Below are 50,186 nucleotides of genomic sequence, written 5' to 3' on the forward strand. Positions count from 1 at the left end.
CCGTGCCTGCTGTTCGAAGGGCACGTCGGACGTCACCGCTACTGACCAAGGGCCCGGTCTCGGTTGTGCCGGTGACCACCGAATTCGTGGGCGAACGCCCCGCCACCGGACTGACCCATCACTGAGGCAGCGTCATCCTCGGCCCTTCCAAGGCCGACCACCTCTGCAAAGCCATTGCCGTCCTTAAGAACCACCGCGTCGCACAGGCCGCCTGAGAATGGAACGGCTCACTGGTGCTCTCCCCCAGCGTGCGGGCGACCGCCTCCATCTTCCCTGACGAGTGGATGAACCGCAGGTCTCAGCCCAGGTCAGCGCGCTCGATCAGGTCCCCGTCGTACTGCCTGGGCATGGGCCTTGTCGTGTCCACCGGATCGTCCGGGCGGTGAATCGCTCGATGCGCCGGTCCTCGCGCCGCGGCAGCCTCGACAACGCGCCGCCCTCGGCCAGAGATGTGCCCAGGCGAGATTCTGGGCCAGCAGGTTGCTCGTGCCGACAGAGAGTATCGCCACTGGCACCCCACTGCCGACCAGCCCGTGAATGACCGCTCGTACGGTGCCGTCGCCTCCGCCGGCGAAGACCAGGTCGACCTGTTCGTGCACAGCCTGCCGGGCCGGGCCGTGCCCGCTGCCCTCGATCGTGGTCGCGAACCACAGCGGATCGGCCCAGTCGTGCTTGGCCAGCTCAGCGGTCATCTCAGCCCGGCGCAGGTCCAGATCGGGCACCTTGGTGGGATTCACGATCACAGGTGGCGATGATCCGGTCGAGCAGCAGAGCCGATCGCGAAGAGGATGGCCGCGACGGGGACCTCACCGCGTCGCATGGTCGTCGGCGAGCGGCATCAGCTTGTGCAAGACGTTACGGTAGGCGCGCAGGGCCATCCTCAGCCGCTCGGTCTCCGTGTCGTCCCGGTCGGTGTTCTTCCAGGGCTCCCGGAGCTCACCCAGGCGACGTTCCAGCGTCTCGCGGATGGCGGTCATCACTTCCTCGATGAGCAAATCGGCTCGCTGGACGGCTTCGCGCGGGTCGTCCACGAAAAGCGCTTGAAGAACGTGCCAGCGCTCCAGGACACCGCTCGGGTCGCTGCCGAGCAACGAGCCGTGTTGCGGTGGCGCGGGTTCGGCCGCCGGGTCGAAGACGAGCTTGTCAGAGGTGAGGGCCGGCAGCGTGTCAGGATCTCCAGCCGGCGCGGGCTGAGGTGGCGGTACGTCGGTGGCGTGGTCGAGACGCTTTTCGTTGTCGCGGCTGTTCATGCGCTCAGCTCTCTTGAGGTCGCCGTGCAGGGTCGGGTGGATGATCCAGGTGAAGATGCCCATGACCGAGCTCCTAGTGCGGCGAATCGATGGCTGCGCGGGATCGGTCTTCCGGACCGGTCGAAGCAGCGGACCGGCCGCCCGCGGACTCGCCGGGCCGGCTGTCGAACTCGTTCTCCTCGAGCCAACATCCCCGCGTGCGGTACGGACACAGCCAACTGCGGAAGAGTTCATCACCACAGCCGATCTCCGGGGCGCAGCACGGGCGTCGAGGCCCGTCTGGCGGTGCTGCGGCAGGCGGCCCGGATCGGTTGGCTCCGTCCGGCGTCGTCCGGGGTCGGCCTGCCGGAGGGATCTGAGCGGTGATCAGCTACGGTGATGAGCTTTGCTCGGAACGCCGGTGGCCGTCTGCCCATCAGCGGTATTGGCTGGGGCTGTCTGGCTACCCGTCTCAGGGCGGCGTGCGTCAGCATCGACGCCCGAGCGCCGGCCAGCGGACAGGAAGGTAGCCATGGCGAGGACTGGCCAGGCGCCAGAGACCAGGCCGCTACCGACCGGCAATCACGATCGGACGGCGCTTATGGCGAGTGTCGGCGCCCTCTGCCACCATCAGGGGCCTGCCCTCGACCTCGCGCCCAAGCATGGCGTCGATGCGGCAGGTGACTATCGCAGACTCGATGCACCGTTGGACACCTCGCTTCTCGCCGACCGCTACCGCCTGCTCCAACCTCTCGGGCGGGGCGGCATGGGAACGGTCTGGCACGGTCATGATGAGCTCCTGACCCGCGAGGTCGCGATCAAGGAAGTGGCGCTGCCTGCCGGGCCCGAACGGACGATCGTGGCCGAGCGCACACGTCAGGAGGCACGCGTCACGGCCCGCATCAGCCATCCCCATGTCGCGGGCGTGTACGACGTCGTCGAGGTGTCCGGTCAGCCCTGGATCGTGCTGGAATTGGTGCGCTCTCGAACGCTCGGTCAAAGGGTGGCCCAGGACGGGCCGCTGTCTCCGCGCACGCTGGCGAAGATCGGGCTGGAGCTGCTGCGGGGGTTGTGCGCCGCTCACGCGGCTGGGATCGTGCACCTGGACGTCAAGCCGGACAACGTGCTGCTGGCTCATGACGGTCGCGTAGTCCTGACGGACTTCGGTATCGCCGTGATGGACGGCGATGCCTCCCTCACCCAGACCGGAACGCTGACCGGCACCATGGCCTTCCTGGCTCCCGAGCGGGTCACCGGCGATACCTGCCGGCAGTCGGACCTGTGGTCGCTGGGCGCCACCCTTTTCATGGCCGTCGAAGGGCAGCCCCCCTTCTGCCGTGACACGGCGATTCATACGCTCGTCGCCATGCTGGCCGACCCACCCGACCCCTCCCAACGGGCTGGACCGCTGGCGTCCGTGCTTGCCGGCCTGCTCGACAAGAACCCTGCCACTCGGCTGGACGCAGTCGGCGCGAGCGAGCAACTCCGGCACGTGGCAGATCTATGGCCGCTGAAGGACGAGTCGGCAGCGGCCGCCGTCCTGCACATCCCCGTGGCTGGCGACCTCGTCGGCCGAAGCGGCGAGCGAACCAGTCGGTGTGGTGGTGCCGCGCACCTGTCGTACCACCGCACCGAGCGCGACCAGTTGAACGAGTCCGACGACTGCCACACCGATGTCGTTCAGCAACAGCGCCAAGGGCGGGAAATGCGCCGCCACGACGATCGCGCCCCACCACGCCAACCACCGGGACGCACCACGCCTGGCCAGCAGGAGGCACCCGGCTCCACCGGCGACGACCCCTGCCACGACCAGGACGCCGAACCAGGCGTACTTCCCCTCCAGGGCGCTCGGCTGTTCCCAGTTCGCAGCGGTCAACACCCCGAAAGCCACAGCGAACGCGACCTCCAGGACCGACCCGGCACCCAGCCAGATCCGCCGGCGCCGGGCGGATTCTCTTCAGCCCAGCCGAACCACGCCGTCGTGAAGCACTGGTCGCGTAAGAACCCTGTCAGCATCAGCACTGATTTTCGTGGACGAGCAGGACGGTCTGTACGACGAACGGTGGGAACTCATCCGGCCGGTCGTGATTCTCTGCCGTCCTTTCTGGCCTGTCTCGTGATGTGCCGCTGCGCCCAGTAGACGACGTGGTCGGCGGCTCTCTCCCATTGGGGGGCGCCGAGGGAGAAGTGCGGCATGCGGCCGAACTCCTGGAAGTCGGTGACCGCACGGGACTTACGGTAGCGCTGGTAGATCGCCCGTACCAGCGTGACAGGGACGATGTGGTCGGCGCCACCGGCGATCAGGAGTAGCGGGGCACGGGTGTCGTTGTGCACGTTGACTTGGGTGGCGGCGTGCCGTCGCAGGTTGGCGGTGGCGGCCTGGAACAGCGGCCGGCCCGGAGCGGGCACGTGGTAGCGCTGGTAGATCAACTCCGACTCCTGCGCGGTCAGGGTATTGGTGAACGCGTAATGAAACTGCTTGGCGCTCAGCGCCACGGTCCTGGAACGGTTGCGGGGGTTGGACAGGACCGGCAAGGCCGAACGCAGACTGCTGAGCGGCAACCGCAGCACGCCCTTGATCGGGGCAGGGTGGATCGCGACGCCGGCGACGCCGAGACCGCGATCCAGCAGGATCTGCGTGATCAGGCCGCCGAAGGAATGGCCGACGATGATGGGCGGCCGCGCCTGCTCGCGAACGACCTTCTCGTAAAAATCAGCCACTTCGGTGACGCCCAGGCCGTTCATGACGTCCGGATGCTTGCGCAGGGCTTCGACCTCGATCTCCATGCCCGGCCAGGCCGGAGCGGACACCTGGTGGCCGAACCCGGTGTAGCGCTCTATCCAGTGTTCCCAGGCACGCGGGGTCAGCCACAGCCCATGAATGAGGACGATGGGACACTTGGTATCTGTGCTTTCGTTCATGGGTTCTCCTGCCAGGTCACCGATCAGGCAGCCGGTAGAGGTTGAGATCCGCGCTGTCCCCTTCAGCGCACAGGAGTAGGCAGCCGGAGGAAACGGGCAATTCATGCACAGCTCATCTCCTGAGCTGATAACCGGAGCCTCGGGTAACGAGACCGGCATAGCATCGTGTCCCCAAGGCTGCGAGCCACACCGGTCGTGGGCACATCTGGCCGATGGGTGACGACGGTTTGACGCCGCTGAAGCCAGGATGAACACCAGCCCCGCAGGACAGAGACCAGCCGATCGAGCAGCCGGCCCGACGGGGTCGGGCATGCTCAGAGCTCAAGGACGGCAAGGTGAATGGTGTCGAACGCTCGACCTCCGCAGTGGGCGGATCCCGACAATGGTGTGGACCAGGCCCTGACCAGCGTCTTGGAGGCGATCGGCGTAGCCTCGCGATCTCTCGCCCTTCAGGACGCGATGAGCATGGCCCGCGACGCTGACCGGCAGCGGCTCGCCGTTTGCTGGAGGCGATGACGCCTGACCAGCTCGTTGAAATGGCCGACGCCACACAGCTGCTCAGCGTCGAGGCCGGCCGTAAGCACCGGCGTGACCCAGGTCCCGCTTGCCGGCCGGGCCAGAATGCGTGCCTCGCCGCTGTGCTCGTCGTGGGCTCCGAGTGCCGCCACCGATCACCGTGCTACGTGACGCAGGCAGCATGAGACGGCATCAGACAGGACCATCTGTGGGGCTGCTGGCGGCGCTCGGAGCGCCTTCGACGGGTGCGGGCCCGGTAGAGGGGCTGATGGGTTCGAGCCAGCCGAGCCGCCCGGCCAGGTGCCGGGCGCTGTCGATGACGGCGGCGATGTGCGGAGAGGGGTTGTCCTGGTGCCACAGCAGTGACCAGGGGTAGTGCGTGGCGGGCTCGATCAGGCACCGCCAGGTGGTGCCCGGCCGGTTGGAGGTGCGGAAGGAGGAGGGGACGCAGTGCACGCAGCGGTGCTGGAGGACGAGGTCGGCGGCGGCGCGGCTGCTCTGCACGGTGCCCTCATAGAGGGTGGGGGCGAACCCGGCCGAGCGGCACAGCGTGATGACCAACTGATTGAGCTCAGGGGTTTGTGACTCCTCGCCGAGGAGCAGGAGTTCGTCGGCCAGAGCGGCCACGGGTACGCCGTCGGACTCGGCGAAGCGGTGCCCGTCGGGCACCAGCACGCCGAGCGGATCGAGCCTGATCAGCTTGGAGGTCACCTCGGCCGGAGCCTGCGAGGCATGTCCGATGGCGATGTCCAGGCGGCCGTCGGCCAGTTGCCGATACTGCTCGGGAGTACCCGCCTCGACCTGATGGATCGCGATGTCGGGATGGGTCCGCTGCAGTTCGCGCAGGATCTGCGGCATGGTGTCGTAGCCGGCGTCGATGATGCCGGCGCGCAGCGTGGGCGCGGACGCGGCGGCGTTGCGGGCGGCCTGCCCCGCCCGGCCCACGTGGTCGAGGATCTGACGCGCCTCGATCAGGAAGGCGGCGCCCGCCGGAGTCAGATCGACGTGGTGGGTGCTGCGGTCCAGCAGCCGCACGCCTAACTCGCGTTCCAGCCGTTGGATCTGCTGGCTCAGCGCGGACTGCACGATGTGTTCGCGGACAGCGGCCCGGCCGAAGTGCAACTCCTCGGCCAGCGTCACGAAATAGCGCAGCTGACGCAACTCCATGTCACCACCCCTTCCCGGCCGGGCGGCACCTATCCGGGCCCATCTCTCCCCCACTCTAAGTGCCACGTGGCGGTGTGGGCTCGTGGAGAAAGGCCGGCACGCTCGCTGAGTCGGAGTTGCCCGGAAAGCGAACTCCTAGTGCCTGTCCAGATGGCGCAGGGGCCGCCGGACTCGCTACCGAGGTGGCTGGGGGCGTCCTTGACTCTCGTATCGTCGGTGACGACCATCGCGGCACCGGTGAGCGGCCCTGCCGGTAGCGAGGCCGAAAGGGGCGTCGGTCAGTCTCCGGCCGGGGCGCAGGCCTGTTTCCGCGGGCCAGCGCGGCGGCGTTCGATGCGCTCCTGGTCGGGCCAGTGCACGCTGCTCGCCCAGCCGAGCCGTTCGAACAGGCCGATCAAGGCGGCGGACGGGTCGAGCTGGCCGCGGTCCAGACCGTGACGGGCGCAGGACGGCTCGCTGTGGTGGCCGTTGTGCCAACTTTCGCCGAAGGACAGCAGGGCCAGCGGCCACACGTTGCTCGAGCGGTCGTGGCGCCGGGTCTTGAAGGGCCTGTCGCCGATGACGTGGCAGAGCGAGTTGACGCTCCAGGTGACGTGCTGGAGGAGCGCGACGCGGATCAGCCCGGCCCACAGGCAGGCGGTCAAGCCGCCGTACAGGGTGCCGGTGATCGCCCATCCGGCCAGGAACGGCAGCGCCAGCGACAGCGCGCACAGCGCGGGGAAGGCCCGCGCCACCTTGACCATGGCCGGGTCGGCCAGCAGATCCGGGGCGTAGCGCTCGGCCGGGGTCTGGTCGCCGGCGAACAGCCAGCCCAGATGGGCGTGGGCAAGCCCCCGAAGCTGCCCACGCAGGCCCGCGCCGTACCGGTAGGGAGAGTGCGGATCGCCCGGCCGGTCGGTGAAGGCGTGATGACGGCGATGCACCGCCACCCAGTCGATCACGTTCCCCTGAAAGCCCATCGACCCGGCGACCGCCAGCGCCACGCGCAACCATGGCCGGGCCGTGAAGGAAGCATGGGTGAGCAGCCGATGGAAACCGACCGTCACCCCCAGGCCGGTCACCCCATAGAGCACCACGGCGAGAAGAAGATCGGTGAGCGTGACTCCCTGCCCCCACGCCAGGAAGATCGCGACGCCGAGCGCGACGAACGGCAGCACCACGATCGCCGCTGTCAGTCCTGCCTGGAGCCTTCCTGCCGGAACGTGCTCTTCTGCCCCGGGGAAGGGCGATGCGCCGTCGTAGTCCTGACGGCGTTCCACCGCCTGTTCGGAAATAGTCATGGGTCTCTTTCGTCTCGTCTACACGGTGCGGCGGTGCACGTAGCACCAGCGCCAGGTCGATTTCGATGCCAGGGTGGCGACGACCGGATGGTCGGTCTCCTCGTAGTGGGCGCGGGAGTGACCGCCGCGTGAATCGTCGGAACAGGCCACCCACCCGCAGGTCAGGCACACCAGCAACTGCGCCCAGGTCCGGCCCAGGCCCAGACATTCCTTGCATTCGGGTAGCCCGGGCTCCACCGTCGGGAGCTGGTCAATGTGATCGCAGCGCGCGGCCTGACCGTTCAGGCCCGCGCGGTCAGTCACGTTCGTTCCTTGTGCGTCCAGGGCCATGACGACCCCCTCACGATGACAGCGACGCAAGCTGCGCCGTCTGTTCATCCACCAGTCAAGGCGATCAGCGAATAGGCGGAAACGCGCAATCCCAGCTAGCTTCATCATCTGCGGCGATAAAGAGCCTGCCGGCACGTGGCCCCCCGAGCCGTATGCGGATTGCCCTCACGGCAGGCGTCGTGCCGTGCTCGGCGACGCACCGATGTCAACAGTTTCGCCGGCGCGCTCGTCACGACAGTCGCGCGCAGCCGGTGTTCCGCATCCGAGCGATCGCTCCAACCCGTGCATGGCCAAATTGCGCATGACCAAGTTGCGCGAAAGCCCGATCGCGTTCTCGAACTACGATGTGATTCGCGACAGGAGCTGGCCATCCCCTGAACGTCGCGAAAGCTCGACCTGCGCAGTGGCGTGCGCGGAGATTCGCGTCATGGTGCGGGATTTTTGGTTATCCAGCACGCAAGCCGTATCTCACTGAGCATCCGGGCTCGTGCGGCTCCTGGACTCCGTTGCCGGCAGGACGGGGTCGCCGTGCGAATGTGATGGGCGACAGCCCGTCACTGGCACTGTGTCTTCGGGTGGTGTTGTAGAAGTCGGCGAGTTCCGCTTGGATCTGGTTGCCGTAAAAGCGCAGCAGCAGGATGTGCTTCTCTCACGTCGACAGGGCTTCGATGAGGGGCTTGACGGACTGCCTGTCGAGGACGACATTCAGTGATGGGTCGTTTTCGCGGGGGAGGTCGGCTAGGCTGGCGCCCGGCCTCGCGCCTCCCTCGCCAACGGAGCCACAGACGCCGCCCGAAGTAGCAAGGGCGCCTGGCGGGCGGCTGATCGACGGGGCGCCTGCCCACCCAAGTGCTACGACCACCGCCACCAGCAGAGGCGAGAACAGGGCAGCGCCGAGCCACCGCTCGACTGCCCGACGATGCCCACGCTCATCACGCAATCCGCCGGAAGATGACGGTAGCGTGGTAGCGGTTGTGGTGTTCCCCGTCCGACTGGGCTTCAGCACTAATGACGTCGAGTTCCGCGGTAGTACCGAAGAAGTTGAGGGCCTGGGCCCTGGCGTTCTCTCTGATTTCGTCCGGATTCGCTCCGCTCACGGTGACGCGCAGGGTAAGCGGAAACTGTGTCTCGCTCATTGGTGACCTCCCTTCACAGGTAGTGTGCCCTTCTCACGCTACCCAGCGATCGACGCCAGAGAGATCGGGCGGCAAGCGTGTGGCGTCATGGCTCCGGCCACCGCGGAACCGCATGACCTCGCGCATGCCGCTCTCCCCCGCGATGTCGACCGGCGTCGCAGTGGTGCCAGGTCACCAGCGCGAGAGGTCGATCACCACGTCGTAGCGTTCGGCCGGGGCCGGCGCAGAGAGGTCATCAACGTGCAAGTGATCCCGGCTCGCGGATGAGGAGGTGAGGTGATCGTTCTCCCCGAGCCTCCCTTCGAGTCCGATTCGCTTGATCCAGCGGCCCCATCGAGCGCTTCGCGCGAACTGCTCCGCGATGACCCTGCCCGGTGGGAGTGTCCCGTCAGGAAGGCGATGCGCCAGGGCCCACCGCCAGGCGGTTCGACGGAGTCACCCTTCTCGCTGTCGTCAGAACTTGTCTCCTCTGAGGACTCGTGGGCGTCATCTCCGGGTAGTTCCTGAACCCCTGTCGCCTCGCTCTGCGCGACGGCGGCTCCTTCGTTAGGGACGTGGCGCATTCGGATTTGCGACATCAGGAGCTCGTAGCTGCCGATCAAGGCAGCGCTCGGCCAGGCCGCGATGATGCGTCCGATCAGGCTCGGCTCGGCGACGGCGATGTTGGCCCCCAGGCTGGCGAGGCTGCCGACCGACAACATGGTCCACGCCAGGAACCCGCCGCGTGAGCCGTACCGGTTGGTTAGAAGGATGGACATCGAGGCGACAAGGATCGTGCCGTCGACCGCGAGCGGGATGAGCACCGCCGCCAGGTGATCTTTACCATGCCGCAGACACACCTGGTGCATGTGACGGAACGACACGACCGCCGCGATGGCCGCGAGAAGGAGAACCCCGATGATCGTCGTACGCCGGCTGCGGCACACGGCCCGCGTGCTGAACTCCATGGCTGCTCACCTCTCCCGACCTGGGAGAACGAGCGTGATGGAGGCGCTGAAGGGTATGTACGTATCGGCTGTGTCCCCCCTCGGACACGCACTCTGGTACATGCTGGGCCTCGCCTCGACTGCGACCACCTCCCCGAGGGGTCATAGACGAGGTGGAGGCCCATCTGTTTGTAGAGGTCGTTCCTGTCTGCAGGATCGGCCTTCATCAGGATCTTGGGGAACTCCGCCATCGCCGGAATCTCCTTGATCTCCTTCTCGGTGATCTCACGCTTCCTGTTGATCGTCCGCAGGCGCCCTTCGGCCTGCATGCGCTCGGCCCGGGTTTTCTCATCCACGCGCGATCTGCTACCGGGCCTCCTGGCAGCTACTCGGACCGGACTCCCACCGGCAAGCGACGACGAGCTTACAAAAAGACGATCAGCCGCTACGTCACGACCCCCCTCCGTCCTGCTGGGCGCACGAAAGATCGAGGCTAGAACTTGAACGTGAAGTCTTGGTTGTGACGCCACCAGACGCTCTCCCGGTCGGGGAAGCAGTGCCAGATCTGTATGGAAGCGTTGTCGGGCGGTGGGAAGAAGATGCCTCCGGAAGGGTTTCGGACGTCGAGGCACTTGTCGCTACCGACACCTACGAGACGCCTGATACCTTCGTTGGGGCCCTTATAGTACTCCTCTATCCGCCATTGCTGGTTGGTGCCCGTGTGACACTCCCACAGGATCACGGGGGCGCCAGCGTCCGTACGGAATCCCGCGACATCCAGGCAAAATTGTTTCGGCGAGTCTGGCAAAATAAGTCTGATCTGGATCGCATTGGGCGCGGGCGCGTCCACCACTTGAAAGACTTCGGCTGACGGGCGGGCGGCGAAGCTGCTGAGCAGGATACCTCTGCCCTTGAGACAGTCAGGGTATGTGGGGGTGCAAAAGCCGCTTCGCTCAACGACAACCGGTCGGCCCGTAGATTTGTGCTGGATCCAGGTTATGGGGCCTGAGAGATGATTGTGCTCTGCGAACGTCGCAGGTAGTGGGGCGAAGAACACGAGTGATGCGCTGATCGCGTTGAGGCACGTCTTGGGCTTCGACATTGCGATTCCCCCCTTGCTACTCTTATCGCGGGGCGGGCCGCATAAGGCGCGGGAAATCAATATAGGCAGTTTATCAGGAATTGCTTCAGATCAAGGTAAAACGCACTTGATGTCTCGCCAATGCATCTATGGTGGACATCCGACTGTCCGTCGAGTTCAATGCTCAAATCAGTGCTTACCGTATCCATCGCGCTTACTTTTAGCCTCGATGATTCACGGGTTTGGGTGGCTTCGCCCAGCGTGACGGCTGCATGATTCGTGGATCTTCGATCGGATGTCTGAGCAGGGTGCTGGGCCGGCGGTCACGCCGGTGGTGCCGGGTCCACGGGCCGGTGGGGTCTTGCGATCGGGCTGTCAGGGACGGGTCTGGTGCTCAGGTGGGAGCGGGCAGTCGTGACGTAGCGGATCGTCGAGCGCTGGCGGTTGAGTCGCGCGATCTCGGCGTTGAGTCGCTGACGGTTGGCACGCACGCGCGCGTTGTGCGCGCGCCTCGCGGTTGTAGCCGTCGATGGCGCGCTTCACCTCGCGGTTGTGCTTGTTGACGGCCTGCTTCAGCTTACGGTTGTGGGCGTCGACCATGCGGTTGTACTGGGCCGGGGTGACCTTTCGTGGCATTTCATCCTCCGCGCGCAACGGTAACGCCAGACGTACGACAGAAACCGCGGGCAGCGCCCAGGGCCCTTCCTCTTCACGGTGTCGCTCAGGGTAACGCTCCGGCCCGACAGCCCGCCTCTGACTATCAAGCATGTGAGCGAACAGCTGAGGGCGCGCAGGAAGCCCGAGGCGTTGCCTTCCGGAACTCTCGTATACGTGTCTGACTTGGGCCTTAAACCGTTGATCGGGTGACGTCAGGGGAAGCGGTAGGCGCCTACTTCGTGCAGCACGGTGACGGCAGGGGGCTCGTCGCACCGCTCGTCCAGGGTGGCCCGGTAGTGCTGGAAGGCCTCCACCTGCTGCAACACCCCGGGACCGTCGGCCATCTCGGCCACGTCCACGAAGGTCGCCCCGTCGTCGAGCTGGAAGGTGGCGTAGCGCAGGCCTTCTGGCCGAACCGCGTGCATGTCCTCGTAGACCGCACGCAGCAACTCCAGTTCACGCTCCACCTGATCGGGCTTGATCTTCCAGCGGATCAACACGTGCACAACAGGCTCCTCGCATTGGCCGTCGGGATCGACTGTCACCGTCCTGCGGCGACCGTCGCCTCGATTTCGATCGACATCATGTATTCCAAAATACATACTGTCAACTCAATGCTAGGATGAGACCCATGGCCACCCGGAAGTACGAACAGCGCCTCCGCGCAGAGGCGGCACAGGAGACCCGGCGCCGCATCCTCGACGCGGTCTACCAACGGCTGCGCGAAGCGCCATCGGAACCGGTCAGCATCGATCGCATCGCCCGCATGGCACGCGTCGCGCGCCCTACCGTCTATCTCGTCTTCGGCTCACGCGCCGGGCTCTTCGACGCGGTCGGCGCGGACCTGCTGCAGCGCGGCGGCTTCGACCGCATGCTCCAAGCGTCGGCCCATCCCGACGCCCGCGAGGCGCTGCGCGGCGCGATCCACGCGATCGTCGAGATGTACGCGGCCCACCGGGACGTGTTGCGCGTGCTTGCGTCGATGGCGCTGCTGGACACCGCCGCGGTGGGCGGCGCGGTGCAGCGGATGGAGCAAGGCCGCGCCACCGGGATGGCCGAGCTGGCTCAACACCTGGACAAGCAGGGGTCGCTGCGCCCTGATGTCACCCTCGACCAGGCCACCGACCTGCTCTGGCTGCTGACCAGCTTCGACAGCTTCGACCTGCTGCACTCCGGCCGCAACCTGCCCCTCGACCAGACCACGGCGACACTTACCACCACCGCCGAACGAAGTTTGTGCCGATGACGACTCTGCCCCGCCCCCTTTCCCAGCTTGGCCACACCTCTTTCGTGCAGCTCCTTCGTGACGGGGACGTCGGCCTGGCACCACCCGGGCCTCCCCAGACACCCGCTCCGCGGCTCCCCAACCAGGACGAACCCGATTCGGAAGCCCTGAAACGACAAGATCCCGCCCGATCTTGATGATCGGACGGGATCCCGTCAACCAACTACCAGCCGTTTCACGAACGGCCCACAGGGCGTCTTGGGGGGTTCAGGGCGCGGAGGGCGGCGGGGATGGCGCCGGCGATCTACTTCGATTGTTACCACTCGTCGTCGGGCGTGGCGTCGTCGGACTCCTGTCCCACCGAGTCGCCGATGGCGAAGCCCTCCAGCGTGCTCCCGCGGCGTCGGCATCCGCCTTATCGCGGACGATCCGGACCGTCCCATGCCGGTCGACCTGGTGGCCGGCCTGCTGGACGAATGAGAAGGCTCCATCCTGTTTTCGCCGGTAAAGCGGGTTGGTATGGTGGCGGCCAGGTGCGAACGTCGTGGTAGCAGGGCGAGATCGTGGAGGTAGATCGTCTGTCAGCGAGTGACTTCGAGGCGGGTGAGCACAGCAGGGCGCGTAGTGATGGCGCTTCCAAGATCTGGCTCTGGCGATCGTTGTGTGATGTCGTCACAGACAGTGGTCGAGACTCTCGCCCGTGACTGATCGCCATCGGATAACTGGCCGCGCATCGGTGCGGCCGCCCCGTGAGGATCTTGTCCGACCAAGAACGTCATCATCATTTGAGCGGCCGCGAGGTTCATTGTGCCCTGTGCGCAGCATGCGGTGGCGGGCGATGCCTGCTGCCTGATGGCCACTACCGCCGACTGCTGGAGTTGATGGCGCTGGCACTGGCCGGCGCGCCGCCTCCCGGCTGCTGGCCTTACCCGGCGTACGCGTCGGCCGGGACACGCTGATCCGTCTGGTCCGCGCCCTGCCCGACCTCGAAATCGGCCAGGTCACCGTGCTCGGGATCGACGATTTCACCAAGAGGCGCGGGCACTCCTACGCCACCGTGCTGATCGACATGGACAGCCACCAGCCCATCGACGTGCTGGACGACCGGACCGCCGAGGCCCTCGAACGATGGCTACGCGACCATCCCGGCGTCCACGTGATCTGCAGAGACCGGGCCGGCGCCTATGCAGCAGGCGCCACAGCCGGGGCCCCCGAGGCGATTCACATCGCTGATCGCCGAACCCGTATGGCTACCAGCCGGATCAACGGGCCCCCGCCGCCCCCTGATCGCCCTACGGGACGCGTGGGGCACCATCACCCCCCACAGCGAGCCCGTTTGATGGCGGTCATCGCCACGACAGTGACCGGCGTGTTCGTCCTGGTCGCCATCATCATCGTCGGCGTCGTCGCGACCGTGCTGCCGCACAACAGCGTGCCGACTTCCGACGCCCTGTGCGCAACCGTGCCTCTTCGTACTGCCAAACCCGATGCCATCGCGCTCACACGGCCCGCATGCGCGCCACCACGGATCACCGGGACAGGGCACGGCGCAACAGCCCTTGCAGCCGCTGCCCGCTGGCTCGGCACCCCTTACTCATGGGGAGGCGGCGGACTCGACGGCCCCAGCCGAGGCATCGACCAAGGAGCGAACACGGTCGGCTTCGACTGCTCCGCCCTCACCCGCTACGCCTGGCACCAAGCCGGAGTCGCCTTCCGCGCACCGCCGCTGAACAATGGCACGCCCTTCACCACATCGGACCCGGCTACCAAGCTCCAGGAGACCTCGTGTCCTTCCAAGGCTCCGGCGGAAGCCCCAACCACCCCGGACACGTCGACCTGGTCCTCGACACAAACCGCATGATCGAAACCCTCCGCACCGGCCTACGCGTCCGCATAAGCCGGTACACCACCCGCCAGGACATCACCGGCTACGCCCGCCCAAGGAGCTAGATCACGGGTTCGGATGAAGCTGATCATGCCTGAGGGGACGGTGTTCGGAGCCCGAACGGCGCTGGTCGATCACGCCGTCCCACTCCCTCGTACGTTCGGCTGGGCGATCCGATGACGGATTCAACCGGCACCGTCAACGGCGAAGCGGCAGGCGTAGGAGGCGCCAGGCACGAGAGGGTCGTGCTTGGTGAGTTAGCCCGTGCCCCTCGGGGCGGCGGACGGGCTGCCGGACGCGTACTCGGAGAAGATCTCACCGAGTACGCGTCGCGCGCCCGCGGCCTCCTCCTCGTCGTCGCCCAACGTGTAGGAAAAGGTGGCGAGCGTCTTCCACAGGGCCCAGCCACGCCCGCGCGCCCATGCCGCCTCACCGACCGACAGCCGCTCCCGGAACGCCTGCCGGCCCTCGGCGGTCAGCAATGTCCATGCGATTGCCAGGTCACAGGCCGGATCGCCGACGCCGCAGGTGCCGAAGTCGATGACCGCCGCCAACTTCCCGTCCTTGAGCAGGAGATTTCCCTCGGCGACGTCACCGTGGAACCAGCTCTCCACATCGTCCCAGCGTGCCTCGAGGGCGCTTTCCCAGATCTCGCGCGCCAGGCCGACATCGACGTGGCCGTCCAGATCCGCGAGCGCGTTCTGGGCCACCCCGTCGTACGTCCGCAGCGTGCCGCCGCGAAACCAGTTGTGCTTTCCCGGGCGGGGACCGTCAGCGGGGTCGATGCTCCGCAAGGCCGCCAGGAACCCGGCCAGGTCAACCGCGAATCGCACGGGATCGGCGATCCGCTCCGCGCTGGCCGGCTCGCCGCCAAGCCATCGGTAGATCGACCACGGGTACGGGTAGCCCGCGCCGGGCTCGCCCTTCGCCAGTGGCACGGGAATCGGCAGCGGGAGCCGGGAAGCGAACGCCGGGAGCCACCGGTGTTCCTTGTCGACTGCCAATGCGTACTCGGACGCGCTGGGCAGGCGCACCAACATTCCGGCGCCGAGGTGGAACGTTCGGTCTCCTTCCTCGGTTCTGTCCGAGGTCGATGTCGTGGTGTTCGCCAGGAGCTGGAGGCGTTCGCGTGGCGCACGTTGCCGGGGCCTCCACGCTCTGAGGGGCGAGCACGTCTTTTCCGGGACAAGACAGCCGGGTCGTTATGTGACATCGAGTGACAGCCGGGGCTGTCGTGTCACAGAACGGGCGGACTGTCTCGTCCCGGTAGCGGAGACAGACGCTCCTCGTAGCGGCCGGTTTTCGCCCCGCGCCCCATCGACAGCCGCGGTCAGGATTCCTCGTCATGGGCTCGAACAGCCCACGCGGCCTGAAGAAGAGAAATGGAGATTTTCGTGATGTTGGTAACCGGTGGCACCGGAAACGTCGACGCCAAGGTACGTGGCATGACCCCGGACCTTCGTGCGTCCCGGAGCGTTCATGACCAACGACCTCGTGTGGGCGGCGCAGATCATCAACGACAGGATCGTCCGTGGAGTGACGGCGACGCTGAAGTGGCCCCGGTCGACTCTCGCGACATCGCCGCGGGCGGGCGGCCATTGCGGTTCGAGGTCGCGTGAGCAATTCCAGGAGAAGATGCTCCGCCACGGACTGCCGGCGCCCGTGATAGCCGAGCTCATGGACGGGCTCGCGGCGAGGGTCGGCAAGATGGACCCCGTGCTGCCGACGGTGGAGCGGGTAACCGGGCGAGCAGCCTTCACATACGCGGAATGGGTTGCTCACCGCGCGGCGGACTTCGGCTCGACGCCGGCCTGACAGGTCAGAAATCCGGGCGTCAGTCTTTGAGCCGGCGGACCCGATTGGTCTCGCGGACGACCGCCCAGGCGTCCGCCACCGGGCCCAGATGCCGCAGCTTGTCGGGGTTGATCACGGCGCGAATGGTCTGGATCTGCCCGTCCAGGATGTCGAGCGTCAGGGTGTTGACGATCTTGCCGTCCCGGTCGCGGAAGATCGCGCCTGGCTGGCCGTTCATCTCATGTGGTTCCACGACGCCGCCGATCTGGATGAACGGCGCGACGAACGCGGCCAGCATCCGGGCCACGTTCTCGGCGCCGAAAACTCCGTCGCCCCACAGCGGGGCCTTGCCGCCGCTGTCGCCGGCCATCTGCACGTCGGCGGCCAGCAGCTCGCGCAGCCCGTCGACGTCACCTTCGCGGAAGGCGTCGAAGAAGCGACCGGCGAGTTCCTCCCGCTCCCGGCGATCGGCCTCGAACCGGGCACGTCCGGCGTCCATGTGGCGGCGCGCTCGTACGGCAAGCTGGCGGCAGGCCGGCTCCGAGCGCCCTATCGCCGCGGCGACCTCACCGAAGCGGAACCCGAACACCTCCCGCAGCACGAAGACCGCGCGTTCGAGCGGGCTGAGCCGCTCCAGCAGCAGCAGGGCCGCCATCGAGACCGTGTCGGCGAGCTCCGCCGACCGCTCCGGGTCCTCGTAGGGGTCGGCCAGCAGCGGCTCGGGGAACCACTGCCCGGCATATTCCTCCCGCCGCATGCGTGCCGAGCGCAGCACGTCGATCGCGATGCGAGACACCATGGCCGAGAGGAACGACTTGGCCGACGCGGGCCGGGTCGGGCAGGCCTCGTAGCGTAGCCAGGTCTCCTGGACTGCGTCCTCGGCCTCGCTCACGCTGCCCAGGATCCGGTAGGCGATGGAGAACAGCAGCGGCCGCAGCTGTTCGAACTCCTCGGTCCGGGTCATGCCAGCTCCTCCTTGAAGCCCTGCCGCCAGGAGGGATAGCGCAATCGCCAACCGAGTTCGCGTTTGGCTTTGGCGTTGGAGAAGCCGCGTCCCTGAGTCATCATCGTCACCGCCGTCTTCCCGGCCAGCGGCCGGGCCAGCCACACGGGGATCCGCATCGGAGGCTTGGCACCGGCGCACGCGGCCAGGTGGGCCAGCCACTCACGAGCCGGGGCTGGTTCGTCGTCGACGATGTTGAACACGCCCTTCACCCGCTGCTCCACGGCCAGGACGGTGGCGGCGGCCGCGTCGTCGAGATGCACCCACGAGCTGTGGCCCGCACCGTCGCCGACGACCGGGTACTGCCGCTTGCGCACCAGCTCGACCTGATCATCGGTGGCTCCCGGCCCGTAGAACGCGCCGTACCGCAACACCGCGCCACCGGCCTTGATCACCACCTCTTCCAGATGACGGATCGCCTGCGCACCCTTACCGGTACTGGTCGGATCAAGTGGGTCCTCTTCGGTCTTGACCCACCCGCCCTGACGGATGCCGTTCCAGGCGGCGTAGCTCTGCGCGACCACGTGACACCCACCGCTCGCCTCAGCGGCGGCCAGCAGATGATCGGTCCCTTCGGTACGAAGCCGGTTGGTCGTGGCGAACCAGCGGTCGAAATGCTTGATATCCGGCTTTCCGGAGATCGCGGTCATCTGGTGCACGACGACCTCTGGCCGCGCCAGGGCCACCACCTGGCCGATCGAGGCCGCATCCAGCCCGTCCATCACGACCGCCTCGGCACCCAGCCGCTCCAGCAGGCCCAGCCTGGCCATCCTCGTCGTCGCCGTCACCTCATGCCCCCTGGCCACCAGCTGCGGCACCAGCCGCCGCCCCAACACCCCGGCCCCACCGGCCACGAGCACCCGCACGCCAACCCCTCACCTTCCCAGCCCCGACACCTGTCTTCCGACAGGAGACGAAACAGCTCGCCCGTTCTGTGACATCACCCCGTCCCGCGACACCACAGCCCGTCCTGTCACATCACCGCCGAAGCCCAAGGAGCCCACTCCTACCCGACAGCCACCGGCCGCCCCCAACCCGCCGCCCTCAGCCGGCTGGTCCGGTCCGGCCGCGTCTTTGCGATGTCACAGAACGGCCCGGCTGTCTCGTCCCGGGAAAGACGCGCCGGCTTTCGGAGCGCGCAGGACCTGACAACGTACGCACGCGGCCGTGTGGTGCACGTCACTGTCACGGCCAGCACAAACACAACCCAAGGAAACGCGTCATGGAACCCCGCTTGGACCTTGCCGCCAGCCCGCTAGCGGCCAGGTCCATGAAGTACTTCTTCTCGGCCAGCAACGTCATCTTCAAGGATTCGACGCTGCCGAAGGCGCTTCAGGACCTGGTGATGCTCCGCGCCAGTCAGATCAACGGCTGCGGCTTCTGCGTCGACATGCACTCCAAAGACCTCGCGCGGGCCGGGGAGAGCCCAGTGCGCGTCAACATGGTCGCGGCCTGGCGGGAGTCCACCATGTTCACCGAGGCCGAGCGCGCCGCTCTGGAGTTGGCCGAGCAGGGCACCCGCATCGCCGACGCGGCCGCTGGTGTCACGGACGAGGCCTGGGCGAAGGCCGCCGAGCAGTTCGACGACGAGCAGCTCACCGCCCTGGTGCTGCTCATCTCCCTCATCAACACCGCCAACCGCCTGAACGTCATCGTCCGGCAGCCCGGCGGCGGCCACCAGCCCGGCCAGCTGGCATAACGAAGGAACATCATGAGCACCGCCTTGGAAATCCTTCGCCGTGACTTCGGCGGCGACATCATCACATCCGGCGCACCCGATTACGCCTTGGCCGCCGGCACGGTGCTGACGTCGGGCTGCCCGGCCTTCGTGCTGCGCCCCAGTGGAGGCCACGCCTTCACCGGGTTCGGCACCAACGAGGACGGCGTCGTGATCGGCCTTGGCCGGCTGGCGAGCGTGGAGGTCATCGACAAGGACCGCTACCTCGTACGCATCGGCGGCGGCACCTGGGGCCAGGTCGCGACGGCCCCGGCCCCGCACGGCCTGGCCATCTCCTCGGGCGACACCAAGAGCGTCGGGGTCGGGCGGGCTGACGCTGACCGGCGGCATCGGCTGGAAGGTCAGGAAACACGGTTTGGCCCTGGACTTCGGCATCGTCACCGCGAGCGCACACCCGACCACCGACGTCTTCCACGGCAAGACCGCCTTCCCCGCCGCCGAACCGCCCGGCGTGCTGCGGGGCTGGGCGGACCACCCGCGTGCCGCGCCCGAGGAGCTGACCTCCGTCGTGAGCTTCGCCAATCCCTTGGCCGGCGGCCCCGAGGCGCCGGGTCGAGACCCAGCTCGCCTTAGACGGCGACAACGTACGGCTCGCGGCCCGGGCCATCGACCCGATCCGCTCCCTCGGTACGGTGATCGCCGACGATGTCGCGCTGCGACCGTATGCGGACACGCTCGTGGACGGCGCGACCCCGCCGCCCCGCATCCACTGGTGACCCGCAGCGCGTTCGTCGGCAAGGAGTCGGTGCCGCAAGCTCTGCGGATCTTGGCCGCGACCGGGGCGGCAAAGGCGTCGCCGCTCATCGCCGTGCGCAGCGTCGGCGGCGCGGTGTCACGGCTCCCCGAGCAGGCCACCGCCTACGCCCACCGCCAGGCCGAGCTGATGGTCGTGACCACCGCAGCCGGCCCGCCGCCGGTCATCGAGGCCGCCCGCCCCGGGCTCGATGCGCTGTGGGCCAGACTCCCCCGCGCAGACCCCTCCGGTGCCTCGCCGCGATCAAGCGCCAGCACGACCCCGGCAACCTGTTCGCCCGCAACCGCAATGTCCGGCCTCAGTAGGCCGCCTACGCCGGTTCGCATCCCATGGCAGAAAGAAGGAGATCATGAGCAAGGTTTGGTTCGTCACCGGATCGTCGCGCGGTCTTGGCCGCAGCTTCGCCGAGGCCGCCCTGTCCCGCGGCGACCGGGTGGCGGCCACCGCCCGCAACCCTCGAAGCCTCGATGACCTGGTCACCGCCTACGGCGACCTGGTGCTTGCGCTGGAGCTGGACGTGACCGACAAGGCCGCCGTCTTCGAGAGCGTGACGCGGGCCAAGGAGCATTTCGGCCGCCTGGATGTGATCGTCAACAACGCCGGCTACGGCCTGTTCGGCGCGGTCGAGGAGCTGACCGAGCAGCACCTGCGCGACCTGCTGGAGACCAACCTGCTCGGCCCGCTGCGGGTCATCCAGGCCGCGCTGCCCCACCTGCGCGAGCAGGGTTCCGGGCACATCATTCAGATCTCCTCCACCGCCGGCGTCGCCGCCTTCCCCCTCGGCGGCGGATACTGCGCGTCCAAGTGGGCCCTGGAGGGCCTGAGTGAGAGCCTCGCCCAGGAGGTCGCCGGCTTCGACATCAAGGTAACCGTCGTGGAGCCCGGCAGTTACGCCACCGGCGCGAGCGCCGGCGCGGTCAAGGCCTCGCCCAACCCGCTCTATGACGCCGCCCGAAGGGCCCACGCCGCGCACGCCCAATCGCTCGATGCCGGCGACCCGACCGCCGCGGGCCAGGCCATGCTCAAGCTCGCCGACATCCCCAACCCGCCCCTGCGGGTGTTCTTCGGCACCCAGAGCTACCCGATGCTCCAGCAGGTCTACGCCGACCGGCTCAAGACCTGGGCCGACTGGCACGACCTCTCGGTGCAGGCCCACGCGACCCCGGCCGCCTGATCTGTCGGCCCATCACCCCATCCCGGGCGGGTCGGGTGATGGGCGCCCACGCCCTGATGAACGCCGAGCGGTCTGCGGCTGCGCGCCGGGACCGACCTGAAAAAGCAGTTTTGTGGAAGGGAGTCGTCATGCAAGATGGTGGCCGCCGTGCCCTGGTGGTCGGGCTCGGGATCGCGGGAATCGCGACCGCGCTCCGGCTACGGCAGGTCGGCTGGGAGCCGATGCTGATCGAGCGGGCGCCTGTGCGCCGCTCGGGAGGGTACTTCATTATGCTGTTCGGCACCGGCATGGCCTCCGCTCGCCGTTTGGGTGTGCTGGAGGCCATCGGGGACCGCGGCAGCCCTTTGCTTACCGCGTACGAGGTGAATCGGGCGGGACGCCGAACCCCGGGCATGAACCCGTCAACCCTGCCGGGCAAACCCCTGCAACTGCTGCGCGGCGACATCGAGCAGGGGCTGTTCTCCGCGTTGCCGGACGACATGGAGATCCGTTACTCCACCGTGCCCACCCGCATCACCCAGGACGACACGGCGGCCGAGGTCACGTTGCACGACACCGCCTCAGGCGCCGTCGTCACCGAGCGCTTCGACCTGGTGGTGGGCGCCGACGGCCTGCGCTCCACCGTGCGGAGCCTGGCCTTCGGGCCGCAGGAGTACCTGCACCCGCTCAACTACATGATCGCCGCAACCCTGCTCGACCGGCCAATCGAGGGCTTCACGCTGCACGAGGGCCTGATCCTGGCCGAGCCTGGACGCTCGGCATGGACCTTCCCCTACGGCAACCACCCGCCGAGCCTGCTGTTCTCCTACCGCACCGGCGACATCGACGCCGAATTCGCCCGCCCGCCGATCGAGTCGCTCCGCGCCGCCTTCGGCCCCGAGGCCACCGGACGCCTCCTGGAGACCTTGTTCACCCGGTTTGAGCAGGCCCCGGACTTCCTGTTCGACTCCGTACAGCAGGTCAGGATGCCCCGCTGGCACCGCGGCCGCGTCGCCCTGGTCGGCGACGCCGCCTGGTGCGTGACCTTGTACGCGGGCATGGGCGCCTCCAGCGCCATGGCCGGGGGCGAACTGTTGGGCACCATGCTGCGACGGCACCCTGACGACCTGCCCAGCGCGCTGCGGGCGTGGGAGGCCAGGATGCGGCCGTTCATCCAAGCAGAGCAGGACAGTGCGCTGACCATGCGCAGGCTCTTCACGCCCCACGACCGCAAGGAACAGATCATCCGCGCCGCGATGCTGCGTCTCACGCACGCTCCTGTCATCGGCCCAACGATAGGCAGGATCTTGAACGGCTCCGACATGAAGAACAAGCAGCTCGACATCGCCGCCATATGACTCACCCGCATGAACAGCCGGCGGGACGGTCAGGTAGCTGTTTCTGGAAGCTGTAGCTGAATGTCACCTTGCCCAGCCCTGATCGCCGTCCTCACACTGCCGCTTTCACTCATGAGCGCACCCGCGATCGCCAAGGGCCCCACGCCATCCCCCACGGCTCTTCCTCTCCTCTCGCCGGGAGGCTACGGGGCCCTTTCGTCATGCCCGGGTCAGGCAGGCAGATTCCATCGGAGGCTGCCGGAGCCGCCCACATCCAGTGAGACCCACTGCCGCTCGGGCGTCACAGTCAGCGTGAACGCCGACTGGTGCGGCTTGCCAGCGTCCAACCACGAGGCAAGGGCCCGCTCAACTGCGTCCCACAGGCGGTTCGGGCCGTACTGGTGGACAACCCATCCGCTTGAGTCCGCAGGCTCGACGTCGGCATGCGAGCCCGATTCCACGTCGTGCAGTGCCAGAGTGCTTTCGACCCAAACATGCTGCGCGTGGGGAGCGGCGAGTTGGGCCACGAACTGACCCGTCTCATCGTTCAGCAGCGCCGGGTCCATGGTGGTGTGGCTGGCGTCGCCGACACCGAGCTTCATCATGCCCATGGGCGGAGCAGCGTGCGGCCGGGCGGGCTGGAAGTACACAACCTCCGGGAAGGTGCCGCTCGCGGTTCCGTCGTCGGCGACCTGAAGGTGCGCCAGCGCGCCAGCGCCGATCCAGCCCAGCAGGGGCGTGGTGATCGTCCCGCCAGGGCGGACCTGCCGCAACCAGCGGAGCGGGATTGTCCGCACCGCGCAGGTGGCGAGGAGCCGGTCGTACGGGGCGTTGCGGTCGAAGCCATCAAGCCCGTCTCCCTGCACGAGGGTCGGCGCATACCCTGCCGCTGTGAGCGCTGTCTTCGCACGTCCTGCAACGGCCGGATCGAACTCGATCGAAGTGACAGCACCGCTGCCGAGCCGGTGGCACATCAGCGCCGTGGAGTAGCCGGTGCCGGTGCCGATCTCCAGCACCTTGTCGCCTTCGCTGATCCCGGCCGTGTCCAGCATGCGCACGACGAGACTGGGCAGCGTAGACGACGACGTCGCCCACACGTTGGCGATCGGTTCGCCGGCATCCTCGGCCAGGACGCCGGCGACCTGAGTCACCAAGCTCTGGTCGGAGTAGATGAGGGCAAGCCAATCCTCGGGACTCATCTTCGAGCGGTGGACGGGCACCCAGCCGCGGGCGTCGGGATGGAACACGTTGTCACCGACGAACAGCTCGCGCGGCACCGCTTCCAGCGCTGCACGCCAGCGCGGGTGGTCGATCTCGGCGGCGAGTTCGTGCCGGACCTTGGCGGTCAGTTCGTGCATGGGTTCATCCTTCCAGCAGGGTGTCGGCGAGAGCCGCTGCTATCGCGGGCGCGTCGGGCAGCCAAGCCCACTGCCCGTTGGGGTTGCATCCCAAAAACGTCCGCTGGCGGTCGGTTCCCGAGCCGGTCAGCGCAAAGTCGAAGCAGCCGAACGCGAGGGCGAAGCGGCGCAGGTAGAAGCGCATCGCGACCTTGATCGGCGCGGGCACCTCGATCGGGGTGTGGACGAGGCGGTCCCAGTCGTCGCGGCGCCAGTCGAGCGTCCCGTCCAGCGCGGTGATCTCGCTAGCGAAAACGCGCGAGCCCACCACCGTGACGCGGGCATCGCTCGTCTTGGGCACCTCGGCCTGGAACAGGTGAGCGGTGAGCCTGACTGACTCGTCGACGTCGGCCGGATCGATGCGCTGCGTCCAGATGGCCGCCACCTCGCCGCCTGGGGCTGCAGGGACGCCGCGGAACGACTTGTAGACGATCGGGGCGTGCTTGGCGGCGAACTCGCGGACGGCGCCGGGGTCGTTCGTGATGAGGGTTGCCGGCACGTCGAAACCCACCTCGGCGGCCACCTGGAGCTGCGCCGGTTTCACCTCGGCTCGCTCGACGGCGGCCGGACGGTTGACGTACCGGCATCTCGGTAGGGCGGCGAGCATGCCGTCGAGCCCGTGCCGCGCCTCGGACTTGGCGAACTCGCGCTCCTGCGGCGGCAGCTCATGGAAGCGCCACGGCGACGGGCGGCGGTAGTAGACGGCCTGCACGTCCTCCAGCGCTACGTCGCGAGTCAGGGTCCGCAACGACCCGGTCCATCCGACCTGATCGGCCCCGATCTGCGCGCTGAACGTCAGATCGGGGCCGATGTCAGCCGGATCCACCCGGGCCACCCGCGAGCCGCGCTCGTTCGACGCGGCGATGACGGGGTTGGCGGTGACGTCATCCATGCAGGTGATCACCATGACGGTGCCCCGAGAGGATCGCATGGCTACTTCTGGTCGGTGTTCGAGTCGTCCGCGACCGGAGAAGCGTTCCCCGAGCCGTCATGCGGCTTGGACGTCGTGACCGTCACGAAGGTTCCGCATGTGACGGTGTCGACGGCGTGGCCGTCCGCGTCGCGGTAGGTAGCGAGCTGGGTGGTCTCATCAAGCTCGGCCGCCACCCACGGCAGGGTTACCGCCTCCAGGGGCGGCTTCATGCGGGTCATGCCCCACGGTCGTGTGGACGTGATGGTCATCAGACCTCCTTTTGTAGGGGCGCGGCGGCGCTTCCATTCGACCGGTCCCGCCGCCGCGCCCGCTCAGGGGGTGGAACCTCGGCCCGCCGCGCCGCACCCGACACGACGGGCACGGGGGCTTATGGACTGTCGCTCTCCTGGCCGGTGCGGAACACGACCCTGCCGTGTGTGTAGGCGGGGTTGCTTGCGTGCCGGTCCAAGCGAACGATGCGGACCGAGCCAGCAGCGCCAGGCGACAGATCACGGAGAGCGGCGAAAAGTAGTTCAACCGCGAGCCCGCTGTGGTCGGTCACACCGCCGGCGCCCCGGGTGCCGCGGCTATCGCGTGCCGACCAGGAGTAGAAGCCGTCCGTGTCCAGATTCACAGGTCCATCACAACGCTGCGTAACAGCAGGCGATAGGAGAGGATAGAGGAGAGAAGCGGAGAGACCCCCAGCCCCGCGAGGTCCGCCATGGTCGAGCAGCACCAGCCGCGCAAGGCTCCTCCGCCATGGGCTGTACGGCTGAAAGCCGAACGTCTGGCCCGCTTCTGGTCGCAGAAAGAGATGGCCAGACAGCTGTTCGAGGCCGCGCCGCCCGAGGTGCAGGCCCACTTCCCGGCTCGGACATCACTCATGCGAGAAATCCGCGACTGGGAAGCTGGTAGATGGCGGCCGGGCGACATGTACCGCAGGCTGTACGCTCTCGCGTTCGGCATCGACGAGGCGGACCTGTTCGCCGAACCGCTCAGGCCACCCCGCAAGAACCCCGCCGAGGTGCTCGCGGCGATCCTGCCGGGCGGAGACCCGCTCGCACCCCTCGGCTCCCGGCCGGGCCGACGTGTCGGGCAGAGCACCATCGACGACCTGTCCGCGCGCGTCCACGCTCTGCGGCTCGCTGACGACGTGCTCGGCGGTGAGGACCTGATCGAGCCCGCGTTCCGCGAACTGGGCGCCGCCGTGCGCCTCTGCCGGGAGTCCACCCACACGGAAGCGAACGGCCGGAAGCTCCTGTCCGTGATCGGCGAGTGTGCGCAGATCGCCGGGTGGGTCGCCTCCGACGCAGGCCAGCACGCGCAGGCCGCGCAGGCGTATGGGCTCGGCGCGAGCGCGGCACGCGAGGCAGGGGACGGCACGCTGGAGTCCAATCTCGTCGGGTCGCTCGCCTATCAGGTGGCCAACGTGGGCGACCCTGGCGAGGCAGCATCGCTAGCCATGGCCGCCGTCGAGGCTGCGGGCTCGAACACGCTGGGCCGTGCTCGTGCGCTGGCGTGGGATCGGCTGGCGTGGGCGCACACCCGCGAGGACGACGCGCAGGCGGCAATGCGGGCTCTCGGCGAGGCTGGCGAGGCGTTGGCGGCGGATCGGAGGCAGGAGGGGCCCGGCTATCTGTATTGGGTGGACGCTGGCGAGTTGCAGGTGATGGAAGCCCGCGTGTACACGGAGCTGAGGAAGCCGCTGCGGGCCGTGCCGATCCTGTCGAGTGTCCTCACCCGGTACGACGCCACCCACGCGCGGGAACTCGCCCTCTACCTGTCGTGGCTGGCGGTCGCACTGGCCGATGCGAACGAGCCGGAGGAGGCGGCGAGCACCGCCCGGCGGATGCTGGAGCTGTCGCAGGACGTGGCTAGCGACCGCACGGCCGGACGGGCGCGGGTGGTGCTGCAGCGACTCGAACCGTACGGGTCGGTGCCCGAGGTGCGGGAGCTGCTCGCCGCCTATCCGGCCGGTGCGTGACTGCTAGCCAGGTCATCGCGTATATGCGCGCACGGCTGCGCGTGGACTGCGAGCCGAACCCGTTTGTGATCTTGTGTGGGTGTCAGCGCAGTGTCGACCGTTACGTGGCCGAAGGGTTTCGTCAAGCTGAGGGCCTGGTAGCCGTCCGCAAGAGCAAGGCGTACATCGACAGCCGGCGCGGACAGTGGCTCCGCGCCCCCGCCGGGCCGGGCGCGGCGGCGCGAGGGGAGGGCGGGTCCTGGCCGCCGCGGTCACGGGAGGCGCGCGGCGACGTCGTCAGTGAGCCAGCCGGCCCGTGTGGCGAGGACGCCGGCCTGGAAACGGCTCTTGGCGTTGAGGCGGGCCATCAGGTCGGCGGCCAGGCGGCGTTCGGTGCGGAGCGAGATGCCGAGCTTGCGGGCGCACACCTCGTCGGTGTTGCCCTCGGCCATGAGCCTGAGCAGGGAAAGCTCCTGGCGGCTGATGCCGTCGTGCTCGCGTTGGGGGGCGACGCCGATCGGGGTGGCGTCCTCCCAGAGCTTTTCGAAAAGCGCGCACATGGCGGTGATCACACTGCTCTGGCGCAACACCATGGCCCCCATGGACGTGTCGTTGATCTGCACCGGAAGCAGTGCCGCCCGCCGATCGAAGATGATCATCCGGAGCGGGACCACGGGAGTGGTGCGGATCGCCGCTCCCTCTTCGGTCAGCCAGTTGACGTAGGCGAGGGTGGCGGGGTCGTTGGACAGGCTCTCCAGGTAGATCGAGCGCATCCGCACGCCGCGGGCCAGGACCGCCTGGTCCTGGGGCCTGCTGGCCTCCATGTTCTCCCTGGTCTGCGGTCCGCCGTCCACGAACGCCATCACGTCGGACACGCATTCACGCCCCATGACCTCGATGTGCGTCCTGATGTCGTCCAGGCCTGAGAGGTACTTGATCTCGGCCCGGCTGGGGGCGCCGTTACGCCCGTTGTACTCCGCGATCAGGTCGTTCACCGCTGCGCGGCCGGCGGCGATCGCCTGCTGACGCTGAAGCAGCTCGGCCTCGCGGCTGGCGAGCAGCGAGGTGAGGCTGATCTCGGGGTCCACCAGGTGCAGGTGACCCGGTCGTTCCCAGGACGGCTGGATCAGCCCGAGCCGGGTCAGCTCGCCGAGGGCATCGTGCACGTGCCCGGGTGGCAGCTGGATGCGGATGGCGAGCTCCTCCACCTGCAGCCCTGGCTCGCGCATGATGACGCGATAAAGGGACTCAGCGTCGACGCTGAGTCCCAGCGTGGCGAAAAATCCTCGTGTCATAGGTTCACTATGGCCAAGGAACGACGACAGTGAGGGCCGCACGAAACCCGTTGCGGAGACGTCCGTAATTGAGGCCGACCGGCGGGCTGCCGTAACACCTTCCGCGAGGCATCAAGGTGCCACGGCAGCATGGTGACAGCCAGAAACGATGACACCTCGGGACGGCTGCCCGAAACTCTTCTCTGTCGGTTTTCCGTACACGTGATACTGCGAGGAGTCCTATCTCCATGAAGGGAGCCATCCTGTCGCTCGCGGCCGCCGCGCTCGTCGGCCTGGCGCATGGGGCCGTCTCCGTGAGCGTGAGCGACCATGGCACGGTCGCGCTGCCGCCCGTTGACTGCATGCCGGACGCCGACTGTGGCCCCGGCAACCTCGGCTGGCAGGACCAGACCGAGCCCTGATGCGCTGCCCCATCGTGAGTTGAGGGCCATACCGCCTCGAATGCGAAAGGTTCTACAGGCTGCATATGAGAGTCGAACTGTTCCGGAGACTGACCTCTTTCGCCGGCGCGCTGGCGCTCGGCGCCGGCCTCGTGGCGGCTGCATCGGCTCCGGCCTCGGCGGCCGTGTGTTCCGGCACCCACCTGGACAACTGGTCCATCACCGGCGGATACATCGCCGTCTACTACAACTCCTCCACCGGGAGGAACTGCGCGATGACTTACACGAACAAACCCGGCAATGCGCAGTACATCATGGTTTCCATCTCCACCTCGGGCGCCTCCGACAGGGACGCCGACACCTACACCACCTACGCCGGTCCGGTCAGCGTGTACGCCAAGGGCAAGTGCATCAGCTTCCAGGGCCAGGTCGGCAGGAACAACCCGGCTGAGGGCGTCACCGACGTCTACTGCGGCTGAGCGTTCAACGCCGCTTGAATGCCGTTCACCCCAGAGTTCATCTCGTCGAGAGCCTGAGGCGCGATCGCGCTGGGTGGAGCCAGGCCATCCTCGACAAGATTGTTACCATCATCGGCGCATCGCGGCGACCGATCTGCCTGGAGCGCGCGGTCCGCGACCTGGTCGCGGACCGCGCCGGCACCGACCATCCCTGGCGGCAGGACCGCATCAGCGCGTCGGGGCACGCGGTTCATCGGGAGGACGGCGCGGCCGGTTGGCGCCCGGCCGGCCATCCTCGCCATCAGCTTGGCCCGGCCAGAAGGAACCCAGGCGCTCTCACCGGCCATGCGGCGATCCATGGCGGCGGTCAGCCGCAGTGGACTCCGTCCACCCTCACGTCGCCGTATCCACCGCTGCCCTTGACGGTCGCCAGCACGGTGATGCACTTGTCCCGGGCCGAGACGTAGACGGGACCCGCGTAGTACGTGAACTGGCCGCTGTCGGAGTCGGCCCATGAGGAGGCGCCGGAAGTCTTGATCCACACCGACTTGTAGGCCTTGGAACCATAGGTGCTGCCCCGGCCGTAGGCCACCGCGCAGTTCCGTCCCTTACCGGAGTTCCAGCGGATCTCAAGGATTCCGTACTTCGAACCCCCCAACTTGATGTTGTACGTACCCACAAGTTTGTAGCCGCCGCCGCACGGGCTCGCCGCGCTCGCCGGAGCAGCGGTCCCCACCAGCCAGGCGGAGACCATGGCCACGCTCGCCACGGCGGCGAGCTTATTACGAAAACGCATATGCTTCCTTATTTTGCCGTGGTGCCGTCATCGCGCCCGAGCCGTAGGCGAGGACGCAGATCCTTCCGGAGCCGGAGTTGCAGGAGATCTCCGGGTGCTCTTGGCACCTGTGGAAACCAACCGAGAAACGCTCCTCATCTCGTGGTGAGCCTGCCTCTCATTGCGGGGCTCGACCGAGCTTCGAAGGACCTCTCGGACAATGAAGCCCGGACAACACCCGCCAACCCGTTTGACCCGCAGCAGTCTGGATCATCCGACCGGTGCCGGTCAGCACTTGCGGCTGGCAGGATGGTGCTCCGGCAACATCATGCGAGGGAGCGGTGTGCGAATCAGGCCTGGTCACAGGCCTGGCGTCGGGAAACGGTGACGGCCGTCTGAGCTTGGAGAGATCCTCTGTGCCCCCCGCCGTGGATATTCGGCGAGGACCGGCACCACCCTGGGCAGGGACCCATTCCTGCAGGTCAGCGGCATTTTGTCGCAATCACCCTCGCGCGGCCGTCCGCAAGCCGTACGAAGTAGTCGGGCGCGTGACGACGAGCGTCACCGTCACGCCAGTGCAGCCAGAACGGCTGCGAGGCGATCCCTACCACCTGCGGATCGAAGTCCAGCAGGATCAGCCGGTCCCGCTCCAGCCATGATTCGTCACCGACATGGCCGCCGGTAGTTGCTGGCCAGTACCAACCGGCGAAGCCCCGGCCGCCCTTGGCCCAGCGGAACCCCGCACCGGCCCATGCCGGTGCGGGAGCGGATGATCCCCAAATCCGGCGGCAAGCTGCACCGATCGGGAATCGCGACGATCAACGACCGGGTAGTGCAGGCTTCCTTAAAGCTGGTGCTTGAGCCGATCTTCGAGGCGGATTTCCTGTGTTCCTACGGGTTCCGCCCGAACCGCCGGGCTCATGACGCGGTGGCCGAGGTGCGCCTCCTCACGTCCAAGAAGTACGAATGGATCGTGGAGGGCGACTCTGATCACCCACATCGAGCAGGGCCTGGACTTCCTAGGGTGGCGCACCCAGCGCCACCGGAAACCGGGCAGCAACCAGTACTACGTCTACGCCCACCCGGCCAAGAAGGCCCTGTGGTCCATCATGGCCGCGGTCAAGACGCTGTGCCGAGAGGTCGGGACGAACCAGCCGCCCGACGCCCTGCTTGTCCGGCTCAACCCGGCAGTGCAGGGCTGGTGCGCCTACTTCCGGCCCGGGGTGTCCTTCGTGACCCTCTCCTAGCTGCGCGCCACTACCTGTGGCAAACCGTCTGGAGACGGATACAGCGCAAGCACCCCAGGACGGCCTGGAAGAAGATCCGTCGCCATTACGGCGGTCGCGGATCTTGGTGGGCCAGTGAGAACAGAGAGCTGTTCAACCCGATCACGGTAGGCACCACGCGCTACCGCTATCGGGGTGCGGCCATCCCGATTCCCTGGGCCACCACGGGATGAGAACACGTCACCACGAACCATCCGGGCTTGTGGAGAGCCGGGTGCGGCCGGCCTGATCGCGATGATCAGACGGGATCCCGTCAACCTCAGTCCAGCCGTCTCAAGAACGGCTCACCGCAAACTCGGTAATGCTCATGCAGCATGTCCTTCTTGGCGCCGAATGGTGGTTGAGTGGTACGGACGACGCGCCGAACCCGTAGTCCGGCACGGCGCCCTCGTCAGTCCTCGATGACCTCCAGATGGAGTTCGCGAAGGTGGTCGAGGTCTGCGATCAGGTTGATCTCGGTGATCCTCCCCGCCCCGATCGTGAAATCGAACGCCATGCGCGGCTGCCCGCCCCCTGACCAAACGGCTCCGGCGGCCCCGTCGACCAGCGCCAGTCGCGCGCCTTGGGCACGGCCGCGGAAGGTCTCGGCCACCGCAGAAGCGCCGCGGAGCCGCCCGGAGGCGCCCGTCAGCACGGCCGCACTATCGGCGTGCAGCACCACGTCCGGGTCGAGCAACGCGAGCAAGGCGCCGAAGTCGCCGCGCCGCGAGGCCGCGAGGAAGGCGCTGACGATCTCTCTCTGCCGCAGCAGGTCGGCACCGGACGGCGGGTCCACCCCCTGGACCCGCCGCCGGGCCCTGCTGGCGAGCTTCCTGGCCGCGGCCGGGGAGCGATGCACGATCGGTGCGATCTCCTCGAACGGCACAGCGAAGACGTCATGCAGGACGAAGGCCAGCCGCTCGGTTGGAGCGAGCTTGTCCAGCACCACCAGCATCGCCAGGCCGACCGAGTCGGACACCAGCGCGGCCTGCTCCGGATCGCTCCCGCCGTCGCCGGCCGAGTCCGGAGCCACCGCCTCCAACGGGTCCTCGCGCAGGGTGGTGCGCGAGCGCAGCATGTTCAGCGACACGCGGGCGACGACCGTGGTCAGCCACCCCGTCAGATTCTCCACCTCGCTGGTGTCGGAGCGGCCGACCCGCAGCCACGCCTCCTGGACGGCGTCATCGGCCTCGCTCTGTGACCCGAGCAGTTGGTAGGCCACCGCTCGCAGGTGACGGCGATGCTCCTCGAATCGGTCGGCCAGAAACTCGTGGTCATCCATCGGTCACATTCCTTCGTCGGGTCGTGTCATGTCTATGACCCGTCCGCCTTCGCCGATGTGACCGGCACACACGAGGAGCACGTCGTGAACGATGGCATCAAGACTGTCATTCACCCGGTCAAGGATCTCGCCGCCGCCAAGGCCATGTTCAGCGCACTGCTGGGCGTCGAGCCGTACATGGACGAGCCCTCCTACGTCGGTTTCTCCATCAACGGCCAGAACATCGGCCTGGACCCGCAGGGCCACACGAAGGGGATGTCCGGGCCCGTCGCCTACTGGCACGTCGACGACATCGAGGCGAGCCTGCGGGCGCTCCTCAACGCGGGGGCGCAGACGTCGCAGGAGGTCAAGGACGTCGGCGGGGGCAAGCTGATCGCTTCGGTGACCGACGCGGACGGCAACGTCATCGGCCTCATCCAGCCGGCCTGAACCGGCGGCATCCATTTTCCGGACGAGTTACATCGGAGGGAACCATCATGTCCACCCGCCTGTGGCCACGACGACTGCTCACGGCCTTCTACTGGTTCGTGGCATTCACGTTCTTCATGGGCTTCGTCACGAAGTACTGGCCCGGCCCCACGTTCTTCGGGCCGGCGTACGCGGCGAAGTTCGTCGAGTGGGGCTACCCGTCCTGGTTCAGGTTCGTGGTCGGGACCATCGAGGGGGTGTGCGCCGTGTTGCTGGTCATTCCCCGGCGACGATTCAAGTTCATCGGCGCGACGGCCCTGATCCTGGTCCTCACCGCCGCGACCACGACGCACATCATCGCCGGCAGCGAGCTCTACGAACGTGTCGCCGCCCCCACCAATCTGGTGATCATGTTCATCTTCGCCCTGATCAACTGGCCGGCCGATTGGCGGGACCTGCTGCGCCAGGAACGACTGCCCAGCGTGTCCCAGCGTGCGTGAAATGCCCCGCGTCCGTGTCCTCGTCTACTTCGGCGCCGCGAACACGGCGTCATGAAGCCGGTCATCCTGCAGGACGCAACCGCATGAACGCCGAACTGGCGCCGAGATCTCGATGAGCGTGCGTGAGGCGCCGCGACGGAGTTGTACTGCGTGACTATCTGGTCGTGACGAGGCGGAAACATAACGATCGCATCGCCCTGCTGAGCATTTGAGGAAGGAGCAAACACGTGATACTCGCGACCGGGGCCACCGGCCGGATAGGCAGCCGGGTCGTTCACGAACTGACCGGGCAGGCGCGGCAGCCATAACGTCGTCGGGCCCGAGGGCTTCAAAGCGGCCATCGGTGAGGTGCACGCAGCTTACACGGATCCCAAATTCGAGATACTCGTAATGGTGGTCGAAAACGACCAGGTCACCGTGCGCTGGCGGATGCGGGCCACGCACACCGGCGAGCCTTGGCGGGTTCGTTGATCCAGACGGCTGAGGGCTGGTGATCTCCGACTGCCACGCCGGGCTCGTGGCGGCTATCGGCGCCGCCGTGGCGGGCGCGTCCTGGCAACGGGGCGCAGCCACTACCTGCGCAACATCCTGACCTGCGTGAACAAGTCCGCCCAGCCGTTCGTGGCCACCCTGGTGCGCACCATCTTCGACCAGCCGGACGCCGCCTCGGCGCGCACTCAGCACGGAGCCCGCCGCTACATGGGCCTGGACATCCTGGCCAAGGCCCGCGTCCGCCTCGTCGTCGGCGACACACCGACCCAGAAGCCGCTCCCACAGAAACTTGTCGCTTAACCTGCAGAAACAGGATCACGCGAAGATCGATTCACACACCACGTCCGTGAACGTGACCCAGACCCGAAGAGCTGGGGAAACCCGCGGATCCCGACCGGAACCCAGGGATCGCTGCCCCAGGAGGGCATTATGCGGCAGACAAGACTGTCCGGCGAATCGACGGAGTACCTCGCCGCCCGCGAGGGACTGCGCCTGGCCGAGATAGACCTCATGCGCCACCGCGAGAAGGTCGCGGCCCAGCGACGGGCGCTCCCGCAAGGGCCGCCCGTCGACGACTACGTCTTCCTCGAGGGCCCCGCCGACCTCGACGCGGGCGACGCGCCGGTCCGCGAGGTCTCCCTCGGCGGGCTCTTCACCGCGCAGGACCGCCCGCTGATCGTCTACCACTTCATGTACGGCAAGCTGCAGACCGATCCGTGCCCCATGTGCACTTTGTGGATCGACGGCTTCAACGGCATCGCCCACCACATCGCCCGGAACGCCGACTTCGCTGTCGCCGCGGCAGCCGACCCGCCCGCCCTGCGGCAGCACGCCCGCAACCGCGGCTGGCACCGGCTGCGGCTGCTGAGCTGCGGCGACAGCACCTTCAAGTACGACCTCGGCAGCGAGGACAAGGAGGGCGAACAGGACTCCACCATCTCCGTCTTCACCCGCGACGGTGACGGCGCGATCCACCACTTCTACTCCGCCCACCCCCGCATGGCCGACGACATCGACGAGCGCGGCATCGACCTCCTCGCCCCCGTTTGGCACCTCCTCGACCTCACCCCGCACGGCCGAGGCGGCTGGTTCCCGCACCTCTAACTGATAACCCTTGAGTTGCTCTCCCCTGGCCTCTCTAGCCGCACCGTGGCCAGGGTGAGTGCCGCGGCGGAGCGCACCGCGCGCGCTGGAGGAGCGCGCCCGGATCCGCTGGCTGCGCGCCGTGGAGGCGCACCTGTCTTCCCGCGGCCGGTGCATCGCGCTGATCGCGTACTACGGCGGCGCCCGCATCAGCGAGGTCGTCCGCCTCGACGTCGAGGACGTCCAGATGTCGGCCCGCAAGGGCAGGCTGCGCCTGTACGGCAAAGGCGGCAAGTTCCGCGAGGTCGACATCCACCCCAGGCTCCGCACCGAGCTGCAGCTCCGGCTGGATGAACGCCCCGACTGGCCCCACGCCGGCGACCACCGAGCCCTGTTCCTCAACGCCAGGGGCGGACGGCTGACCGCCCGGGCTGCGGGCGGCATCCTCGCCGAGATTGCCCGGATGGCCGGGCTGGATGATGCCACCACGGCGCACATTCTGCGCCACACGCTCGCACCACGCTGGTTCGCTGTAGGACCGACCTGGTCCTTGTCGCCGAGATCCAGCGACTCATGGCCGGTTTACCCATATCTCGGTTCTGGACCCGAGACTCGCGAACCGCACTCGGACAGTGTCAATCAGTGACGTGCATCACTCTCGATGCTCGCTCGACGGACGATCGCCATTCCGAACCACGCTGGAAGGTGACGCGTAACCCAGCAGCGGAAGGAAGACCTCGTCGGTGACAGCGGCCAGGTCGGCATCGGATGGCAAGATTCCGAAGACCACGAAGTCGTCCCGCAGCAGGCTGATCGGCAGGGTTATCACTCGTCGCGGCCAGGGGCCGGGCGGGATCTGACCGCGCTCGGCCGCGCGCTCCAGCACCGTGGACATAGCGTCCGACAGGGTCGAGTCAGCGATGAGGTCCCGCAATCGCTGTGCCAGCCGCGGGTCGTGAACCGTGTCCGCGATCAGTCCGGAGACCGTGTCGCGGCGGGTGTCGCCGAGGTTCGCTTGCGCCTGACGCAATAGGCCCAACACATCGTCGCGCAGATCGCCGGTGTCGGGGACCGGCACGTTGGCGAACCGGCTCCTCAGCGTGTCCAGCAACAGCTCGGGCAGGCTGCTCCAGCGGCGGTACAACACGGGTTTGCTGGTACCGGCCCGGTTCGCGATACCGGCCATTGTGGACTTCGCGTACCCCAGTTCGGCCAGTTCCTCGCGAGCCGCGACCAGGATGGCGTCTTCGAGCTCGGCTCCCCGGCGGCGCGACATGGGCTCACCTGTAGAGGGGGCCGTCCTCGGCGTGTTCGGCATCACAACTCCCAAGAAACCTTGCGTTTCCTGATTGCCGAGCTTACCCTGGACACAAGAAACCAAGGGTTTCTTATTCGAGAGGTGACATCATGACAAATTCCGCCACTCAGGCTCCCCCGGCATTCCCGATGCCCCGCTCCTGCCCGTTCGGTCCGCCGCCGCAGTACGCGCAAGTCCGACGGGAGGCACCGATTTCGCGGGTGACCCTGCAGGACGGCAAGCAAGCGTGGCTGATCACCGGGCACGCCTTCGCGCGGGAATTCCTGTCCAGTGACAAGATCAGCTCGAACCGCGCGAACCCCGGCTTTCCGCAGCTGGTTCCCGGGGTGGCCTCGGTGCCGCTGAAGGGCACGATCGTCGCCATGGACCCGCCGGAGCATTCCCAGCACCGGCGCATGATCACCAATGAGTTCACCGTCAAGCGGGTCAAGCAGATGCGGCCGGCGATCCAGCGGATCACCGACCGATCCATCGACGAGATGCTGGCCGGACCGCGGCCGGCCGACCTGGTGGAGGCCTTGTCGCTGCCGGTGCCGTCGCTGGTGATCTGCGAGCTGCTGGGAGTGCCCTACGCTGACCGCGGCCAATTCCAGGGCAGAACCAAGGTCATTCTCAGTCGCAACTCGACAAGCGAACAGCGACGTGACACCGCACTGTGGTTGCGCCAGTACATCAACGGCCTGGTCGTGGGCAAGGAGACCGAGCCGGGCGAGGACCTGCTGAGTCGGCTGATCGACAAGTACCGCGGCATCGACGCCTATGACCGCGAGACCCTGACCGGAATCGGGCTACTGCTGCTGGTCGGCGGTCACGAGACCACCGCCAACATGATCTCGCTGAGCGCGGCCTCCCTTCTGGACGATCCGGAACTGCTGGCCGGGTTGCGGGAGCGGCCCGAGCGGACCCCGCAGCTGGTCGAGGAGCTGCTGCGGTTCCACTCCATCGTCGACAACGCCACTTCCCGGGTGGTCGTCGAGGATTTCGAGCTGGACGGCATCACCTTCCGCGCCGGCGACGGCGTCATCGTGGCGGCCGCGGCCGCCAGCCACGACCCGGACGTGTTCGAGCGGCCGGATCAGATCGACGTCGACCGCGGTGCACGGCACCACCTGGCCTTCGGTTTCGGGATCCACCAGTGCCTCGGACAGAACCTGGCCCGACTGGAGCTGGAGATCGTGCTGAACACGTTGTTCGCACGGATCCCGGACCTGACACTGGCGGACCCGGTAGAGCGCCTGCCGTTCAAGAGCGACGCGCTCGTCTACGGCATCCACCGGCTGCCGGTGACCTGGTAACCGAAAGAGACGCCCTCATGAAAATCACATTGGACGAGGAAAAATGTTGCGGTGCGGGCCAATGCGTGCTTGCCGCCCCTGAGCTCTTCGATCAGCGAGAGGAGGACGGGATCGCGGTTCTGTTGCATCCGTACGCTGATTCGGAGCAACACGAATCCGTCCGGGAGGCAGCCATGGTGTGTCCAGGACAGGCGATCTCGATCGAGGGCTCACCATAGTGGACAAGATCGTCATCGTGGGCGCGTCCGCGGCGGGCATCAGTGCCGCGGACTCCCTGCGACAACGCGGCTTCACCGGCCGGATCACGCTGTTGGGCAGCGAATCCCATCTGCCCTATGACCGGCCGCCACTGTCCAAGCAGCTGCTGTCGGGCCAGTGGGAACCGGAACGGCTGCGGCTGCGCAGCGACGAACAGCTGACAAAGCTGGACCTGAACCTGCGGTTGGGCGCCACCGCGACCGGCCTGGATCCGCACCGGCGGGAGATCACGCTGGCCGAAGGCGAGCCGGTCGATTACGACGGCTTGATCATCGCCACCGGCGCGGCCCCACGGCGGCTGCCCGGTGGCGACCTGGCCGGCGTCCACTATCTGCGCACTCTGGACGACGCGCTGGCACTGCGACCGCGGATGCGACCGGAATCGCGAATGGTGGTCATCGGTGCCGGGTTCATCGGCGCCGAGGCCGCCGCGGTGGCTCGCGACATCGGCCTGTCGGTCACCATGGTCGATCCGGCCGCCGCGCCGATGGTGCGGGCGCTCGGCGAGCCCGTTTCGGAGCTGCTGGCCGCACTGCATGTCGATAGGGGTGTGGACCTGCGTTGCGGCACCGGCGTTTCCTCGTTGACCCCCGAGCAGGGCGCGGTGACCGGCGTGGTGCTGGACACCGGTGAGCGGCTACCCGCCGATGTGGTGGTCGTCGGCATCGGCGCGATTCCCAACACCGGCTGGCTGGCCGGCAGCGGGTTGCTGACCGACGGGCACCTCGACTGCGACGAGTACTGCGCGGTGGAGTCCGATGTGTACGCGGCCGGGGACGTGGCGAGCTGGTTCAACCCGCTGTTCGGCACCCGGATGCGGGTGGAACACCGCACCAGCGCCGCCGAGCACGCGCGTGCCGCCGCGACCAATCTGCTGGCGGCACCGGCGGACCGACGTCCCTTCGAAAGCGTCCCGTACTTCTGGACCGACCAGTACGACCTGAAATTGCAGGCCTGGGGCCACTTCGACGAATCCTGCGACCTCGCGGTGCGGCACGGCGATCTTTCCGAGCGCAAATTCGTGGCGGTGTACGGCCGCGAAGGTCGGGTGGTCGGCGCCGTCGGGGCCGGCATGCCGAAGCAACTGCGAGAGGCCCGCCGCCTGATCGTCGAGAAGGCCGCGTTCCCCGGCTAGGGCTCGTATGTAGCTTGACGACCTCGCGAGAACGTCGCCAGGCCCTTGCGTACCCGTTCACCGTTGGAGCCGATGCCAGTGGTTCGCCGGAGTCGTTTGCGGCAGAAGGTGCCTGCTCAGGCACCACGAGCGATTCCCGATCGCCCGTGGGATGAGCTGTTCACTCAGATGCGCTGTGATCGCGACCGGGCTCTGCTGGAGCTCTACGGGGGGTCAGGGCCAGCGAGTTACTGTCCTGGTGGCTCTGTTCCAGGCCAGCAGGACCGGCACTCCCGCGACCAGCCCGGCGGCGCCGGCGATCGCCAGGCCGTGCTCCGGTCCGGCCGCTTCGACGAGGAGGCCGCCGGCCAGGATGCCCAGCCCCTGGGCGGCGACCATGCCATAGGCGGCGGGCGGGGCGAACGGGCAGCCACGCTCGACCGGCAGTTCCGGGTCGGTGCGCTCACCGGTAACGCTGCTCGGCATGAAGGGCCTCCTGGTAGGGGATTTGGCTGGATCTGTTCGGGGCTGTTTGGGGATGAAGCCAGACGCGGTGTCTGGTCAGGTGGCTGTTTCGCCGCTGGTGTTCATCGCAGGGTGAGTGGGGTCTCCGATGCGATGCGGGTCAGCTTCTGCGGGTTGCGGACGTAGTAGAGGCCGGTGATGCGGGCGTCCTCGACCCGGACCGCTATGACGCCGTCGATCTCGCCGTCCACGCGGAGCAGGAGTGCCGGGTTGCCGTTGACCACGGTGGGCTCGCTGGTGAGCGCGATCCGGGCTTTGCCGAGGCCCTCGACGATCATGCGGGCCACCTTGTCGGCTCCGGTGATCGGCCGCGGCGCGGCCAGGCCAGGCGGCCGGTCTGGACGTCTCCTCGGCCGTCATCGGCACCGGCACCTACGCCTTCAGCTCTGACCGGCACCGACGCCACCACCACGGTCCTGCGCTCCTCCCGGGACACCAGCGTACGTACAAGATCTGGACTACCATGCGACATCGAGCGCCCATACGGGAGCTTCCATGCGTCACATCCGTCTACCGGCCGCGATCACCTCGCTGCTCCTGGGCCTGGTCGCTCCGCCGCTCGTTGTCGCGTCGGCCACGACGCTGATCCTGCTCGGTGATCTGCCACGCGCGCGTCGCCTGCTGCATGGAGTCCCGCACCGGGATGAGCCGGGGGCCGGAGCCTCGTGGGTGGGGGACCGCATTGTGCAGGACGCGCATGCGCAGGTGGTCGGCGCGTGACAGCAGCAGGTTCACGGCCACCGTGGTCGCCGCGGCGGCCGCCGTCATGGGGTCGTCCCGCAGGGCCGCGGCCAGCACGAACGTAGCCCGCGGCGCGGCGGAGGCCGAACTGGGCGGACACGATCCGGCGGCCGCTGGGTGTGCCAGATGATTCGTCTTCTGCGTCACACCGCCTGTCGTCTGTTTCCTCTTGGCGTTCTCACGCCAGGCCGGCGACAGTGATCTCCGGGGAGGGGAGGGGGGCGGTGTCGGGACGGGCGCGCAGGCCTTCGAGCATGAGGGTGAGGTAGCGGTCGACGCCGGCCGGGGTGAGGTCTGGTTGCAGGCCGGGCATCGGTCGCAGCAGCAGAGCCATCATCATCGACAGGTCGGCGGCGCTGACGTCGTCCCGCGCCTTGCCTTCGGCCTGAGCACGGCGGACGAGCCGGTCGAGGATCTTCAGCAGGATAGCGCGCAGCCGGAGGTTCTCCGGGTCGTCGCGAAGGGTGGCCCACGTGCCGGCGAAGCGCATGGCCAGGCCCGCCGCCAGGCGCAGCTCGCCACCGGCTTGATGGACGAATCGCGTCAGTGCAGCCCAGGCGTCCGGCTCCTCATCCTCGGCCGTCCTGGCGATGGCGATCACGCGGCGGAAGCTGTCCAGTGCCACCCCGCGGATCAGCGCGTGCCGATTGGGGAAGCGGCGGTACAGGGTGCCGGTGCCGACCCCTGCGCGACGGGCCACCTCTTCCATCGGCACGTCGGCGCCGTGCTCGGCGATGAGGGCATGGGCTGCCTCGATGATCTGCTCGCGGTTCAGCCGGGCGTCAGCACGCAGCTTCTGGTCGGACGTCACGTCCACCAGTATATGAGAGGGTAGCCTCCGTATGTACTATATAACCGGCGGATCTTCTATCACTTATGCCTTCGGATGAAGGCTTTCATGCGAATCCTGATCTCCGGCGCGAGCATCGCTGGCCCCGCACTGGCCTACTGGCTGACCCAGTACGGCTACGAGGTGACCGTGGTGGAACGTGCACCGCAACCACGCAAGACCGGAGGGCACTCGGTGGATCTGTGGCGCCCTGCGCTGGACATCGCCGAGCGCATGGGTGTGCTCCCGGCGATTCGGAAGCGGTCCACCGCGACCGAGCGCACGCTCGCCTACCGCCCCGGCGTCCGCCGGCCCGCCCTGATCGACAACACCAAGATCTTCACAGCTGTTTCCGACCGGCACATCGAGGTCATGCGTGACGACCTGAGCGAAATCTTCTACGACGCGACCCACGACACGGCCGAGTACGTCTTCGCCGACTCCATCACCTCCATCTCCGAGCACGGCGAGGTCACCTTCGAGCAAGGCGGACCGCGCCAGTTCGACCTGGTGATCGGCGCCGATGGGCTGCACTCCACCGTCCGGCGCCTGGCCTTCGGCCCCGAGTCCCAGTTCACTCACTGGGTCGGTGCGTACCTGGCAGTCATCTCGGTGCCCCGCGGCATGGCCCGCGACGGCGCCATGATCGCCCACTTCGACATCGGCCGCACCGCCATGGTCTACACCGCCGCGCATCTGGACGACGCCCGCGTGCTGTTCCTGTTCCGCACCGAGCGCCCCCTCGACTACCACCACCGCGATATCCCCCGGCAGAAAAACCTGCTCCGCGAACACTTCGCGGGCCTCGACGGCCACGTTCCGCGCTGGCTCGCCGAACTGGACCGCACCCCGTCCTTCTACTTCGACTCCATCACCCAGATCCGGCTGGACACGTGGTCACGCGGCCGGGTGACGCTGGTCGGCGACGCCGGGCTGTCACCCGGCCCGGCGATCGGCGCCAGCACGAGCCTCGCCGTGGTGTCGGCGTACGTGCTCGCCGGCCAGTTGGCCGCGGCCGGCGGCGATCACACCCGGGCGTTCGCCGCCTACCAGGCCGAACTGGAGGAATTCGTCCGGCGTAGCCGCGCATTCGCGCGCGGCATGGCCAAGACCTTGCTGCCCTCGCACCGATTGGGCCTGACCATGCTGGTGAACGGCACGCAACTGGCCACCCGCCTGCCCATCGGGCTCACCCGATGGCTGGCCACACTCAGCTCCCAGGGAGTGCGGCTGTTCGACTCGTTCCCGGTGCGGGACCATCAGCCGCGCACGTTCTGAGCGAAGGCCGGGCCGAGCCTACTTCGAGGACGCTCGCGGATCGACAGTGATCGTTATTCTCTGGAACGGGATCTAGGCGGCGGCCGGGTTTCGGGACATCATCTGGGGTTCGTCCGGGACATCTTCCGACCGCCGCCTGATCGCGCTGATGTCCAGCCCGAGCTGGGTCATGAGCAGGAACGAGATCATGTCGTTGCCTCTCTCACGGTGATCGTCAGGGGGCTCGTCCGCATGCGAGCACTGGTGTAGGACGGCCATCCGGGGTTGGTCGGAGGCTTTCTGCCAGCCCCGAGGTGAGCCATGAGCCGCGACCATGCGCGGGGATCACGGGGCGTCGCCCTGCTCTTCGCGTCACGAGTACAGGCGTACCTGCTCTGACTCCCGGCTGTTGTTGACGCACATCCCGTGCGGGTCCGGGTCGTCGTCGCCCTGGCGGTTCTGGCACGACCAGGTTTGCCCGTCGACCTCGATCGTGAGGCCGGATGACCAACCGCCGGCCGGTCCGGGCGCGCCGCCCTCCATGGCCGCTTTGGCTACCTTCTTGGCGGTGTCGCACGCGTACTCCCTTTCCTCTGAGCTGCTCGCCACGACGTCCAGCCCGACCGTGCCGCACTGGTACTCCCGGGTCACGGGCTCCCCGGACGCGGGGTTCAGGCTCACGGGGCGGTAGGCCGCGAGCGAGGCGACGCCCGGCCGGCTCGCGGGAACCGATGAGGTGGGTGGCAGGGCGGCGGCGACGGTGGTGAAGGCCCCCGCCGCCAGCAGGGCGATGGAGGCGCGGATCGCGATCTTGCCCATGTGGAACACTTCTCTCCGAAGTACCGGGGTCGTGCGCGACGGTGTTAGGGACGGCGCGGCGGGCGGGCGGCTGCGCCGCCCGGGTGGTGCCGCACCGGCCAGATCATGGGACTCCTCATCAGCTCACAGGCTGGAACTTGGACAGCGAGAGCATCTCGTCGGCGTGAGAGCACTCGACGTAGGCCTCCTGCGACTCCGTCTTGTGGACGCAGGCCCAGTTCGCGCCGTCGACGTTGACTGAGACGGCTCGCTCCGCGCTGGCCTGCTGCGGGGCGCCGGTGTAGGCGTTAGCCACCTCACCGGCCTTGGCGCACGCCTGGGCCATCTCCCGGTTGCTCTGCATCGACATCTTGAGCCCACCGGGTCCCTGCCCGCAGGCGAAGTTGTCACGGATCGTGGCCTGCACGGACGGGGCCAGGGGCCGGTCGGCGGACACCGCCTCCGACAGGCCGCCGGTGAGGACGACGGCCCCCGCGGGCAGGATGGCAGAGGAGGCGCGGACGATGATTCTTCGCAGGTGAGACATGTGAGACATTCCCCCGAACGCTCGGAGTAGTTCCCGACGTCTCCAGGATGGCCTGCCGGGCCGCTGCGCAGGTCATGGGCGAGCGAGGACTGTCTCAAGCACCTGTCCAGCAACTCCGTCCACTGGCGATCCCCCCCGGGCGGCCACACTCGGCTCGGAACCACGGCCCGGTCCAGAAGCGGCTTGTCGGCGGGCGCTAGGTGAGCGTCTACGGCGCCGGTTAGCGTTGCGGGCGCCGCCCCAGCTCGTCGGTCCAGCCGAACTCCTCGAAGGTCACCCGCGCCGTGTCCTCGCCCTTCTCGGCCACCGCGTACTCCAGCAGCTCGGCCGTGTCCCTGTTGACGATCAGCTGGAACTCGTGCCCGTCGTCGCTCCTGACCGCCAGGCTGACACCCTTACGCCCGGCGGCGTCCTCGACCTCGCCGTTGGAGGTGATGTCGGGCTGGTCGGCGAGGATCCGGAAGATGGCCGCCCGGGTGCCGGGAGTGGTCGGGGCGGTCATCAGATCGACGGTGGTCTGCCACAGGTAGACGTCGAACTCCTTGTGGGGATCCGGCAGCTTCGCGAACTGGGCACGCAGGTGGCCGGCCAGCGCCTTCTTCGACCTGGGCAATGTGCCGACGTTCTGCATGGTGATGTCCATGTTGGAGATCGACAGCGGCCGCGGAAGGTTGTCGTCGACGTTCTTGGGTTTGTCCTCCAGCAGCTTCGGCGAGCCCTGCTCCTTCCACTCGGCCTCATCCTGCGGCGAGGGGAAAACGACCTTGCGGTCCTCGCTCCTCGCGCGGTGGGTGCCGCCCGTCCGCTTCGGCCGCCACCGCTCCTCGGACTCGACGATGTACGCCTTGTACGGCGGCCCGTCGGGGTAGAAGCTCTTCCGCAGTCGCTCCAGCTTCTTGTTGTACTTCTCGTTGATCGCCACCAGTTCGTCGTCTTCCGCGCCGGTCCTGTCGACCTCCGCCTGCTCCTGGCGCTGGAGCTTCCGCACCCCGGTCCAGAACCTCTCGGGCCAGGCAAAGGTGGGATGGGTCGTACGCTGGCGGACGTACCAGTAGTGGCCGGACGTGGTGGTCTCACGCAGCGCGGTGTCCGCGGCGGCGAGCAGGAAGGATCGGGCGTCGATCCGCGTGGCCGGCGACGCCCCCGTGCCGTCGGCCGTAGTCTGCGGGGCGCTCGAAGAGTCCGCCGCGATCGGCGGGGTGTTCCCGTCGGGCGCGCCGGACAACACGCCTGTGGAGACGACGACCGCGCCGGCGGCGACCGCGCCGGCGACCAGGAGGAACATGGGGCGGCGAGCCATGAAAGCTCTCCACGTGGGTGTCGGGTACCGGGTACTGCGAAACGTTCGGGCGAGGTCCTCGCGGCGGCGCCGCCGGTAGCTCTCCTCAGCGAGTTCGTCCAGCTCATCGGGCCTGAGCCGAGCGAACATACGATCGGTCATGTTTTCCCCCTACGGGTGGATCGTGCGGGCGTCAGCTCTCCTCGGCGAACCGGCTGCGGGCCGGTCGCACCGGTCGTCGCGCGGCTCCCGCTTCCTGGCGCAGCCTGCCGCTGAGCCGCTTGCGTGCCCGGTGCAGCCGGACGTTGAACGCTCGCGCCGAGCAGCCCATGACCGTCGCGGCCTGATCGGGCGTCAGGCCGTACCAGGTGGCCAGGATCATCGCCTCCACGTCCTTCTCCGGAAGGGCGCGCAAGGCGGAGATGGCCTGTTCCCGGTCCACCACGTGCTCGGCGACATCCCAGGCGACGTGCTCCTGCTCACTGGTCAGCACGGCGATCCGCTCGACCAGATCCTTGCGCCGATACCGCACCTCACGCTGCTTGGCGAGCTTGTTGCGGGCGACACCGAGCAGCCACGGCAGCACCTGCTCGGGCAACTCGTCGAGCCGCCGCCAGGCCACGAGGAACGTCTCGCTGCACACGTCCTCGGCCACGCCCTGCTCGACCCGCAGCAGCACATAGCCCAGCACGCTCCGGTAGTACTGGTCGTACAGCATGGTGAATCGCTCTTCGGGATCGTCCACATCCAGTAGTCCCGCCAGCCGACCCTCGATTACCACCAGAGCCAAATATCTCTCACGGCGGCAACGCCCCGCACGGCGAGGTGATGCGGGTCATTTCGACGGGTACACGGTCCCCACCAGCTCGAGGTGTCCCAGCGCGGCACTCAACCAGAAGAGCCCCGCAACCGCGACCATACCGAGCGTCATCACGAGGGCGTCGAGCCAGGTGAAGCGGGTGGGAACACGGTCTTCGCGGGTGGGATGGGCGCCGAATCCGCGGGCGTCCATGGCGAGCGAGATCCTCTCGGCGTGCCGGATGGTGCCGGCCATCAAGGGGATGAGCATGTGGGACGCGCGGGTCAAGGCTCCGAACGGTCCCCGCCGCTCACGAACGCCACGGACACGGTGTGCCGCGTTGACGATCGCGATGTCCCGGCGCAGCCGGGGCACGAAGCGCAGCGCCACCAGCGCGGGATACACGTACCGGTAGGGGATCTTGAGCTGATTGACCAGCGCGCCGGCGAGCTCCGTCCCCGAGGACCCCGCACCACCCAGTACGGTCAAGGCGATCAGCCCGGTGACGCGCAGCACCGTCGCCGCGCCCGACTCCAGCGCGCCGGCGTGCACGGTCAGCGGCCCCAGTTCCAGCACCACCTGAGTTCCAGCGGAGATCTGCGGGGCCGTGGTCAGCGCGAACACGAGGACGGCCCACGTGAAGACCACGGCTGCGACGACGCCGCCTATCAGGAACCGCAACGGCCGTGGCCGCGTCACAGCGACGGCAGCCGTCACGGCGAGCGCGGTGAAGACCAGAGGCGTGAAGACGTCCCGGACGAACAGCAGCGCCACCATCGGCGGCAGCACAATTGCGATCTTGGCCAGCGGGTTGATCCGGAGCGGGGGCCGTTGGCCCGGACGTCCCGCCGCTCCCTCGTCGGGGGCGGTCTGGGAGGCGTGGCCGGTGGCGAGGGACTGTCCCGTCATGGCAGCCGCGGGCTGAGGTCAGTGAGCCGGAACACCGTTTCCCATCGAGGGCGACCGGGGGCGAGCGCGGTGGCGAGCCGGCGCACCGGCGGGGGAAGCAGCCCGGCCCTTTCCAGCAGCGCGTCATCGCGGAGCACACGTTCGACCGGGGCGTGGGCAAGCAGCCCGCCGGCGGCCAGCACCGCGACGTGGGTGGCGTGTTCCGCGACCAGCTGCAGGTCGTGAGTGACAATGATCACGGTGGTGCCCGCGGTGTGCAAAGCGTCGAGCAGGGTGAGCAGTTCTCCCGCCCGCGCCCGGTCCTGGCCGAACGTGGGCTCGTCCAGCACCAGCAGCTCGGGCCCGCAGATCAGCGCCGTGGCCACCGAGAGGCGGCGCTTCTCTCCGTGCGAGAGCATGAACGGGTTCACATCCTTGTATCGGGCCAGGTCGAAGCGCTCGAGCATCCGCGCGACCCGCGCGGTCACCTCGGCGCCGGGAAGGCCACGCACGAACAGCCCGTGGGCGAGTTCCTCGGCGACGGAACCGGTGACGAACTGGTGCTCAGGGTTCTGGAAGACGTACCCCACGCGATCACTCAGCTCCCGCGCCGAGAACCTGGAGATGTCTGCTCCGTCGATGCGGACCCGCCCCGGGGGCGGCCGCAGCACGCCCGCCAGGCATCCGGCGAGCGTACTCTTGCCTGCGCCGTTCAACCCGATCACCGCGAGATAGGCACCGCGCGCCACGGACAGGGAGACGCCGCGAAGCACGTCCGCATCGCCCAGCCGGACGGTCAGGTCGTCCACTTCCACCAGCGTGGTGGCCATGATCTCGGTGGGGGACGACTGCGCGTCCTGCTCATCGACCGGTCCCCATGAAAGGTCGGTTACGGCTTCATCACGCAGGACCGAGGCAAGGCCCTCCAAGGTCAGCGGGGCATCCCGCGGCGTGTCGCCGTACAGCCCGAGCCGCCGGGCGGCCTGCACGGCCGTGGGCCCGTACACCCCGAGGGCGTCGAGTTCGTCGGCGCGCCCGGCGAGAACCTCGGCCGGGGTGCCCGTCAGCCGCACGTTTCCCTCCGCGTCGAGGACGACGACCCGGTCCGCGACGACGACGGCGTCGTCCAGGTCATGCTCGATCAGGATCACGCTCGTCCCACGCTCCGCCACTCTGCCCAGGAGGTGGTAGAAGTCGCGGGTGCTCCTGGGGTCGAGGTTGGCCGTCGGCTCGTCCAGCACCAGGACGCTCGGCCGGGGCGCCAGCGCGCAGGCGAGCGCCAGCTTCTGCCGCTCGCCGCCGGACAGCCGCGTCGGATCCCGCAGCGCCAGCTCCAAGGTGTCGGCCAGCCCGACCTCGGCGAGGACGGCCATGGCACGCGGTTCGATCTCGGCTCGGGGGGTCAGCAGGTTCTCCAGGCCGAAGCACACCTCGTCCAGCAGAGTTTCGCAGACGATCTGGGCATCGGGATCCTGGAAGACCATTCCCACCACGTCGCACAGCCGTCCGGGCGGATGATGGGCGGTGTCCCGTCCAGCCACGCGAACCGTGCCGCGCAACTCGGCCGGGACGCTGTGGGGGACGAGCCCGTTCAGTGTGAGGGCGAGGGTGGACTTCCCGCACCCGGAGGGCCCCAGCAACAACACGACCTCTCCGACGGAGACGTCGAGGTCCAGCCCGCCGCCAACCCATCCGTCCGACGTGTCGTAACGGACCGCGACCCCTTCGGCCTCGATCAGGGTCATGACGTCCGGCTCCGGCGGGGGCCGACCCCGATGCCCGCGACGGCGAGGCGACCCACGGACAGGTATGACAGCCAGGCGCACAGGACGCAACTCGCCACCGCGCCGCCGACCACGAGGGCGACGATCGCCGGCTGCATCTGCCCGAGTCCCAGCGGCACCCACCCCATCGCGGCGTTGGCGAGGCCGACGAACGCACCGGTTCCCAGGAAGATGACGACGGAGAACCGGCGGTATCGGGTGATCAGGAAGGGGAGTTCGATGACGAGCCCCCAGAGGAGCATGGTCCCCGCCAGCGCCCAGCCGTAGCCGGTCAGCGGTCCGGAGACCAGTCCTGCGACGACGTTCGCAAGGATCCCCACGCCGAATCGGCGCAACAATCCCACGGAGACGTATGCGGCCATTCCCCAGAGACCCCAGGTCACCGCCCCGAGTAACGGGTAGGTCATGGTCATCGCGAGGGTGTAGACATTGGCCGGGATGAGCAGCAGGCCGAACACCACTCCCACCGCAGCCGCGATCATGATGGTGCGTGTCGAGTAGCCGGTCATGATTCTCTTTCGCTTGGTTGGATGTGATTGGCCTTCAGAGCGCGCCCTCGTCCATGAGGTCGGCCTCCACGTCGAGGTCGTCGATCACTTCGAAGGTGGCCAGAGCGCCGGAATGCCGTACACCGTCGATGACCGTCTCGGGGTCGAGCACATCGGCCGCGTAGTGCACGCCGGGCGGGACCCGGCCTTCGGCCACCGCGTGGGTCGTCAGCCCGGCGACCACGGCGATCAGTCGGTAGGCCTCCTCCGTCCGCAGCGCCACGGTGCGGACGGAGTGCTGACCGGCGACATCGCCGGTCATCCTGAACAGCAGGGTGTAGTACGGCAGGCGCCCGAACATGTCGAGATCGGCTGCGCGGGTGAGCTCGGCGACGGCCGCCTCCATCTCCTCGCCTGTCCGTGGCGGCCGGCCACGCATGCCGGTGAAGGCGCTGAGCAGCCGGTCTCCGGCGAAGACGTTCCAGAAGTCCATCGACGCGGCTCCGATCGCCGAGGCCAGCCGCTCCGACTCACCGCCGAAGAACGGCTGCAGGGTGACTCGGTCGGGGAAGAAGGGCAGCTCCGCGTCCGTGACGGGACGCAGCACCCCCACCTCGATCTTGCCGTTCCGCCAGCCGGCGAGGGCCTGGCCGTAGGTGTCCCCTGAATCCCCCCGCATGCTGAGGATCATGTCGGTCGCGCTGCCTGGACTGCACCGTTCGAGGCCCCCGATGTAGGTGGCCAGCGAGTCCACACGATCGAAACCGGCGGCCATCCAGCGGGGGATCAGTCCGGACAACCCCGGCAGGACGCCCGCGGAGAGCACCGCACGGCGAGACGCGAGTCCGGGCGTGGGGAGCCGTTCGTGCACCGGCTCGTCGCCCGAGACGTCGACGTAGTCCGCTCCTGCGCGCAGGGCCGCCCGCGCGAGGGCATCGAGGATCAGATAGGAAGGACCGGCGCAGTTGAGCACGGTGCGGCAGCCCGCACAGAACCGGTCCATGCTCTCCGGGTCGTCGAGATCGAGCCGGTGCACACTCGCCTCCGGCAGGGTGGCCGCGATCCGCTCCAGCTCGGCGGGCCGCCGGCCGCCCAGCCGCAGCGGTCCGGCACCCATCCCGGCCAGCACCTGGACCGCGCGCCTTCCGACGGTCCCGGTCACGCCGGCCACACCGATCATCCGCTCGCCCGCAGGAGACCCGCCTGGAGCGTGAGCCGCTCGGCCGTCAGCCCGGTCTCGCGGGCGAGGTCGTCGAGGCCGAAGGTGTGCCACTGGCTGGTTCCGTGGACGGTGCGGACCTCGCCCTCCTCGCCGGTGATCCGCCAGGTGGTGTTCAGCACCATGAGGTCGTCCTCACCGGGCTCCCCGCGCAGCGTGGCCTCGTAGAGATGTTCCCCGATACGTTCTTTCGCGTACGGCATCGGCGGCAGCGTCTGTGGTTGCTCGATGGGAAGCAGCTCGACGACGACCGGGGCGCCGGGAGCGAGCCGGGGCAGCAGCCGATCCCACAGGCGCGCCCGCTCGTCACGGTCGAGCATGCCCACGACGCCGTAGAGCACGACGGCCGACAACGTTTCCGGGATCGCCATCCCCTGCGCGTCATCGGCGAGGATGGTGACGCGTGACCGCAGATCGTCGTCGGCGACGACGCGGTGCGTGAGGACGGTGCGCATCACGAGGTCGGGTTCGACGGCGACGATCCGGGCGCCGGGCACTGCCTCGGCGATGATCTGGACCGTCCTGCCTGTTCCCGCGCCGACGTCGAGGATCGGACCGGCCGATGGGTCGACCTCGGCCAGGACCGAGCGCAGCGCGTCGCCTCCCTCCGAATGCGTGCGGGTGACGACGTCGTAGAACTCGACGGCCGGGGAAATGATCATGTCTTTCATGGGAGTCCGCCAATCATGGGAGGGGCTGGGGG

55 protein-coding genes and 3 pseudogenes are annotated in these 50,186 nt (G+C 68.0%); 22 read left to right on the top strand and 36 right to left on the bottom strand.

All coding sequences use genetic code 11. The annotated features are described in order from the left end of the window. Positions 1-308: 308 nt before the first annotated feature. A complete protein-coding gene (locus tag E1294_RS22515; protein WP_132511178.1) occupies positions 309-743 on the bottom strand; it encodes a diacylglycerol/lipid kinase family protein in 435 nt (144 codons plus the stop codon). A gap of 63 nt (positions 744-806) precedes the next feature. After that, on the bottom strand, positions 807-1,313 hold the full coding sequence (locus tag E1294_RS22520; protein ID WP_132511180.1) for a hypothetical protein: 507 nt from the start codon (positions 1,311-1,313) through the stop codon (positions 807-809). A 517-nt stretch (positions 1,314-1,830) separates the two neighbouring features. Here E1294_RS22520 and E1294_RS22525 point away from each other — a divergent pair. Then, positions 1,831-3,369: a serine/threonine-protein kinase gene (locus E1294_RS22525; RefSeq protein ID WP_165977423.1), complete on the top strand. Its 1,539-nt coding sequence runs from the start codon at positions 1,831-1,833 to the stop codon at positions 3,367-3,369. Here the strand turns inward: E1294_RS22525 and E1294_RS22530 are convergent. The 9 genes from E1294_RS22530 to E1294_RS22570 all read right to left on the bottom strand — a co-directional run bounded on the left by E1294_RS22530 (position 3,300) and on the right by E1294_RS22570 (position 11,750). Then, complete coding sequence (locus E1294_RS22530; protein WP_132511184.1) at positions 3,300-4,151, bottom strand: alpha/beta hydrolase; 852 nt, start codon at positions 4,149-4,151, stop codon at positions 3,300-3,302. The two genes, E1294_RS22525 and E1294_RS22530, sit on opposite strands and share 70 nt — an antisense overlap. 708 nt (positions 4,152-4,859) lie before the next feature. Then, positions 4,860-5,834, bottom strand: coding sequence for a LysR family transcriptional regulator (locus E1294_RS22535; RefSeq protein WP_132511186.1), 975 nt, complete (start codon positions 5,832-5,834; stop codon positions 4,860-4,862). Between the two features lie 278 nt (positions 5,835-6,112). Then, entirely contained in the window at positions 6,113-7,114 is a 1,002-nt protein-coding gene (locus tag E1294_RS22540) for an acyl-CoA desaturase (protein ID WP_132511188.1), read from the bottom strand. Between the two features lie 18 nt (positions 7,115-7,132). Further along, entirely contained in the window at positions 7,133-7,444 is a 312-nt protein-coding gene (locus E1294_RS22545; RefSeq protein ID WP_132511190.1) for a UBP-type zinc finger domain-containing protein, read from the bottom strand. A gap of 932 nt (positions 7,445-8,376) precedes the next feature. Then, on the bottom strand, positions 8,377-8,580 hold the full coding sequence (locus E1294_RS22550) for a hypothetical protein (protein ID WP_132511192.1): 204 nt from the start codon (positions 8,578-8,580) through the stop codon (positions 8,377-8,379). Positions 8,581-8,771: 191 nt separating this feature from the next. Then, positions 8,772-9,443, bottom strand: coding sequence for a DUF2637 domain-containing protein (locus E1294_RS22555; protein ID WP_246083198.1), 672 nt, complete (start codon positions 9,441-9,443; stop codon positions 8,772-8,774). A gap of 556 nt (positions 9,444-9,999) precedes the next feature. Continuing rightward, the gene (locus tag E1294_RS58120) at positions 10,000-10,608 is read right to left on the bottom strand and encodes an RICIN domain-containing protein (RefSeq protein ID WP_132511194.1); all 609 of its coding nucleotides are present in this window, start codon (positions 10,606-10,608) and stop codon (positions 10,000-10,002) included. 354 nt (positions 10,609-10,962) lie between these two features. After that, positions 10,963-11,223, bottom strand: a complete 261-nt coding sequence (locus E1294_RS22565; RefSeq protein WP_132511196.1) for a hypothetical protein — start codon at positions 11,221-11,223, stop codon at positions 10,963-10,965. A gap of 233 nt (positions 11,224-11,456) precedes the next feature. Next, complete coding sequence (locus tag E1294_RS22570; RefSeq protein WP_132511198.1) at positions 11,457-11,750, bottom strand: hypothetical protein; 294 nt, start codon at positions 11,748-11,750, stop codon at positions 11,457-11,459. Between the two features lie 125 nt (positions 11,751-11,875). On the opposite strand from E1294_RS22570, the gene E1294_RS22575 reads away from it, so the two are divergent. The 3 genes and pseudogenes from E1294_RS22575 to E1294_RS58130 all read left to right on the top strand — a co-directional run bounded on the left by E1294_RS22575 (position 11,876) and on the right by E1294_RS58130 (position 14,419). Next, complete coding sequence (locus E1294_RS22575; protein ID WP_132511200.1) at positions 11,876-12,490, top strand: TetR/AcrR family transcriptional regulator; 615 nt, start codon at positions 11,876-11,878, stop codon at positions 12,488-12,490. A gap of 985 nt (positions 12,491-13,475) precedes the next feature. Then, positions 13,476-13,694: pseudogene (locus E1294_RS58125) on the top strand (transposase); the annotation flags it as partial. A 371-nt stretch (positions 13,695-14,065) separates the two neighbouring features. After that, complete coding sequence (locus E1294_RS58130) at positions 14,066-14,419, top strand: NlpC/P60 family protein (RefSeq protein WP_425465218.1); 354 nt, start codon at positions 14,066-14,068, stop codon at positions 14,417-14,419. Positions 14,420-14,611: 192 nt separating this feature from the next. Here E1294_RS58130 and E1294_RS22585 read toward each other — a convergent pair whose 3' ends face one another. Continuing rightward, positions 14,612-15,466, bottom strand: a complete 855-nt coding sequence (locus E1294_RS22585) for an aminoglycoside phosphotransferase family protein (protein WP_281284474.1) — start codon at positions 15,464-15,466, stop codon at positions 14,612-14,614. A gap of 367 nt (positions 15,467-15,833) precedes the next feature. Here E1294_RS22585 and E1294_RS22590 point away from each other — a divergent pair, with 367 nt between their 5' ends. Then, positions 15,834-16,169: a hypothetical protein gene (locus E1294_RS22590; protein WP_132511206.1), complete on the top strand. Its 336-nt coding sequence runs from the start codon at positions 15,834-15,836 to the stop codon at positions 16,167-16,169. 19 nt (positions 16,170-16,188) lie between these two features. Here the strand turns inward: E1294_RS22590 and E1294_RS22595 are convergent, their stop codons facing one another. Both E1294_RS22595 and E1294_RS22600 read right to left on the bottom strand, forming a co-directional pair. After that, on the bottom strand, positions 16,189-17,112 hold the full coding sequence (locus E1294_RS22595; protein WP_132511208.1) for an RNA polymerase sigma-70 factor: 924 nt from the start codon (positions 17,110-17,112) through the stop codon (positions 16,189-16,191). Continuing rightward, positions 17,109-18,017 carry an NAD-dependent epimerase/dehydratase family protein gene (locus E1294_RS22600; protein ID WP_132511210.1) on the bottom strand — a complete coding sequence of 303 codons (909 nt, stop codon included), beginning with the start codon at positions 18,015-18,017 and terminating at the stop codon, positions 17,109-17,111. Before E1294_RS22600 ends, E1294_RS22595 begins: the two co-directional genes overlap by 4 nt. Positions 18,018-18,373: 356 nt before the next feature. Here E1294_RS22600 and E1294_RS22605 point away from each other — a divergent pair, with 356 nt between their 5' ends. From E1294_RS22605 to E1294_RS22620, 3 genes are all read left to right on the top strand, one after another. Further along, complete coding sequence (locus tag E1294_RS22605) at positions 18,374-18,850, top strand: carboxymuconolactone decarboxylase family protein (RefSeq protein WP_132511212.1); 477 nt, start codon at positions 18,374-18,376, stop codon at positions 18,848-18,850. Between the two features lie 1,142 nt (positions 18,851-19,992). Continuing rightward, a complete protein-coding gene (locus E1294_RS22615) occupies positions 19,993-20,817 on the top strand; it encodes an SDR family NAD(P)-dependent oxidoreductase (RefSeq protein WP_132511214.1) in 825 nt (274 codons plus the stop codon). Positions 20,818-20,945: 128 nt separating this feature from the next. Then, a complete protein-coding gene (locus tag E1294_RS22620; protein ID WP_132511216.1) occupies positions 20,946-22,154 on the top strand; it encodes an FAD-dependent monooxygenase in 1,209 nt (402 codons plus the stop codon). A gap of 209 nt (positions 22,155-22,363) precedes the next feature. Here E1294_RS22620 and tgmC read toward each other — a convergent pair whose 3' ends face one another. From tgmC to tgmA, 3 genes are read right to left on the bottom strand one after another with little or no spacing between them, the layout of a single operon-like run. Further along, positions 22,364-23,491, bottom strand: coding sequence for an ATP-grasp peptide maturase system methyltransferase (tgmC, locus tag E1294_RS22625; protein WP_165977424.1), 1,128 nt, complete (start codon positions 23,489-23,491; stop codon positions 22,364-22,366). Between the two features lie 4 nt (positions 23,492-23,495). Next, entirely contained in the window at positions 23,496-24,461 is a 966-nt protein-coding gene (gene tgmB, locus E1294_RS22630) for an ATP-grasp ribosomal peptide maturase (RefSeq protein WP_132511218.1), read from the bottom strand. A 2-nt stretch (positions 24,462-24,463) separates the two neighbouring features. Then, positions 24,464-24,712 carry a putative ATP-grasp-modified RiPP gene (gene tgmA / locus E1294_RS22635; protein WP_132511220.1) on the bottom strand — a complete coding sequence of 83 codons (249 nt, stop codon included), beginning with the start codon at positions 24,710-24,712 and terminating at the stop codon, positions 24,464-24,466. A gap of 452 nt (positions 24,713-25,164) precedes the next feature. Between tgmA and E1294_RS22640 the strand changes: the two genes are divergently transcribed. Further along, positions 25,165-26,427, top strand: coding sequence for an NsdA family TPR-like regulatory protein (locus E1294_RS22640; protein WP_132511222.1), 1,263 nt, complete (start codon positions 25,165-25,167; stop codon positions 26,425-26,427). A 251-nt stretch (positions 26,428-26,678) separates the two neighbouring features. Here the strand turns inward: E1294_RS22640 and E1294_RS22645 are convergent, their stop codons facing one another. Beyond that, positions 26,679-27,701: a helix-turn-helix domain-containing protein gene (locus tag E1294_RS22645; RefSeq protein WP_132511224.1), complete on the bottom strand. Its 1,023-nt coding sequence runs from the start codon at positions 27,699-27,701 to the stop codon at positions 26,679-26,681. A 227-nt stretch (positions 27,702-27,928) separates the two neighbouring features. Between E1294_RS22645 and E1294_RS52865 the strand changes: the two genes are divergently transcribed. Beyond that, positions 27,929-28,102 (top strand): hypothetical protein, encoded by a 174-nt coding sequence (locus E1294_RS52865; RefSeq protein WP_165977425.1) that lies wholly within the window; start codon positions 27,929-27,931, stop codon positions 28,100-28,102. Between the two features lie 65 nt (positions 28,103-28,167). Then, complete coding sequence (locus E1294_RS22650; RefSeq protein WP_132511226.1) at positions 28,168-28,560, top strand: spore-associated protein A; 393 nt, start codon at positions 28,168-28,170, stop codon at positions 28,558-28,560. Here E1294_RS22650 and E1294_RS22655 read toward each other — a convergent pair. From E1294_RS22655 to E1294_RS22665, 3 genes are all read right to left on the bottom strand, one after another. Next, the gene (locus E1294_RS22655; protein WP_132511228.1) at positions 28,548-28,886 is read right to left on the bottom strand and encodes a hypothetical protein; all 339 of its coding nucleotides are present in this window, start codon (positions 28,884-28,886) and stop codon (positions 28,548-28,550) included. The genes E1294_RS22650 and E1294_RS22655 overlap by 13 nt on opposite strands. Positions 28,887-28,906: 20 nt before the next feature. Beyond that, the gene (locus E1294_RS22660) at positions 28,907-29,335 is read right to left on the bottom strand and encodes a spore-associated protein A (RefSeq protein WP_132511230.1); all 429 of its coding nucleotides are present in this window, start codon (positions 29,333-29,335) and stop codon (positions 28,907-28,909) included. 461 nt (positions 29,336-29,796) lie between these two features. After that, positions 29,797-30,117 carry a TnsA-like heteromeric transposase endonuclease subunit gene (locus E1294_RS22665; protein ID WP_132511273.1) on the bottom strand — a complete coding sequence of 107 codons (321 nt, stop codon included), beginning with the start codon at positions 30,115-30,117 and terminating at the stop codon, positions 29,797-29,799. A gap of 117 nt (positions 30,118-30,234) precedes the next feature. Here E1294_RS22665 and E1294_RS54640 point away from each other — a divergent pair, with 117 nt between their 5' ends. Further along, the gene (locus tag E1294_RS54640; protein ID WP_220447879.1) at positions 30,235-30,561 is read left to right on the top strand and encodes a group II intron maturase-specific domain-containing protein; all 327 of its coding nucleotides are present in this window, start codon (positions 30,235-30,237) and stop codon (positions 30,559-30,561) included. Positions 30,562-30,991: 430 nt separating this feature from the next. Here the strand turns inward: E1294_RS54640 and E1294_RS22675 are convergent, their stop codons facing one another. Beyond that, the gene (locus E1294_RS22675) at positions 30,992-31,861 is read right to left on the bottom strand and encodes a sigma-70 family RNA polymerase sigma factor (RefSeq protein WP_132511232.1); all 870 of its coding nucleotides are present in this window, start codon (positions 31,859-31,861) and stop codon (positions 30,992-30,994) included. A gap of 84 nt (positions 31,862-31,945) precedes the next feature. Between E1294_RS22675 and E1294_RS22680 the strand changes: the two genes are divergently transcribed. The 6 genes and pseudogenes from E1294_RS22680 to E1294_RS22705 all read left to right on the top strand — a co-directional run bounded on the left by E1294_RS22680 (position 31,946) and on the right by E1294_RS22705 (position 34,990). Next, positions 31,946-32,290 carry a VOC family protein gene (locus E1294_RS22680; protein ID WP_132511234.1) on the top strand — a complete coding sequence of 115 codons (345 nt, stop codon included), beginning with the start codon at positions 31,946-31,948 and terminating at the stop codon, positions 32,288-32,290. A gap of 47 nt (positions 32,291-32,337) precedes the next feature. Next, complete coding sequence (locus E1294_RS22685; protein WP_132511236.1) at positions 32,338-32,769, top strand: DoxX family protein; 432 nt, start codon at positions 32,338-32,340, stop codon at positions 32,767-32,769. 315 nt (positions 32,770-33,084) lie between these two features. After that, positions 33,085-33,240, top strand: a pseudogene (locus E1294_RS58135) (ester cyclase); the annotation flags it as partial. Between the two features lie 16 nt (positions 33,241-33,256). Continuing rightward, positions 33,257-33,561: pseudogene (locus E1294_RS58140) on the top strand (transposase); the annotation flags it as partial. A 129-nt stretch (positions 33,562-33,690) separates the two neighbouring features. Beyond that, positions 33,691-34,365, top strand: a complete 675-nt coding sequence (locus tag E1294_RS22700) for a DUF899 family protein (RefSeq protein ID WP_132511238.1) — start codon at positions 33,691-33,693, stop codon at positions 34,363-34,365. 58 nt (positions 34,366-34,423) lie between these two features. Continuing rightward, positions 34,424-34,990: a tyrosine-type recombinase/integrase gene (locus E1294_RS22705; protein WP_132511239.1), complete on the top strand. Its 567-nt coding sequence runs from the start codon at positions 34,424-34,426 to the stop codon at positions 34,988-34,990. A gap of 6 nt (positions 34,991-34,996) precedes the next feature. Here the strand turns inward: E1294_RS22705 and E1294_RS22710 are convergent, their stop codons facing one another. Beyond that, entirely contained in the window at positions 34,997-35,620 is a 624-nt protein-coding gene (locus E1294_RS22710; RefSeq protein WP_165977426.1) for a TetR/AcrR family transcriptional regulator, read from the bottom strand. Positions 35,621-35,862: 242 nt separating this feature from the next. Here E1294_RS22710 and E1294_RS22715 point away from each other — a divergent pair, with 242 nt between their 5' ends. Genes E1294_RS22715 through E1294_RS22725 form a run of 3 tightly spaced genes read left to right on the top strand, consistent with a single transcriptional unit; the run spans position 35,863 to position 38,350 of the window. Beyond that, complete coding sequence (locus tag E1294_RS22715; protein WP_220447882.1) at positions 35,863-36,957, top strand: cytochrome P450; 1,095 nt, start codon at positions 35,863-35,865, stop codon at positions 36,955-36,957. Positions 36,958-36,974: 17 nt separating this feature from the next. Continuing rightward, positions 36,975-37,175 (top strand): ferredoxin, encoded by a 201-nt coding sequence (locus E1294_RS22720; protein WP_132511243.1) that lies wholly within the window; start codon positions 36,975-36,977, stop codon positions 37,173-37,175. Next, entirely contained in the window at positions 37,175-38,350 is a 1,176-nt protein-coding gene (locus E1294_RS22725) for an NAD(P)/FAD-dependent oxidoreductase (RefSeq protein WP_132511245.1), read from the top strand. The genes E1294_RS22720 and E1294_RS22725 overlap by 1 nt, the downstream gene beginning before the upstream one ends. Positions 38,351-38,563: 213 nt before the next feature. Here the strand turns inward: E1294_RS22725 and E1294_RS52870 are convergent, their stop codons facing one another. The 4 genes from E1294_RS52870 to E1294_RS22745 all read right to left on the bottom strand — a co-directional run bounded on the left by E1294_RS52870 (position 38,564) and on the right by E1294_RS22745 (position 40,406). Next, entirely contained in the window at positions 38,564-38,815 is a 252-nt protein-coding gene (locus tag E1294_RS52870; protein WP_165977427.1) for a hypothetical protein, read from the bottom strand. Positions 38,816-38,916: 101 nt separating this feature from the next. Continuing rightward, positions 38,917-39,132, bottom strand: coding sequence for a hypothetical protein (locus tag E1294_RS22735; RefSeq protein WP_220447883.1), 216 nt, complete (start codon positions 39,130-39,132; stop codon positions 38,917-38,919). A 232-nt stretch (positions 39,133-39,364) separates the two neighbouring features. Further along, positions 39,365-39,652, bottom strand: a complete 288-nt coding sequence (locus E1294_RS22740) for a hypothetical protein (protein WP_132511247.1) — start codon at positions 39,650-39,652, stop codon at positions 39,365-39,367. A gap of 121 nt (positions 39,653-39,773) precedes the next feature. After that, positions 39,774-40,406 carry a TetR/AcrR family transcriptional regulator gene (locus E1294_RS22745; RefSeq protein ID WP_132511249.1) on the bottom strand — a complete coding sequence of 211 codons (633 nt, stop codon included), beginning with the start codon at positions 40,404-40,406 and terminating at the stop codon, positions 39,774-39,776. Positions 40,407-40,493: 87 nt separating this feature from the next. On the opposite strand from E1294_RS22745, the gene E1294_RS22750 reads away from it, so the two are divergent. Beyond that, complete coding sequence (locus E1294_RS22750; RefSeq protein WP_132511251.1) at positions 40,494-41,702, top strand: FAD-dependent monooxygenase; 1,209 nt, start codon at positions 40,494-40,496, stop codon at positions 41,700-41,702. Positions 41,703-42,053: 351 nt separating this feature from the next. Here the strand turns inward: E1294_RS22750 and E1294_RS22755 are convergent, their stop codons facing one another. The 9 genes from E1294_RS22755 to E1294_RS22795 all read right to left on the bottom strand — a co-directional run bounded on the left by E1294_RS22755 (position 42,054) and on the right by E1294_RS22795 (position 50,145). After that, positions 42,054-42,500 carry a hypothetical protein gene (locus tag E1294_RS22755; protein WP_132511253.1) on the bottom strand — a complete coding sequence of 149 codons (447 nt, stop codon included), beginning with the start codon at positions 42,498-42,500 and terminating at the stop codon, positions 42,054-42,056. Between the two features lie 118 nt (positions 42,501-42,618). Continuing rightward, positions 42,619-43,026: a hypothetical protein gene (locus E1294_RS22760; RefSeq protein ID WP_132511255.1), complete on the bottom strand. Its 408-nt coding sequence runs from the start codon at positions 43,024-43,026 to the stop codon at positions 42,619-42,621. 220 nt (positions 43,027-43,246) lie between these two features. Then, positions 43,247-44,326: a hypothetical protein gene (locus tag E1294_RS22765; protein WP_132511257.1), complete on the bottom strand. Its 1,080-nt coding sequence runs from the start codon at positions 44,324-44,326 to the stop codon at positions 43,247-43,249. A 172-nt stretch (positions 44,327-44,498) separates the two neighbouring features. Then, positions 44,499-45,086, bottom strand: coding sequence for an RNA polymerase sigma factor (locus E1294_RS22770; protein WP_132511259.1), 588 nt, complete (start codon positions 45,084-45,086; stop codon positions 44,499-44,501). Positions 45,087-45,140: 54 nt separating this feature from the next. Then, positions 45,141-46,013: an energy-coupling factor transporter transmembrane component T gene (locus E1294_RS22775; protein ID WP_132511261.1), complete on the bottom strand. Its 873-nt coding sequence runs from the start codon at positions 46,011-46,013 to the stop codon at positions 45,141-45,143. Then, complete coding sequence (locus E1294_RS22780; RefSeq protein WP_132511263.1) at positions 46,010-47,737, bottom strand: ABC transporter ATP-binding protein; 1,728 nt, start codon at positions 47,735-47,737, stop codon at positions 46,010-46,012. Before E1294_RS22780 ends, E1294_RS22775 begins: the two co-directional genes overlap by 4 nt. Next, positions 47,734-48,285: an ECF transporter S component gene (locus tag E1294_RS22785; protein ID WP_132511265.1), complete on the bottom strand. Its 552-nt coding sequence runs from the start codon at positions 48,283-48,285 to the stop codon at positions 47,734-47,736. Before E1294_RS22785 ends, E1294_RS22780 begins: the two co-directional genes overlap by 4 nt. Positions 48,286-48,319: 34 nt before the next feature. After that, positions 48,320-49,426: a saccharopine dehydrogenase NADP-binding domain-containing protein gene (locus E1294_RS22790; RefSeq protein WP_165977428.1), complete on the bottom strand. Its 1,107-nt coding sequence runs from the start codon at positions 49,424-49,426 to the stop codon at positions 48,320-48,322. Positions 49,427-49,440: 14 nt separating this feature from the next. Beyond that, entirely contained in the window at positions 49,441-50,145 is a 705-nt protein-coding gene (locus E1294_RS22795) for a class I SAM-dependent methyltransferase (protein ID WP_220447884.1), read from the bottom strand. Between the last annotated feature and the right edge of the window lie 41 nt (positions 50,146-50,186).

This window comes from Nonomuraea diastatica, from assembly GCF_004349015.1.
Lineage (GTDB): Bacteria > Actinomycetota > Actinomycetes > Streptosporangiales > Streptosporangiaceae > Nonomuraea > Nonomuraea diastatica.

Coding starts and splice junctions, on each gene's coding strand:
- E1294_RS22520 (WP_132511180.1), bottom strand. CDS start 1,313: ATGGGCATCTTCACCTGGATCATCCACCCGACCCTGCACGGCGACCTC.
- E1294_RS22525 (WP_165977423.1), top strand. CDS start 1,831: ATGGCGAGTGTCGGCGCCCTCTGCCACCATCAGGGGCCTGCCCTCGAC.
- E1294_RS22530 (WP_132511184.1), bottom strand. CDS start 4,151: ATGAACGAAAGCACAGATACCAAGTGTCCCATCGTCCTCATTCATGGG.
- E1294_RS22535 (WP_132511186.1), bottom strand. CDS start 5,834: ATGGAGTTGCGTCAGCTGCGCTATTTCGTGACGCTGGCCGAGGAGTTG.
- E1294_RS22540 (WP_132511188.1), bottom strand. CDS start 7,114: ATGACTATTTCCGAACAGGCGGTGGAACGCCGTCAGGACTACGACGGC.
- E1294_RS22545 (WP_132511190.1), bottom strand. CDS start 7,444: ATGGCCCTGGACGCACAAGGAACGAACGTGACTGACCGCGCGGGCCTG.
- E1294_RS22550 (WP_132511192.1), bottom strand. CDS start 8,580: ATGAGCGAGACACAGTTTCCGCTTACCCTGCGCGTCACCGTGAGCGGA.
- E1294_RS58120 (WP_132511194.1), bottom strand. CDS start 10,608: ATGTCGAAGCCCAAGACGTGCCTCAACGCGATCAGCGCATCACTCGTG.
- E1294_RS22565 (WP_132511196.1), bottom strand. CDS start 11,223: ATGCCACGAAAGGTCACCCCGGCCCAGTACAACCGCATGGTCGACGCC.
- E1294_RS22575 (WP_132511200.1), top strand. CDS start 11,876: ATGGCCACCCGGAAGTACGAACAGCGCCTCCGCGCAGAGGCGGCACAG.
- E1294_RS58130 (WP_425465218.1), top strand. CDS start 14,066: ATGGGGAGGCGGCGGACTCGACGGCCCCAGCCGAGGCATCGACCAAGG.
- E1294_RS22590 (WP_132511206.1), top strand. CDS start 15,834: ATGACCAACGACCTCGTGTGGGCGGCGCAGATCATCAACGACAGGATC.
- E1294_RS22595 (WP_132511208.1), bottom strand. CDS start 17,112: ATGACCCGGACCGAGGAGTTCGAACAGCTGCGGCCGCTGCTGTTCTCC.
- E1294_RS22605 (WP_132511212.1), top strand. CDS start 18,374: ATGGAACCCCGCTTGGACCTTGCCGCCAGCCCGCTAGCGGCCAGGTCC.
- E1294_RS22615 (WP_132511214.1), top strand. CDS start 19,993: ATGAGCAAGGTTTGGTTCGTCACCGGATCGTCGCGCGGTCTTGGCCGC.
- E1294_RS22620 (WP_132511216.1), top strand. CDS start 20,946: ATGCAAGATGGTGGCCGCCGTGCCCTGGTGGTCGGGCTCGGGATCGCG.
- tgmC (WP_165977424.1), bottom strand. CDS start 23,491: ATGCACGAACTGACCGCCAAGGTCCGGCACGAACTCGCCGCCGAGATC.
- tgmB (WP_132511218.1), bottom strand. CDS start 24,461: ATGCGATCCTCTCGGGGCACCGTCATGGTGATCACCTGCATGGATGAC.
- tgmA (WP_132511220.1), bottom strand. CDS start 24,712: ATGACCATCACGTCCACACGACCGTGGGGCATGACCCGCATGAAGCCG.
- E1294_RS22640 (WP_132511222.1), top strand. CDS start 25,165: ATGGTCGAGCAGCACCAGCCGCGCAAGGCTCCTCCGCCATGGGCTGTA.
- E1294_RS22645 (WP_132511224.1), bottom strand. CDS start 27,701: ATGACACGAGGATTTTTCGCCACGCTGGGACTCAGCGTCGACGCTGAG.
- E1294_RS52865 (WP_165977425.1), top strand. CDS start 27,929: ATGAAGGGAGCCATCCTGTCGCTCGCGGCCGCCGCGCTCGTCGGCCTG.
- E1294_RS22650 (WP_132511226.1), top strand. CDS start 28,168: ATGAGAGTCGAACTGTTCCGGAGACTGACCTCTTTCGCCGGCGCGCTG.
- E1294_RS22655 (WP_132511228.1), bottom strand. CDS start 28,886: ATGGCCGGTGAGAGCGCCTGGGTTCCTTCTGGCCGGGCCAAGCTGATG.
- E1294_RS22660 (WP_132511230.1), bottom strand. CDS start 29,335: ATGCGTTTTCGTAATAAGCTCGCCGCCGTGGCGAGCGTGGCCATGGTC.
- E1294_RS54640 (WP_220447879.1), top strand. CDS start 30,235: ATGACGCGGTGGCCGAGGTGCGCCTCCTCACGTCCAAGAAGTACGAAT.
- E1294_RS22675 (WP_132511232.1), bottom strand. CDS start 31,861: ATGGATGACCACGAGTTTCTGGCCGACCGATTCGAGGAGCATCGCCGT.
- E1294_RS22685 (WP_132511236.1), top strand. CDS start 32,338: ATGTCCACCCGCCTGTGGCCACGACGACTGCTCACGGCCTTCTACTGG.
- E1294_RS22700 (WP_132511238.1), top strand. CDS start 33,691: ATGCGGCAGACAAGACTGTCCGGCGAATCGACGGAGTACCTCGCCGCC.
- E1294_RS22710 (WP_165977426.1), bottom strand. CDS start 35,620: ATGTCGCGCCGCCGGGGAGCCGAGCTCGAAGACGCCATCCTGGTCGCG.
- E1294_RS22720 (WP_132511243.1), top strand. CDS start 36,975: ATGAAAATCACATTGGACGAGGAAAAATGTTGCGGTGCGGGCCAATGC.
- E1294_RS52870 (WP_165977427.1), bottom strand. CDS start 38,815: ATGCCGAGCAGCGTTACCGGTGAGCGCACCGACCCGGAACTGCCGGTC.
- E1294_RS22735 (WP_220447883.1), bottom strand. CDS start 39,132: ATGATCGTCGAGGGCCTCGGCAAAGCCCGGATCGCGCTCACCAGCGAG.
- E1294_RS22750 (WP_132511251.1), top strand. CDS start 40,494: ATGCGAATCCTGATCTCCGGCGCGAGCATCGCTGGCCCCGCACTGGCC.
- E1294_RS22755 (WP_132511253.1), bottom strand. CDS start 42,500: ATGGGCAAGATCGCGATCCGCGCCTCCATCGCCCTGCTGGCGGCGGGG.
- E1294_RS22760 (WP_132511255.1), bottom strand. CDS start 43,026: ATGTCTCACCTGCGAAGAATCATCGTCCGCGCCTCCTCTGCCATCCTG.
- E1294_RS22765 (WP_132511257.1), bottom strand. CDS start 44,326: ATGGCTCGCCGCCCCATGTTCCTCCTGGTCGCCGGCGCGGTCGCCGCC.
- E1294_RS22775 (WP_132511261.1), bottom strand. CDS start 46,013: ATGACGGGACAGTCCCTCGCCACCGGCCACGCCTCCCAGACCGCCCCC.
- E1294_RS22780 (WP_132511263.1), bottom strand. CDS start 47,737: ATGACCCTGATCGAGGCCGAAGGGGTCGCGGTCCGTTACGACACGTCG.
- E1294_RS22785 (WP_132511265.1), bottom strand. CDS start 48,285: ATGACCGGCTACTCGACACGCACCATCATGATCGCGGCTGCGGTGGGA.
- E1294_RS22795 (WP_220447884.1), bottom strand. CDS start 50,145: ATGATCATTTCCCCGGCCGTCGAGTTCTACGACGTCGTCACCCGCACG.